Source organism: Segatella cerevisiae, assembly GCF_024054555.1.
GTDB lineage: Bacteria > Bacteroidota > Bacteroidia > Bacteroidales > Bacteroidaceae > Prevotella > Prevotella cerevisiae.
Window position 1 is genome coordinate 1 of sequence record NZ_JAMXLY010000017.1, and the last position, 56,556, is coordinate 56,556.

At 44.7% G+C, this 56,556-nt stretch carries 34 protein-coding genes and 1 pseudogene; 9 read left to right on the top strand and 26 right to left on the bottom strand.

Going from position 1 to position 56,556, the window contains the following annotated elements:
- The coding region (locus tag NG821_RS05910; protein WP_252760546.1) for a transposase at nucleotides 1-182 on the top strand (182 nt) is incomplete at its 5' end.
- 4 nt (nucleotides 183-186) lie between these two features.
- Here NG821_RS05910 and NG821_RS05915 read toward each other — a convergent pair.
- Both NG821_RS05915 and NG821_RS05920 read right to left on the bottom strand, forming a co-directional pair.
- Nucleotides 187-585 (bottom strand): annotated as a pseudogene (locus NG821_RS05915) (NUDIX hydrolase); the annotation flags it as partial.
- Nucleotides 586-649: 64 nt separating this feature from the next.
- Nucleotides 650-1,048, bottom strand: a complete 399-nt coding sequence (locus NG821_RS05920; RefSeq protein ID WP_252760739.1) for an A1S_2505 family phage non-structural protein — start codon at nucleotides 1,046-1,048, stop codon at nucleotides 650-652.
- A 159-nt stretch (nucleotides 1,049-1,207) separates the two neighbouring features.
- Here NG821_RS05920 and NG821_RS05925 point away from each other — a divergent pair, with 159 nt between their 5' ends.
- Both NG821_RS05925 and NG821_RS05930 read left to right on the top strand, forming a co-directional pair.
- Nucleotides 1,208-2,887: a hypothetical protein gene (locus tag NG821_RS05925; RefSeq protein ID WP_252760740.1), complete on the top strand. Its 1,680-nt coding sequence runs from the start codon at nucleotides 1,208-1,210 to the stop codon at nucleotides 2,885-2,887.
- 1,217 nt (nucleotides 2,888-4,104) lie between these two features.
- Nucleotides 4,105-5,061, top strand: a complete 957-nt coding sequence (locus tag NG821_RS05930; protein ID WP_252760741.1) for an NAD(P)H-dependent flavin oxidoreductase — start codon at nucleotides 4,105-4,107, stop codon at nucleotides 5,059-5,061.
- Between the two features lie 288 nt (nucleotides 5,062-5,349).
- Here the strand turns inward: NG821_RS05930 and NG821_RS05935 are convergent, their stop codons facing one another.
- The 5 genes from NG821_RS05935 to NG821_RS05955 form a co-directional block, all read right to left on the bottom strand.
- On the bottom strand, nucleotides 5,350-7,392 hold the full coding sequence (locus NG821_RS05935) for a KUP/HAK/KT family potassium transporter (RefSeq protein ID WP_252760742.1): 2,043 nt from the start codon (nucleotides 7,390-7,392) through the stop codon (nucleotides 5,350-5,352).
- Between the two features lie 265 nt (nucleotides 7,393-7,657).
- A complete protein-coding gene (locus tag NG821_RS05940; RefSeq protein WP_252760743.1) occupies nucleotides 7,658-8,920 on the bottom strand; it encodes an Nramp family divalent metal transporter in 1,263 nt (420 codons plus the stop codon).
- 215 nt (nucleotides 8,921-9,135) lie between these two features.
- Nucleotides 9,136-10,578: a glycoside hydrolase family 57 protein gene (locus NG821_RS05945; protein WP_252760744.1), complete on the bottom strand. Its 1,443-nt coding sequence runs from the start codon at nucleotides 10,576-10,578 to the stop codon at nucleotides 9,136-9,138.
- A 38-nt stretch (nucleotides 10,579-10,616) separates the two neighbouring features.
- The gene (locus NG821_RS05950; protein ID WP_252760745.1) at nucleotides 10,617-11,885 is read right to left on the bottom strand and encodes a glycosyltransferase family 4 protein; all 1,269 of its coding nucleotides are present in this window, start codon (nucleotides 11,883-11,885) and stop codon (nucleotides 10,617-10,619) included.
- Between the two features lie 19 nt (nucleotides 11,886-11,904).
- A complete protein-coding gene (locus tag NG821_RS05955) occupies nucleotides 11,905-13,863 on the bottom strand; it encodes a glycogen debranching enzyme N-terminal domain-containing protein (RefSeq protein WP_252760746.1) in 1,959 nt (652 codons plus the stop codon).
- A 299-nt stretch (nucleotides 13,864-14,162) separates the two neighbouring features.
- Here NG821_RS05955 and NG821_RS05960 point away from each other — a divergent pair, with 299 nt between their 5' ends.
- Nucleotides 14,163-14,864: a Crp/Fnr family transcriptional regulator gene (locus NG821_RS05960; protein WP_252760747.1), complete on the top strand. Its 702-nt coding sequence runs from the start codon at nucleotides 14,163-14,165 to the stop codon at nucleotides 14,862-14,864.
- A 43-nt stretch (nucleotides 14,865-14,907) separates the two neighbouring features.
- Here the strand turns inward: NG821_RS05960 and miaA are convergent, their stop codons facing one another.
- Nucleotides 14,908-15,834: a tRNA (adenosine(37)-N6)-dimethylallyltransferase MiaA gene (miaA, locus tag NG821_RS05965; RefSeq protein WP_252760748.1), complete on the bottom strand. Its 927-nt coding sequence runs from the start codon at nucleotides 15,832-15,834 to the stop codon at nucleotides 14,908-14,910.
- Nucleotides 15,835-15,926: 92 nt separating this feature from the next.
- Nucleotides 15,927-16,964: a type I glyceraldehyde-3-phosphate dehydrogenase gene (gene gap / locus NG821_RS05970; protein WP_252760749.1), complete on the bottom strand. Its 1,038-nt coding sequence runs from the start codon at nucleotides 16,962-16,964 to the stop codon at nucleotides 15,927-15,929.
- Between the two features lie 351 nt (nucleotides 16,965-17,315).
- Between gap and mscL the strand changes: the two genes are divergently transcribed.
- Complete coding sequence (mscL, locus tag NG821_RS05975; RefSeq protein WP_252760750.1) at nucleotides 17,316-17,750, top strand: large-conductance mechanosensitive channel protein MscL; 435 nt, start codon at nucleotides 17,316-17,318, stop codon at nucleotides 17,748-17,750.
- Nucleotides 17,751-17,958: 208 nt separating this feature from the next.
- Here the strand turns inward: mscL and guaA are convergent, their stop codons facing one another.
- The 7 genes from guaA to NG821_RS06010 form a co-directional block, all read right to left on the bottom strand.
- Nucleotides 17,959-19,506, bottom strand: coding sequence for a glutamine-hydrolyzing GMP synthase (gene guaA / locus NG821_RS05980; RefSeq protein ID WP_252760751.1), 1,548 nt, complete (start codon nucleotides 19,504-19,506; stop codon nucleotides 17,959-17,961).
- 40 nt (nucleotides 19,507-19,546) lie between these two features.
- Nucleotides 19,547-20,440 carry a sugar phosphate nucleotidyltransferase gene (locus tag NG821_RS05985; RefSeq protein ID WP_317233079.1) on the bottom strand — a complete coding sequence of 298 codons (894 nt, stop codon included), beginning with the start codon at nucleotides 20,438-20,440 and terminating at the stop codon, nucleotides 19,547-19,549.
- A 4-nt stretch (nucleotides 20,441-20,444) separates the two neighbouring features.
- A complete protein-coding gene (locus tag NG821_RS05990; RefSeq protein ID WP_252760752.1) occupies nucleotides 20,445-22,004 on the bottom strand; it encodes a RapZ C-terminal domain-containing protein in 1,560 nt (519 codons plus the stop codon).
- Nucleotides 22,005-22,028: 24 nt separating this feature from the next.
- Nucleotides 22,029-22,235 carry a transporter gene (locus tag NG821_RS05995; protein ID WP_252760753.1) on the bottom strand — a complete coding sequence of 69 codons (207 nt, stop codon included), beginning with the start codon at nucleotides 22,233-22,235 and terminating at the stop codon, nucleotides 22,029-22,031.
- 401 nt (nucleotides 22,236-22,636) lie between these two features.
- Nucleotides 22,637-24,256 carry a chaperonin GroEL gene (groL, locus tag NG821_RS06000; protein ID WP_252760754.1) on the bottom strand — a complete coding sequence of 540 codons (1,620 nt, stop codon included), beginning with the start codon at nucleotides 24,254-24,256 and terminating at the stop codon, nucleotides 22,637-22,639.
- Between the two features lie 97 nt (nucleotides 24,257-24,353).
- Nucleotides 24,354-24,629 (bottom strand): co-chaperone GroES, encoded by a 276-nt coding sequence (locus tag NG821_RS06005; RefSeq protein WP_252760755.1) that lies wholly within the window; start codon nucleotides 24,627-24,629, stop codon nucleotides 24,354-24,356.
- 157 nt (nucleotides 24,630-24,786) lie between these two features.
- Nucleotides 24,787-26,268, bottom strand: coding sequence for a threonine/serine exporter family protein (locus NG821_RS06010; protein WP_252760756.1), 1,482 nt, complete (start codon nucleotides 26,266-26,268; stop codon nucleotides 24,787-24,789).
- A 319-nt stretch (nucleotides 26,269-26,587) separates the two neighbouring features.
- Here NG821_RS06010 and NG821_RS06015 point away from each other — a divergent pair, with 319 nt between their 5' ends.
- From NG821_RS06015 to NG821_RS06025, 3 genes are all read left to right on the top strand, one after another.
- The gene (locus tag NG821_RS06015) at nucleotides 26,588-29,116 is read left to right on the top strand and encodes a glycosyl hydrolase (protein WP_252760757.1); all 2,529 of its coding nucleotides are present in this window, start codon (nucleotides 26,588-26,590) and stop codon (nucleotides 29,114-29,116) included.
- Between the two features lie 164 nt (nucleotides 29,117-29,280).
- Nucleotides 29,281-30,447 carry a glycoside hydrolase family 88/105 protein gene (locus tag NG821_RS06020; protein WP_252760758.1) on the top strand — a complete coding sequence of 389 codons (1,167 nt, stop codon included), beginning with the start codon at nucleotides 29,281-29,283 and terminating at the stop codon, nucleotides 30,445-30,447.
- Nucleotides 30,448-30,460: 13 nt separating this feature from the next.
- Complete coding sequence (locus tag NG821_RS06025) at nucleotides 30,461-31,468, top strand: glycoside hydrolase family 43 protein (protein WP_252760759.1); 1,008 nt, start codon at nucleotides 30,461-30,463, stop codon at nucleotides 31,466-31,468.
- A gap of 536 nt (nucleotides 31,469-32,004) precedes the next feature.
- Here NG821_RS06025 and NG821_RS06030 read toward each other — a convergent pair.
- From NG821_RS06030 to NG821_RS06040, 3 genes are all read right to left on the bottom strand, one after another.
- A complete protein-coding gene (locus NG821_RS06030) occupies nucleotides 32,005-34,398 on the bottom strand; it encodes a glycoside hydrolase family 2 protein (protein WP_252760760.1) in 2,394 nt (797 codons plus the stop codon).
- Nucleotides 34,399-34,528: 130 nt separating this feature from the next.
- The gene (locus NG821_RS06035; protein WP_252760761.1) at nucleotides 34,529-35,764 is read right to left on the bottom strand and encodes a rhamnogalacturonan acetylesterase; all 1,236 of its coding nucleotides are present in this window, start codon (nucleotides 35,762-35,764) and stop codon (nucleotides 34,529-34,531) included.
- Nucleotides 35,765-35,797: 33 nt separating this feature from the next.
- The gene (locus tag NG821_RS06040; RefSeq protein WP_252760762.1) at nucleotides 35,798-37,441 is read right to left on the bottom strand and encodes a GDSL-type esterase/lipase family protein; all 1,644 of its coding nucleotides are present in this window, start codon (nucleotides 37,439-37,441) and stop codon (nucleotides 35,798-35,800) included.
- A 304-nt stretch (nucleotides 37,442-37,745) separates the two neighbouring features.
- Between NG821_RS06040 and NG821_RS06045 the strand changes: the two genes are divergently transcribed.
- Nucleotides 37,746-38,756 (top strand): aldo/keto reductase, encoded by a 1,011-nt coding sequence (locus NG821_RS06045; protein ID WP_252760763.1) that lies wholly within the window; start codon nucleotides 37,746-37,748, stop codon nucleotides 38,754-38,756.
- A 6-nt stretch (nucleotides 38,757-38,762) separates the two neighbouring features.
- On the opposite strand, the gene NG821_RS06050 is transcribed toward NG821_RS06045, so the two are convergent.
- The 7 genes from NG821_RS06050 to NG821_RS06080 all read right to left on the bottom strand — a co-directional run bounded on the left by NG821_RS06050 (nucleotide 38,763) and on the right by NG821_RS06080 (nucleotide 56,138).
- A complete protein-coding gene (locus NG821_RS06050) occupies nucleotides 38,763-41,588 on the bottom strand; it encodes a sugar-binding domain-containing protein (protein ID WP_394802062.1) in 2,826 nt (941 codons plus the stop codon).
- 339 nt (nucleotides 41,589-41,927) lie between these two features.
- On the bottom strand, nucleotides 41,928-43,427 hold the full coding sequence (locus NG821_RS06055; protein ID WP_252760764.1) for a PepSY domain-containing protein: 1,500 nt from the start codon (nucleotides 43,425-43,427) through the stop codon (nucleotides 41,928-41,930).
- A 766-nt stretch (nucleotides 43,428-44,193) separates the two neighbouring features.
- The gene (locus tag NG821_RS06060; protein WP_252760765.1) at nucleotides 44,194-45,660 is read right to left on the bottom strand and encodes a sugar-binding domain-containing protein; all 1,467 of its coding nucleotides are present in this window, start codon (nucleotides 45,658-45,660) and stop codon (nucleotides 44,194-44,196) included.
- 464 nt (nucleotides 45,661-46,124) lie between these two features.
- Nucleotides 46,125-47,879 carry a RagB/SusD family nutrient uptake outer membrane protein gene (locus tag NG821_RS06065; RefSeq protein WP_252760766.1) on the bottom strand — a complete coding sequence of 585 codons (1,755 nt, stop codon included), beginning with the start codon at nucleotides 47,877-47,879 and terminating at the stop codon, nucleotides 46,125-46,127.
- Nucleotides 47,880-47,905: 26 nt separating this feature from the next.
- Complete coding sequence (locus tag NG821_RS06070; protein WP_252760767.1) at nucleotides 47,906-50,902, bottom strand: SusC/RagA family TonB-linked outer membrane protein; 2,997 nt, start codon at nucleotides 50,900-50,902, stop codon at nucleotides 47,906-47,908.
- A 51-nt stretch (nucleotides 50,903-50,953) separates the two neighbouring features.
- Nucleotides 50,954-52,960 (bottom strand): RagB/SusD family nutrient uptake outer membrane protein, encoded by a 2,007-nt coding sequence (locus tag NG821_RS06075; protein WP_252760768.1) that lies wholly within the window; start codon nucleotides 52,958-52,960, stop codon nucleotides 50,954-50,956.
- 19 nt (nucleotides 52,961-52,979) lie between these two features.
- Entirely contained in the window at nucleotides 52,980-56,138 is a 3,159-nt protein-coding gene (locus tag NG821_RS06080) for a SusC/RagA family TonB-linked outer membrane protein (protein ID WP_252760769.1), read from the bottom strand.
- Nucleotides 56,139-56,556: the final 418 nt, after the last annotated feature.

A 56,556-nucleotide genomic window follows, 5' to 3' on the forward strand; every position in this document is an offset into this window, starting at 1 on the left:
TCATGGCACACAAAAGCGGAATACTCTCATGGTACGACTACCATATCTCCACGGGTAAACTTGAAGGGATAAACAACAAAATCAAGACAATGAAAAGACAGGCGTATGGATATCGGGATGAGAAGTTCTTTGAACTCAAAATTCTATCGCTGCATGATAAAAACTACGCATTTGTCGGATGAACCTAAAACAATAGGTCAAGTTGTTCATGGCACTGGCATTAGCGGAAATCGTCATATAAAGACTCCATGTCCCCTTGCCATATCCCGTCTCTTCAAGTAGTTCACGCTGAGCTGCTTTCAACGGAGTCTCTCCTTTTTCACAAACCCCGCCACAGAGTTCGAAACGGGTCTCTCCCAATGCTTGCCTGTACTGGCGGACCATCACAAACTCCCCCTGAGGTGTAATGGCAATCGTGTTGACCCAGTCAGGATACTCCAACACATAATATTCATCATTGATGACACCTGTAGGTAGTTTAACTTTATCTACTCGTGCAGTAAGCCAAGGTCGCCTAATAAGGTATTTAGAATCGAGTATTTCCCATTTCCCATCATCTTTTCCACTTTTCTCTTTTCGTTCCATTTGCAGAATATTTACTGTTTTATGATACTATATTCAGAAACCTTGCAGCCGGTGTGAGTCATTTCTATCGAGGCTCCCCTATCACCTTCCAGAAATCCTCGGGCAAACTGATATTCTTCACTTGTTTCGCATGCTCAAAAAGCGGTGCGATCTCCTTGGGAGTAAACCCTGCAATTCCACAACCGATACGCGTGACAAGAAAGTGCAGTTGTGGATGCTGACCGGCAAAGGCAATAAACTCATCCACATAGGGACGGATTGTTTCTACACCACCTTCCATGGTAGGGATAGCATAACTCCGCCCTTGAAGTCCCGTACCTTGACCAAGCACTGCGCCATAGTGACGATAAGCTGCAAGTGCAGCACCACCATAGTGCAAACCTTGACCATTACTGCCGAATACGAATATCTCATCGGCCATCAACTGCTTGATATTTTCCGGCGTAATCCTGTTCCTATCCATAACGTAATCATTTGAATACTTATCTATGCAAATATAATCATTTTCTAACAAATAGTTATAAATAAGAGTACGTATTCATGAAAGTCACTGAAAAAAGTGAAATTTTATTTTGCCGTCAAATCGATTTACCGTATATTTGCACAACTAAATATATCGGTCATGGTATTTCTCAGAATATTATTATTTTACGTCATTATATTTGGCATCCTTGCCCTCTGCATCAAATACTTGAAATGGATCGGAAGGAGAGGAGAAACGGAGCCCAAAGCTTCGGCTGAACAGGAAAATATTGGACAAAATCAACAACCGGAAGAACCTGAAGAGCAACCGGAGGAAAAACCTATTCCTGTACCTCCCGTACCACCTGTCAGACCGGTTGTGCAACCTGAGAATAGGACTTATGAACAACAAGAGATTCTACCTCCACCCGTAAACAGATCTTATCAGCGACCTCCAGTCCCGCCGAGAGAACCTGTGAACGAAACACCTTATCCTCCTCAAGAGGAAGGTAATGATGACGAACAACAAAAGGCTGCAAAGAAGAAGAAAAACTTGATTATAACCGGTATTGTCATCTGTATTATTATCTTAGCTTTCATCATCGGCAAACACTCCGGAAAGGGGAACAAGTCTGACGGTGTATCCGACAGCAGTTTGACGGAAACTCCCGCCATAGACAGCGGAGCAGAACAAGACACAACATCTGATGAGGTCGATCAAGATGACAATAATTATGATTGGCTGCAAGGTACATGGGTGGGACAAACGCCCTATGGTACGGTGCAACTCATTATTTCCAATAATCAAATCAAGAGTCAGGACAACAGCGGTATCTCCACTGGTACTTATGTCATCAAGAACGGACAAATCATTGCAACTTACAAAGGCGGACAAACTTTAGCTTATTCCATAGATACCAATAGATATAGAATAGGTTACGGCAAGGGTATCTATCTTTACAAGGGGAGCAGCGATACGCAGATGGAGGAGACTCCTGATGAAAATGAAGACGAAGGGCAAGAGCAAGAAGATAATACGCAAGGAACGGACAACAACAATAAGAATGGACAGAATCAGGAAAAGACAGATTCTGCCAAACATTCCAAGAATACATCCAAACTTCAGAATAAAACTTCCAAATCTGATAAGACCTTAGCAAAGAACCTGAATTCTAGACAAAAGTCTAAAACGGACAAGGCTCTAGCCAAGAATCTTACTTCCAAACAAAAGTCTAAATCCGACAAGACTCTAGCCAAGAATCAAACCACTAAAAAGAATTCTACATCCGATAAGACTTTAGCCAAGAGTCAAGCTTCTAAAAAGAATTCTACATCCGATAAGACTTTAGCCAAGAGTCAAACTTCTAAAAAGAATTCTACATCTAACAAGACTTTAGCTAAGAATCAGACCACTAAAAAGAATTCTACATCTAACAAGACTTTAGCTAAGAACCAAACTTCTAAAAAGAATTCTACATCTAACAAGACTTTAGCTAAGAATCAAACTACTAAAAAGAATTCTACATCTAACAAGACTTTAGCTAAGAATCAAACTACTAAAAAGAATTCTACATCTAACAAGACTTTAGCCAAGAGTCAAACCACTAAAAAGAATTCTACATCTAACAAGACTTTAGCTAAGAGTCAGACCACTAAAAAGAGTTCTACATCTAACAAGACTTTAGCTAAGAGTCAGACCACTAAAAAGAATTCTACATCTAACAAGACTCTAGCCAAGAGTCAGACCACTAAAAAGAATTCTACATCCGACAAGACTCTTGCTAAAAACCAAACTGCTAAAAAGAAGCTCAAATCCGATAAAACTTTAGCTAAAAGCTAAATTTTCTATCAGAGACTTAAATGAGACTTAGCTTTAGCCGAAAACAAATCCGTTCCCTCCCGTTCCCTTCTCATTCCCTATACGTTCCCTCACCGTTCCCTATTTGGGCTTTTTGTTGACAAAACGGTTGTGGCAATCTGTTGACGTGCGTTATCAGGGTGTAAGGACGTACGTCATTAGGGGCTCATGTCGTACGTCTTGACAGTGTAAGGACGTACGTAAACAGAACCCCATAAAGCACGTGAACAGAACCCCATAAAACTTATCAACAGAACCCATAAAACTCATCAATAAAACCTCATGGAACTGTGAGCAGAATGTATAATAGTGTATCAACGAGATTCATTGATAAGTATCAATGACATGTATGGATGTGCATCTTCAGAAGCGAAAACGTGCTCCAATAGAAACGAGAAACATCAAACTCTGTCAGATGAAAGAAAAATCATCTTCAATACTAGCAGCGGAACTGATAAAATCCCTCCCAACAACATCATGAACCTCTATGATAATAAATTCAGGGAAGAAACCGGCAAGAACTGAGCAGCAGACGGAAATGCTTAAAATAGTCACTGTGCCGGACGGCTATGAAAATTTTCCCATATATAATCTGCAACACCACATATATAAAGAGGTGTAAAATGATCCGGATATGTGGTCTGATTTGGATACAGAGAATGATTCGGATATGTGATCCGACTTGGATACAGAGCACAAAGGCAATTAGCCCCAAAATCGGGTGAGAGGTTTAAAATTTATAACTTTGTGGTTGAAAGGCCGCTTCTCAGATGGAAACACGATGAAAAATTACATTCCTTCTCTGAGGTAAAGGGTCTAAAAGTCCGACAAGCTTTGACTCAGTTTATCTAATTATCCCAGTCAACTCCCAGTTTCTTGAGAGCACGAAATCATTTCTTCTTCCGATACGATTTCTCAAATACCTTCCGAAAAACACAATACCTTTCATTGATATTCAATAGCAATCTGAATCCCAAGTCAAGAAGATATTAAAGTTAATCTTACTCAAAAGCAAAAGAATAAACCAATCGTTCTTTGGATTTTTTCAAAATATTGGTTAATTTTGAACTTTGGAAACATTCAATGCTCAACAAATCATCAGAAGCGATTCACGCAAACTGTAGGAAAAGCGTTGTTGTTTTCTATTCATGCAAAGAAAACACTGTTCAGAATAGTTAACCAATTTAAGAATTAGACCGATGAAGGAAAGCAATAGAATCACTCAAATATTCGGGATCAGATACCCTATTATACAAGGTGGAATGGCATGGTGCAGCGGATGGCGGTTAGCCTCAGCTGTAAGCAACGCAGGAGGTTTAGGTTTGTTAGGCGCAAGCACGATGCACCCTGAGGTCCTGAGGGAACATATCCGAAAGATGAAAGCTGTCACGACTAAACCCTGGGGCGTCAATATACCATTGATGTATCCGGAAATGGAAACCCTTGTTCAGATCATCATTGATGAAGGGGTGAAGATCGTATTCACCTCAGCAGGGAATCCGAAGACCTATACCCAAAGGTTCCACGATGCCGGAATAAAAGTAGCCCATGTTGTATCTAGCAGTAAATTCGCTGAAAAAAGTGAATCTGCCGGTGTCGATGCCATTGTCGCTGAAGGATTCGAGGCAGGCGGCCATAATGGAAGAGAAGAAACCACTACCCTCGCCCTGATTCCACAGGTCAGGAAAGCCACCCGTCTCCCTCTCATTGCTGCAGGAGGTATTGCTTCCGGTGAGGCGATACTGGCAATGGAAGCATTAGGGGCTGAAGGCGTACAGATAGGAACGCTCTTTGCATTGTCACGGGAAAGTTCCGCTGCCGATTCCTTCAAGGAGAAGTGCACCTCATTAAAAGAAGGCGATACCATGCTCTGTCTCAAGAAGATCGCGCCGACACGCATGGTCAAGAATGCTCTTTTCCAACGTCTCTCACAGGCTGAGAACAATGGGGCTGAAGTAGAAGAACTCCGTACGATATTAGGGAAAAAGGCTGCAAAAGCAGGTATCTTCGAAGGTGACACTGAGAACGGTGAACTCGAGATCGGTGAAATAGCATCTTCCATTCATTCTATCAATACGGTCAAAGAAATCATGTGCCAACTCTTGACGGAGTATCAAGATACCAAGAAGCGCATCCTCTCCTGTCCTGAGGAATGAGTCTTTGTCTATCACAAGAATAAAAAGTTAATATGGACAGAATCTGATGTTGTGCAAATGACTTATTTGTCAAGACAGCAAACCGAGCATCCGCTCTTTATGTTGTCATCTACAAATCCGTTGTCCACACGGATACGAGAATAAGTTGATCGGCACGAAATGAGAAAATTTGATTCAGAAGTTCCAATCTTTTAGCGGACGAGATTCCTCGGCTGCCTTTACAACAGCATATACCGTTGCCCTCTTCAATAGACCGAATAATTTTATAAAAGACGGTGTCTTGAAATCTCAAGACCTCGTCTTTTTATTCTTTTTAAACTTATTTCTTTCAGGTTTAATTCTTTTAGGTTCGATACATTCAGGTTCAATCCTTTCAAGTTCCCTTTGAATACGGTTTACATTCCCGACCTTGACGATCAGAGGAACTTTTTCAACCATCACGTTACTCGTGTCCAATCCAAATGCAGCAGGGATACTTTGCTTCATCTTGGAGAGGAAGTTGTATGTTCCCATGATCATCTTCTTCGACATCGTAAGCGTGCTGACGGAAGTATAGATACGTTTGATGATCACAAACACAAAATTCCCGGGGATCCCTTCTTTCTTCAAGGAAGGATAGCAACTGGCCAGATCAAATTCATGACTGGCGACCAGATCTTCTATGATCTGTCGGAAATACTGGTTGACATAAGGTTGTACTCTAAAGCCCAACCGGACATTGACTCTGAAGAGAGTATCAGGGATCAGAGAGGTAAAAGAATAAGCCAATGTAGACGGTTCATCCTCATAAGACACATGGAGCAACCAATAATGATCAGCTCTCACCGGGTGCTTGTTGATGATGGAATACATGATCTTCTGTTCTACTTCATAGTCCTTGCTCAGTTTGCTCAAATACACCACGTTCGTGGCAAACTTCGGGATCGAATCGTCAGCCTTGATGTCCGAGAGGACCTGAAAATATTTCCGGATATCCAAAGGCAGCACCTGAGTATTCCTGATCCGTGACGCATTGTACCAGACATACATGATGAAAGAAATGATGCCGGCCAGAGACAACGTCACCCAACCGCCATGGACAAACTTGAACAGATTGGCAATCAAGAAAAGGGACTCCATGCATACGAAGAACGTGATGACCGGGAACACGATCCACTTGCTCACCCGCCGCTGAAGCATGAATTCCCGAAGGAGAAGTGTCGTCATCAGCATCGTGATCGTGATGGCCAGTCCATAGGCAGCCTCCATCCTAGAAGAGTTTCCGAAGAAAATGACGACCAGAGAGACACAAAGCCACAGACAGAGATTCACGATAGGGATATATAACTGTCCCTTGATGTCTGTAGGATATTTGATACGCTGACGCGGCCAGAAGGACAAGTTCATCGCTTCACTGAAGATGGTGAAGGAGCCACTGATCAAAGCCTGACTGGCAATGATCGCGGCAATGGTTGCCATTAAGATACCGAAGAACAGCATGCCATGAGGCATGATCGCATAAAAAGGATTCAGTTCGGGGGAAAGACTGCCACGATGAGCAATAATCCATGCCCCCTGACCCAAATAACTCAAGAGAAGGGTAATCTTCACGAAGACCCAACTGATCCGGATGTTCTTTTCTCCACAATGTCCAAGATCAGAATACAAGGCTTCCGCTCCTGTCGTACACAAGAACACTGCCCCCAAGATGAGAAACCATTGCGGATCATGGATGAGCAGGCGGATGGCATAATAGGGATTGAAAGCATAAAGTATGTGCGCATAATCACTGATATGAGCCAAACCAATTATTCCGATCATAGAGAACCAGATGAACATCAAAGGTCCGAACAAGCGCCCTATCTTCTCTGTACCAAACTGCTGGATAAAGAACAGGACTGTGATGATACACAGACAGATAGGGATGACAGGTGTAGAAGGTTCGTAAGCTTTCAAACCTTCCACGGCAGACATCACCGTAATAGACGGCGTGATCACCCCATCAGCAATCAAAGTACTCGACCCGATGATCGCCACCAGATAAAGCCAGCGCTTGCGGTGCTTGCGGATCAGTGCATAGAGAGCAAGAATACCGCCTTCACCGTTATTGTCAGCCTGCAATGCCAAAATAACGTATTTTACAGTAGTTTGCAGAGTAATGGTCCAGATAATACAAGACACAGCTCCAATGATATAATCAGGATCTATCACTTGAGTCGCACCTACAATTGCCCTCATGACATAAAGAGGGGAGGTACCGATATCTCCGTAAACAATACCAAGAGTTACAATAAGTCCCCAAAAGCTAAGACGATGACATTGCTTGTGACCCACGTTATCTTGAAAAGCCATAATTCTTATATTTTCTATACAACGAACGCAAAATTAACATTTTTCTATTTCATCCTATCATTTATATAGATATTTCTAAAGTTATATGAATTATTTAACACTTGTACATATCTTTTTAATTTGCTACGCAGACCGTGACTTTCCCATGTGGATAACTGATAAAAAGAACACGGTAAAAATATAACTACACTCCTGTAATCCAATAACTTCAGGCGATGAGCAGTCTGACCCGAACCAAATGCTCTGAACAATAGGAAGAAAACAGTCAGTCTGTAAACTGTTGGATCAGCAGCCAAATATTCAAGATGGTCACAATGGCCGCAATGGTGTAGAGGAAAATCGTGTTCCACAGCCGATTGGCATATTTCCCCATGACCTTTTTGGAAGACGTCAACCTCACCTGAAGAAAAACTGTAAAAGGCAACTGGATACTCAAGATCATCTGGGAATAAATCAGGCCTTGAAAAGGATTGGATATGAAGAAAATCATCAGAAGGGCAACACCTAAAGAAATCAAGATACCAACAACGGAGTGTGTATCATGGGAGTTATAAGACTCCCCGAAAAGCCCGGCGAAAATACTGCCTGCAGCCATTCCACTCGTTATCGTACTCGAAATACCCGCCAAGAGCAAAGCTATCGCAAAGATATTAGCGGCATTGTTTCCCAATAAAGGTTGTAACATCACTTGTGCCTGGGAGAGTTCTTCCACATGCTCGCCATGCCCGTAGAAAGTTGAGGCGGCAAGTATGATCATTGAAGAGTTGATAGCCCAACCGACGATCATAGAGAAAAGGGTGTCAAAGAATTCATACTTGAGCATGTGCTGAATCCGTGCTTCCCCCTTGGCATTGATTTGGCGGCTCTGGATGATTTCTGAATGCAGGAAGAGATTGTGTGGCATGACGACAGCTCCGAGGACACTCATAATGATGAGCAGTGAGCCATGAGGAACAGAAGGAACAAATGTACTGTAGATGGTCGTGCCCCAGTCAATGTGAATCAAGAAAAGTTCATAGACAAAAGACAAGCCTATCAGAGAGACGAACCCGATGATCACGCGTTCAATCTTCTTATAGGAATTGGTAAAGATCAGAATCAGGACAGCAGCAGTGATCAGAAGAGCACCCATAGGAATCGGGATGCCAAAGAGCATTTGCAAGGCAATGGCACCTCCCAAGATCTCCGCCAGAGAGGTGGAAATACTTGCCAATACTGCACTGATAACAATAGGCCGTCCAACCCATTTAGGCGAATATTTCACAGCAGCCTCACTCAGGCACAATCCGGTGACAATTCCCAAATGCGCGACATTATGCTGCAACGCTATCAGCATAATCGTGGAGAGGGTGACGACCCACAAAAGTACATATCCGTATTCCGAACCTGCAGCAAAATTACTGGCCCAGTTGCCCGGATCTATGAAGCCTACAGTAACCAGAAGTCCCGGTCCAATGTATTTGAGAATATCCAGACCACCCAGGACATGGGGATGGTTCTTGTTTTGAAGTTCTTTGATAATATTCATCCTGTCAAAATCAGATATGGTTCAGGTCTTCCGCCAACACGTCCCGTCTATTCCTGCCCCTTTAATTGGAAAGAGTGAAGAAGTCAATTCTTGATAAGATTTTCAAATATGCCTCCCGGACTCAACAGTCTTATGGGGATATTGAGAATTTCCATCACCTCCCGGTCTGCCCTATCCGGTTTTTCAGACAACCAAGGGCGCACATTAAGTAACGTTTATTTCGGGCTCTTTCCAAGGTCAGATGATACGATATTGGCATCCACGTTCGTATCTTTTATCCCTTCCCCGCCTTCTTTCTCAGTAAGTTTTGCAACTAACTCCTGTTCTTTTTCAAACTTTTCCCTCATCTTGTTCAAGGCAGTCTGAGTCTTTTCTATCTGGGCATGGAGACGGGTGATTTCCGTATCTTTTGCCCCAATCTCATCCCCTTGATTCTTCATAGTCGTCAACATACCCTCAAGTTGCTCATTGTCAATTTCTTCAGGATAGAGGTTATCTACCCGGTTGATAAAATCACCCAGGATGTTCATGTAGTTTGTAAACGCGTCAAACGGACTGTTATAGATTCCCCTGTCCAGGCCGACATTACTAGGTTTGGTCGTCATAAACCGGAAATTATTGCTGGCCTGCAGATAGTTCCAGTCTTGATTGATTCTGGGGTCATTGGCTATGCGGACGCGGTCAGCCACACTATAGAGTTTGTTGAAAGCTTCCCTCTGCATCGGGTTTCCCAGCCAAGGACTGACATCCCTCTCCTCATCTATCCAACTCAAGGTATCAGGAACATCCAGGACATCGACACTTTCCTCCTTTGAGAAGATGTCGGAAGGTGTGGAGAATGTAATATTCTGCTTTCTGGCAAACTCCGGCAAAGCTTTGAAGAAGTCAAGGATATGACAGGAAAGCGGTTGTGAAATCCCCAAGGCAGAGAGTTCCATAAAGATATTGATGATCCGTTCCTTCTCAGGAAAAGCGGCAATCTTATTGATATACTGGTCAGCAAATAAAGGATAGCCACTCCATGTACGGTCATTGAAACGCAGTGAAATATCGTCACTCAGATTAATGTCACGCAACAGCAATTTCAAATCAGGAGCCAGAGCACAACGATAGACATAGTGAGGACTCTTCCATCCCAGTACATGCTTGGCACCTTCTGTCAGCATGCCATCAAAACCCATATTCGCAGCCAGTTCCCCGATGTCGTCACTATATATAAGGGAGGAATTGCGGAGCACCTTCGGTTTGTTCCCGAAGTATTCCTGGATAATTCCCATCTGCTTAGTGACGTCAGCCTTGAAACTCTCTTTATTCGCCAGTGAAGAAAGGCCATGGGAATAAGGTTCGGCAAGAAACTCCACACAACCTGTACTGTTCAGTTCCTGCAGTTTCTCCAAGACCTGAGGCGCATGCACCTCCAGTTGTTCTATGCCGACACCGCTCAGGGAGAAGGCAACCTTGAAATAGCCGTCGTTCTCCTTGATCATCTGCAATAAAGCGTCCAAGGCAGGCATATAACTGTTCTTGGCGATATTCGTAATCGTCTGCTCGTTGGCAAAATCATTATAATAATAGTGATCAGTACCAATATCAAAGAAACGATACCGTTTCAGATGAATGATCTGATGTATTTCGAAATATAAACAAATCGTTTTCATATTATTGCTTTTTAGGATTAGTCTTATCAATCGACGGCCTATTTCCAGCCTAATGTCCTCATATAGAGTTCTCTGATCCAAGTACCCACTTTCTCCCATGTGATACCCGCAACTTCCCTCATCCCTTCTTCGGAAAGATACTGGAACAAACTTTCATTGTGGCAGATGGAATAGATGGCATCTGCCATGGCGTGGATATCCCAATAATCGACCTTAATGCAGTTCTGGAGAATCTCGGCACAACCGCTCTGTTTGGAGATGATCGTCGGAGTGCCGCATTCCATCGCTTCCAAAGGCGATATTCCGAAAGGCTCACTGACAGAAGGCATCACATAGACATCTGAATTTTTCAGACATTTGTATACATCATTGCCATGCATGAATCCGGGAAAATGAAATCGGTCTGCTATCCCTCTTTCAGCTGCCAGATAAATCATATCATCCATCATGTCTCCCGAACCTGCCATGCAAAAACGGATATTGCGGGTACGATGCAACACCATATCCGCCGCTTCCACGAAATATTCAGGTCCTTTCTGCATCGTGATCCTGCCCAGGAAAGTCACGATCTTCTCCTTATTGAAATGATTCGGACGGGGAAATGCGGCAGCCTGCGGATTCAGAGGATAAACGGCATTATGGACAGTAAACACCTTGCGCGGGTCTTGATGGTACTCATTGATGACCGTGTGGCGCGTCAGATCCGACACGCACATAATGCAATCAGCGTGATCCATCCCATCCTTCTCGATCCCGTACACTGTAGGATTGACGTGTCCCCGGCTACGGTCGAAGTCTGTAGCATGCACATGGATGCACAAAGGTTTCCCGCTCACCTGTTTGGCATGGATCCCTGCAGGATAAGTCAACCAGTCATGCGCATGGATAATGTCGAAATCTATCGTGCGGGCCACGACACCTGCAATGATCGAATAGTTGTTGATCTCATCATTAAGGTTTGCAGGATAACCCCCCGCGAATCCCATACACCCGAGGTCATTCAGAGGCATATAGTTGAAATCCGCATAGATGTGGTCACGGAACTTGAAATACCAGTCAGGATCCATCAAATTACCTATACGGTCTTTCACTTGGTTGTAGTTGACATTGCGGTAAGCGATCGGCACGCAATTCATAGCTACGATACGGGAAAAAGAATGGTCCTCATCGCCAAAAGGTCTTGGCAGACAAAGAGTGGTCTCTATGTCTCCCTGAGCGTGCAGGCCCTCGGTAATTCCATAATTTGCCGTGGCCAGGCCGCCGAACACATGAGGAGGATACTCCCACCCAAACATTAATACTTTCATTTTGATCCCCCTTCTTTACTTACTTTTGGTCTGATTGATTATTTGCCTGTTCGAGGAGTTCAAGTGCTCGCAGGATTTCTCCTACATTCACGGCAAAGGAAATGGCGCCGCGACCTGAGAAAGGCGGATTGCCGTCAAAGAATTCGCAGATCGTGCCGATGCAGTGTGTGGACATCTCATCTTCGTACCCGACCATGAGACGTTCCAGAAAACTCAATCGGCTGCGCTTATAGAGTTTGATGCAGGCTTCGATATAGAAACCTTCCAACCAAGGCCAGGCTGTACCTTGATGATAGGCATAGTCGCGTTGGTTTTGCGGGCCTACATAGATAGGGTTATAACCGTCACTTCTCGGAGACAGAGAGCGCAGTCCTTTAGAAGTCAACAACTCGCGGGTACAGTAGTCCAGTACGGTTCTCTTCTGCTCTTGGGACAAAGGCGAATAGTCCAATGCAACTGCAAAGATCATATTTGGACGGACACTCCAATCGGGTGTCTCTTCATCTACAAAATCGAAAAGATAGCCCCATTTGTTGACAAAAGTTTTCAGGAAACTTGTCTTTACTTGTTCTGCTTTCAGCCTCAACTTTTCCGCGAAAGCCCGGTCCCCGGCAGAATCAGCCAGTTCAAAGCCGAAACAGAGCGCATTGTACCATAAAGCATTGAACTCTACGATATAACCCGTCCGAGGGACTACAGGTCTGCCGTTAGCCGTAGAATTCATCCACGTCATTGCCTCGTCCTTACCTTCCGTGAACAGCAGTCCGTTGTCTCTGAGTTGCATATTCGGATGCTGGTCATTGACGATGAATTTAAGAATATCATCCAGGAGTTTGCCATACATCTTCACGCACTTCTCTTTACCGGCCTCCTTGGCATACTGCTGTATAGCCCAAACACACCATAGAGGGACATCGGGTTTGTCGAGCTCGTAAATCTTCTTCGTTATCGGCTGATGGTTCATAAACTCCTCCAAAGCTGTCCCGGCCGTCTTCATGATGAGTTCGAAATAATCATACTCTTCTATGGAAAGGGTCAGCCCGGGCAATGCAATGAAAGTGTCACGCGCCCGGCATTTGAACCAGGGATAACCGGCAAGAATATAGCGGTCATCATTATCCGCATGAATATGAAACTGGTGGGCAGCGTCTACGAGGCAATGGAAGAAATTGTTTCGGGGCACCCGCTTGTCAATTTCTTTCTCACACAGTGCCTCCAAACTCTCGGTTTGACTTTCACTCGTCGAGGCAGCAAAGACAATGCTCTCTCCCTTCTTAATGCCCATCTCGAAATAGCCCGGCACATACAAGTCCTCGTCAGAAGCATAACCGCGCTCCTGCTCTTTCGGGTATTCCAGTCCCCTGTACCAATCCGGTTGGAAATGGAAGGTATTGCCTTTGGAGAACTGCATATACAAATCAGGATAACCCGCATACATACAAGTTTTGATTCCTTTTTCCACTTCTGAATAATCCCGGCTGGCAACACTGTTTTCATGCGTAAACTGTTTGACGCTGCGAAAAGCCAGGAAAGGCCGGAATTGGAGAATGGTATCAGAATGTGCATCTACCAGCGTATAGCGGATCAATATGCGGTTTTCATAGTGTTGGAACACCGTCTCCTTTTTGAGAATGACACCGCCGACACGATAGATGGTGGCAGGAACTTTGTCACAGTTGTATTCCCGTATATACTTATGGCCATTAGGACTGAAATGGTTTCCCTGGTATTTGTGCACTCCAAGATTGAAACGAGCCCCATGCTGGATGACAGACACGTCAAGGGAACTCAGTAAAACATGATTATCATCATCCAACTCAGGAACCGGGACAACCAGCAGTCCGTGGTATTTGCGAGTATTGCAATCTACAATCGTAGAACAATAATATGCCCCAGAACGATTAGTACCCAAAATCTCTTTCTGCAAGGATTCCTGTAGATTAGACATCAAAGCATGCTCGAATTTAAGATAACTCATAGGTCTGAATTAAGGTTGATAATTAATGCCAAATCGAATAAGTGCTTTCCGGAAGAGAGGTCTTAGAGAGATCACCTATTGCACTTCAAAGTTAATAAAATAGATTGGATGACCCAAATTATTATTCTGTTTTTTGTTCAAGATAATAGGATTACATACTAAATCATATAATTATAATAAAAAGAATAGCAAATTTGACCAATTTTATGTACTTTTGCAACAAAAGGCAATCTGACTTTAAGATATTAATGTACTTAAAAGGTCTTCAAGCAGATAATTGATCATTACTCTTTACAAGTATGGTATCCAAGACTGACATTACTATAGAGAAAACGGCACGGCGGATCGCCGCCTTATGGAAATCTATGACTGACACAGAGTATCAAGAGTTACTCGACCATCTCTGCATCCGTCAATACAAGCCGAAAGAGACGATCTACAAGGATTTTGAGAGTCCAGTGGATGTCATGTGCCTGATGCAGGGTAAAGTCAAAGTCCTGAAAGACGGCATAGGGGGAAGAAAGCAGATCGTCAGGGTCATCAAACCCATAGAATTCTTCAGTTATAGAGCCGCCTTTGCCCATGAAGACTACAAGACCTCAGCCATATCCTTTGAAAGTTGTACCATCGCCCTCATCCCTGTGGAATTGGTGAAGAAATTCATGGAAGAAAACTTTGAGATCTGCCGTTATTTCATCCAAAGGCTTGCCAAAGAATTGGGCATATCTGATGACCGAACGGTCAACCTGACTCAAAAACACATCCGCGGTAGACTTGCAGAGACTCTTCTCTTCCTGAAAAACCGTTATGGCATCAAGGAGGACGGCTCTACAAACATTTTCCTCTGCAGGGAAGACTTGGCCAATCTCTCGAATATGACAACGAGCAATGCCATCCGGACTTTGTCTGCATTCGCGAACGAAGGTCTAATAGCAGTGGACGGACGGAAAATAAAAATCCTCAAAGAGAAGACGTTGAAAGAAATCTCCCAAACAGAATAAGTTGCTCTTTCGGGCAAAGAACGCTCTTTTTAATTTCTGAGGATCATTTTGCCTCATCGGCAAAGAGTTTCTTAATCACCTCTACTTTTTCATTGACCGGCAGAAGCCCGTCAATCCAATGAATCGTAAAGCCTCGTCTCTCCATTCCTCTGAACCATGTCATCTGACGCTTGGCAAACTGATGAATGGCAATTTCCAATTGTCTGAACATTTCGTCATAGGTGAGTTTGCCGATGACAAATTCCGTAATATATTTGTATTCAAGGCCATAATAGATCAAGTCATCCGCTGCTATACCACTGTCCAACAGTCCTTTGATCTCATCCACCATCCCATGCTCCAGGCGTTCCTTCAATCTCCCGGTAATCCTTGCCCTACGTACATCTCTATCAACACGAATGCCGACAATCAAAGACTTGATATCCGGGAAATCCCTCTCCTCGGCCGGATACTCCAGTGAATAAGATTCGATTTCAATCGCCCTAATAGCACGCTGGCAAGAGTCGACATCAGTCTGATTATGCATCGCACTCCCCGCCCTGTCTTTCAGGTCTTCAAGAATCTTCGTCAGTTCCGGCAAAGACTTCTCTTTCAACTGCTCCCTCAGTTCCGGATTTTGAGGAACGGTTGACAAGCGGTATCTTTTGAGGATAGATTCAATATATAGTCCTGTCCCTCCACAGAGAACAGGCAAGTGTCCATTGCCGCGTATTTTCCGATAGGCCTCCAGGAAGTCCTGTTGATAACGGTAAAGGTTATACTTTGTTCCAGGGGCACAGATATCTATCAGATAATAAGGTACGACATGTCCGTTTATACAATAGTCAGCCAAGTCTTTCCCGGTCCCTATATCCATTCCCCGATACACCTGGCGACTGTCGGCGCTGATGATCTCACCCCCCATCGCATCAGCCAAGGCAACAGCCAAAGCTGTTTTTCCGGTGGCGGTAGGCCCCAGAATCGTAATCATATCAGGTCTTTTAGAACAACTCATAGAAAGCAGATAATGAAAAAGCCGTTCAGCAAACACTGAACGGCCCTTTTATGTAACTTATTAAAAAATTACTTGTTATTGTACTTGTTCATGACCTTGATCAGATCTACAACTTTGTGGCTGTATCCGAACTCGTTGTCATACCAAGAAACGATCTTTACGAAGTTGTCTGTGAGGTGAACACCTGCAGTAGCATCGTAGATAGATGTCAATGGGCAATCCAGGAAGTCAGAAGAAACAACAGCCTCGTCTGTATAACCCAGGATACCTTTCAGGTTAGTCTCAGATGCCTTCTTCATAGCAGCGTCGATGTCAGCCTGAGTAGCAGACTTCTTCAAGTTAACTGTCAAGTCAACAACAGAAACATCCAAAGTAGGAACACGCATTGAGATACCAGTCAGTTTGCCATTCAACTCAGGGATGACTTTGCCAACAGCCTTAGCAGCACCAGTTGTAGATGGGATGATGTTGCCAGAAGCAGCACGGCCACCACGCCAGTCTTTACCACCCTTAGCAGGACCGTCAACGGTCAACTGAGTAGCAGTGGTAGAGTGAACGGTTGTCATCAAACCGGTTTCAATACCGAAGTTATCATTCAGAACCTTGGCAATAGGAGCCAAGCAGTTTGTTGTGCAAGAAGCGTTGGAAACGATCTTCTGGCCAGCATATTTGTCGGTATTAACACCGCAAACGAACATATCAGCCTGACGGCCGTCTTCGCCCTTCTTAGAAGGTGCAGAAAGAACTACATATTTAGCACCAGCTTTCAAGTGCTTCTCGGCACGATCCATTGTCAAATAGAAACCAGTAGATTCTACGACATATTCAGCACCTACTTCAGCCCATTTGATATTCTCGGCATCACGCTCAGCAAAGCAGCGAATGTCACGACCATTTACGGTCAGAGTGTGGTCATTCTTAACAGAAACGGTACCGTTGAAACGTCCGTGCATTGTATCATACTTCAGAAGGTAAGCAAGATAATCAACTGACAGAAGGTCATTGATACCTACTACTTCAACATCTTTCTTGTTTGCATCTTCAAGAGTTGACCGGAAAACGAAACGACCAATACGACCGAAACCGTTAATACCAATTTTAATCATTTTATTTTTTTGTTTAAAGGGTTAAATAATATCCTAATCACATTGTCTTTTACACTCACCAGAACAAAAGCCCGACTTTACGCCCGCAGATCGTCTGTTTGGATTTTCCGCGCCTGTCTCTTGCTTCTTGCAAAATTCCAGGTTTCAGACCGCTTTGTCCAAGCTTTCTTCCTTTTTCATTCGCAAAGATACAAAATTTTTTCTATATTTGCATCGTATAATTGTATTAAATTATTTAAAAAAGGTGAGCTTGGGCTTTTGAGTTGCACCATACCTTACAAGAAAGTTACAAGACTGCCACATAGATATTACAAAATGAAAAATATTTATTAATCAATAACTAATCATACAATGGGTAAATTTATTCAAGAGTTCAAGCAATTTGCCATTAAAGGCAACGCCATTGACATGGCTGTCGGTGTAATTATCGGTACGGCCTTCGGCAAAGTGGTATCGTCAATAGTCGAAGACATCATCATGCCGCCTATAGGCTGGTTGATCGGAGGAGTGGATTTCAGCGACCTGAAGGTCACCTTGCCTACCGTCGTCATCCCGGGCGTAGAACAGCAGATGAAGTCAGCTACGATCAATTACGGAAATTTCATTCAGACAATACTCAACTTCATCATCATCGCCCTCTGTGTTTTTCTGATGGTCAAGAGCATCAATCACCTGATGAGAAAGAAGCAGGACGAACCGAAGCCGGCTCCTCAACCGTCAAACGAAGAGAAGTTGCTGTCTGAAATTCGCGATCTGATGAAATCCGATCAGGGTCAGAAAAAATAAATGAGAGAGTGGTCTTTTCTCAAATGGGAAAGGCCTATCAATCGAGAAGCCCGGCATTTGTCATACCGGGCTTCTTCCATTTCAGAAACAGTAGATCAGACCGGAAAACCGCCCCACCTTCACTTTCGAAGTTGCATGACGGCAACCGGACTTCACTGTTCGTAAAGATCATCACTCATGAGAACCTCCCCGACAGTAATGCCGCGGACTATTCCCATTCGATTGTCGAAGGCGGTTTTGAGGAGATATCGAGGCAAACGCGGTTGACCCCCTTGACTTTATTGATGATCTCATTGCTTACCTTAGCAAGGAAATCATAAGGCAGCCGGGACCAGTCGGCTGTCATACCGTCCATACTGTTCACAGCCCGAAGGGCAATCGGATGTTCATAAGTCCGTTCATCGCCCATCACCCCTACAGACCTGATCGTAGACAACAGGATCGCTCCTGCCTGCCAGACATGGTCATAGAGTGACGTTCCGTCAGGCATCTTATACTCGTGCATATTCTCAATATAGATATCATCGGCATCCTGCAGGATACGCACCTTCTCACGGGTGATATCCCCGAGAATACGTACGGCCAGTCCGGGACCTGGGAAAGGATGACGTTTGATCAACCGTTCCGGCATATTCAATTCGTGTCCCACATGCCGGACTTCATCTTTGAACAGCCATTTCAAAGGCTCACAGAGTTTGAGCGTCATGTCTTTCGGCAGTCCGCCGACATTGTGATGGCTCTTGATTGTCATTCCGGTAATATTCAGACTCTCGATGCGATCAGGGTAGATCGTACCTTGTGCGAGCCATTTGGCATCTGAGACCTTCTTCGCTTCAGCATTGAAGACCTCCACGAAATCACGCCCGATGATATGCCGCTTCTTCTCCGGTTCAGTCACCCCTGCCAAGTCTTTATAAAACCTGTCTCCGGCATTGACGCCGACGACATTGAGGCCCAACCCTTTATAGGCATCCATGACCTTGGAAAACTCGTTTTTCCTGAGCAGACCGTTATCGACGAAAATACAAGTCAACTGCCTGCCAATGGCTTTGTGAAGCAAAGTAGCGCAAACGGAGGAATCGACTCCCCCTGACAGACCGAGGATGACATGATCGCTGCCGATCTCGGCTTTCAGGTTTTTGACCGTCGTGTCGATGAATGAAGCAGGACTCCATTCCTGTCTGCTGCCGCAAATATCCACGACAAAGTTATGTAATAACTGTTTACCCTGTTTCGTGTGTACGACCTCAGGATGGAACTGGACAGCCCAAAGCGGATCCTTGTCACTAGCATAAGCAGCGAAATGCACGTCCTCAGTAGAAGCGATCACATGACAATCCTCAGGGATGGCAGTGATCGTGTCACCATGGCTCATCCACACCTGTGAATGAGGCACAAAACCTTTGAAAAGCGGATCCTCCGGGTCGATCTTTTCTAAATTGGCCCTGCCATACTCCCTTGTACCGGTCTTCTCCACTTTCCCTCCTCGGGAAGCGGCGATCAGTTGGGCACCATAGCAGATACCCAGTACCGGATACTTGCCGATGATCGTGCTCAAATCCATCTTAAAGGCAGAAGGGTCGTGTACCGAATAAGGGCTTCCGCTGAGGATGACGCCGATGATGTCTTTGTCATTCTCCGGGAATTTATTGTAAGGGACAATCTCACAGAAAGTGTGAAGTTCACGCACCCGTCGGCCGATGAGTTGGCAGGTCTGGGAACCAAAATTAAGAATGATAATCTTCTGTTGCTGCATATCAGAATAATATAGAATTTTATACTGTCATTAACACCACTCAAGACAACTCTTTCAAGAAACTTTCAGCCTTAGCCAGCGTCTCCTGTTTCCCGACATCCATCAGTTGAAGCCCTTCCTGAACATAACCCCTGATAAATATTTTATCACAGTTATTCAGGTAGAAGTCCATGATCGGGAACTGCTCAGGCCACTCATCCATCAACGGGAAAAAGCGGGGAGAAAACAGATGGATGCCTGCAAAAGCATACAGATGGAGTTGGGGAAGTGCCGCTTTCACCCAAGCATAAGGGCTTCGCACCTCTCCTGTTTCGATATTCGTCCACCCTACAAGCCGCATCTCGTCATTGAAAACCAGATAGCGCTTGGTCTGTCGCTTGCTCACGACCAATAGAGCAGCTATAGGTTCTTTCAACGAGAAATGGCAGGCAGAGTTCTCCTGTTGCCTGCCATCAGCGCCGCTATTATCCCCGTTAGCTTCCTCATTCCGGGCAGAAGCGCCGTCAGGACGAATTTCAGGGGTCATTCCCATATAGGTTTCACCTGTACTGTAAAATTGATTCAAGTCCACATTGCTCAGGATATCGACATTATGGATGAGCACCGGAAGATTCCGGTCAAACAATGGCCTTGCTTTCTTAAGCCCTCCCCCCGTGTCCAAGAGCAGAGCTGTCTCATCGCTCACCTTGATATCCATCTGAAAATCATTTTCCGCAAGATAGTCAATGATCTGATTTGAGAAATGATGGACATTGACAACGATATGTTTGATACCTGCCGCCCTGAGGCGGAGAAGGACATGCTCCAACAAAGGTTTTCCGTCGACTTTCACCAATGCCTTAGGGATCTTATCCGTCAAAGGTTTGAGCCTTGTCCCTTTTCCGGCAGCAAAAACCATTGCCTGCATCTTTCTTCCTTTCTTTTCTGACGACATCTTATTATATTTCTCTCTTCACCACTGGAAGGACAGTTCTGATGTTCTGTTCGCGGTGTACGATTTCCACTTCAACACCAAACTTCCTATGAATATGCTCCGCTACGTGCTGGGCTGAATAGACACTGCGATGCTGACCGCCCGTACAACCAAAACTGATCATCAAACTTGTAAATCCTCTTTGCAGATACCTCTGCACGTGATGGTCCACCAATCTGTAGACACTGTCCAGGAAAGTCAGGATTTCGCCGTCATCCTCCAGAAAGCGGATGACCGGGTCGTCCAGTCCCGTCAGTTTCTTATAGCGCTCATATCTCCCCGGATTATGCGTACTCCGGCAGTCAAAGACATAACCTCCCCCATTTCCTGAAAGGTCTTCGGGGATGCCTTTTCGATAAGAGAAACTGAAGACGTGGACGACCAGAGGCCCTTTCCCGTCATATTTGGAAAAGGTGGCCAGCCCATCTTCAGGACGCGCATGATAAATATTGTTTTTAGTTGTTTTCAATCCGTCTGCCCGATGTCTGACAGGGTCCTCGACCTCAGCAAACTGAGGCAACTCTGTCAGCCGGCGCAACATATCCATCATATAAGGATAAGGGAAGATGTTGTGCTTCTCTGACATCCTGATCAAGTCTCTCAGATTCTGTATGGCAGGAGGAATGCTATCGATAAAATGCTTCTTCCGCTCAAAATAGCCACGGAAGCCATAAGCCCCCAACACCTGCAAAGTCCGAAACAAGACGAAAAGAGACAGTCTGTTAGAGAAATGCCGAATTGTCGGCACTTCCATATAGTTTTTCAGCGACTGATAATATTCATATATCAGTTCTCTTCTCAACTTGAAAGAGTAATTCGCAGAAGCCTGCCAAAGGAAAGAGGCGAGATCATAGTAGACAGGTCCTTTCCTGCCACCCTGAAAATCGATGAAGAAAGGATTTCCTTTTGCATCCAGCATGATGTTCCGGGCCTGGAAATCACGGTATAGAAAACTGTCCATCGCCTCAGAAGTGAGGTCCTGGGCAAAGAGACGGAAATTAGCCTCCAGTTTCATCTCATGAAAATCCAGTTCTGTGGGTTTGAGAAAACAGTATTTGAAATAGTTGAGATCAAAGAGTACGCCGTCTAAATCAAAGACCGGTTGAGGATAGCAATTAGACCAATCGAGTCCCATGGCACCACGCACTTGGATGTCCGGCAATTTCCGGATAGCCTTTACCAACAACTGTTGTTCATGTTGGTTGTACCTGCCGCCAGCCTCACGTCCCCCACGAATAGCATCGAAGAGAGAGATTGTACCCAGATCAGTCTGGAGGTACCTCAGTCCGTCCTCACTGACAGCGAGGATATGAGGGACAGGGATCTTCTTCTCTGCGAAATGACGGGATAAATATATGAATGCGCGATTTTCGTCAACACTAGTCCCTACTGCCCCTATGACCGAATGACCTTCAGCGTCTGTCAGACGATAATAGGCACGGTTGCTGCCTTGACCAACAAGTTTTTCCGTATCTGCCGGAGCTGTCCCGGCCCACTGGCAATAGAGTTGAATCAGTTTTTCCATTATCTTCTAAATTTCAATTCACCTCTATTCATCTTTTTCCATTTCTTCACACTGACGCTTCTGCATCCGCTTCACATCCCACCGTCTGACCAGTTCATCGAGGACGAACAAGACGAGGAGAATTCCCAGTGACATGAAGAAACTATCGGTAAGATACATCAAACCGGCACAAATGACAAGGAATAAAACAATCCTTGCCAAATAGGATTTTGAAACTTTCTTCTGATTCATGCGACAAAGATACAAAAATTCAAAGAAAAAAATCGGATAAGACAAAGATTTGTCTCCTAAAAAATGCCATTGTCGATCACGCTCCAAAGGAAAGAGCCTTTACAGACAGGAGCGCAATAGGTGTTCGATGAGTTCACGCTACTAAAAAACAAAAAAATCGGATGTCGTCCCGACAACCGATTTTCAAAAACAAACTACTTAAAAACTAATCTACTAAAACAAATCAAAAAATATCTTTATGGTCTACACAACCTATATTTCTTATTAACCGCTACAAAGATACTCTTTTTCAGATTACGAGACAAACTTTTTCGAATAAAAATGTCTTTTTAAATGTGAAATAAAATAATAAAAAGGACGAACACCAAGTATTCGTCCTTTTTAGCTATTCAGACAGCGGTTTACATCATTCCCGGAGCAACAGGTGCTGCAGCAGGTTTAGGTTCTGGTTTGTCCACCATCACACATTCTGTGGTGAGCAACATGCCAGCGATAGAAGCCGCATTCTCCAAAGCCACACGTTCTACCTTTGCGGGATCTACGATACCTGCTTTTCTCAGGTCTTCATACTTTTCAGTACGGGCGTTGTAACCGAAATCACCCTTGCCTTCACGTACCTTGTTGACGATGACGGAACCTTCCAGTCCTGCATTCTCAACGATCTGACGCAATGGTTCCTCGATAGCACGGGAAACGATATTGATGCCGGTCTGCTCATCCTGGTTATCACCTTTAAGATCAGCCAGTGCATCCAAAGCGCGGATATAGGTGGTACCACCACCGCAGACAATACCTTCTTCAGTAGCTGCACGGGTAGCGCACAAAGCATCGTCTACACGATCTTTCTTCTCTTTCATTTCCACTTCAGAGTTGGCACCTACATAGAGCACTGCAACGCCACCGGACAATTTCGCAAGACGCTCCTGGAGTTTCTCTTTGTCATAAGAACTCTTGGTGTTGGCAATCTCGTTCTTGATCTCATTGACACGGTCAGTGATATTCTCTTTAGCGCCGCCACCATTCACGATTGTTGTGTTGTCCTTGGTTACAGTAACCTTTTCGGAAGAACCCAGCATCTCGACGGTAGCCTGTTCAAGTTTCAGACCTTTGTCTTCACTGATTACGACACCACCGGTCAATACAGCGATATCTTCGAGCATAGCCTTACGACGATCACCGAAGCCAGGAGCTTTTACAGCGCAGATCTTCAAACTGCCACGCAGACGGTTCACGACCAAAGTTGTCAGAGCCTCAGAATCTACATCTTCAGCGATGACCAGCAAAGGACGACCGCTCTCTGATACAGCCTGAAGGATAGGCAGGAAATCTTTCAAGTTACTGATCTTCTTGTCATAGATCAGGATATACGGATTGTCCATCACACACTGCATCTTCTCGGAATCCGTCACGAAATAGCCGGACAGATAGCCACGGTCAAACTGCATACCTTCTACAACGTCGATATGAGTATCACGGCTCTTGCTCTCTTCAATGGTGATGACACCGTTATTGGAAACTTTGCGCATGGCGTCAGCCAGGAGTTTGCCGATCTCTGGGTCGTTGTTTGCACTGACAGTGGCAACCTGCTCGATCTTGTCATAGTTGTCACCAACAATCTCAGCATGCTTTTTGATGTAGTCGACTACGGCAGCCACAGCCTTGTCGATACCGCGCTTCAGATCCATAGGATTTGCGCCTGCTGTGACGTTCTTCAAACCTTCACGGACGATAGCCTGTGTCAGGATAGTAGCTGTTGTCGTACCGTCACCTGCATCGTCGCCGGTCTTACTTGCAACGCTCTTCACCAACTGGGCACCGGTATTCTCGAACTTGTCTTCCAGTTCTACCTCTTTAGCTACAGTCACACCATCCTTGGTGATCTGAGGAGCACCGAATTTCTTATCAATGACCACATTACGGCCCTTAGGACCTAACGTAACCTTCACTGCATCAGCAAGTTGATCAACACCTTTCTTCATCAGGTCACGTGCGTCTACATCATATTTTAATTCCTTTGCCATTTCTTTTCTATTTTAAATTAACCATTTATTTCATCCGGAATTATTCTACGGATGAGCTATAACTTGATTGAAAATAACTCTTTAATTGATTTGTCTTTTATTTCTCGTTTAGAATTGCGAGGCAGTCACTCTGACGCATCATCAGATACTTTTTGCCTTCGTTTTCTATTTCCGTTCCGGCATATTTGCCATACAGCACAGTGTCACCGTCTTTCAAGACCATCGGATCATCCTTAGTTCCCTGGCCTACAGCAACGACTTTCCCACGCTGGGGTTTCTCTTTAGCTGTATCAGGAATAATAATTCCACCTACTTTTTCTTCAGCTGGTGCAGGGAGAACCAGCACTCTGTCTGCTAATGGTTTAATGTTCATAATACTTCTATTTAAAATTAATTTATCCACTATTAAACGTTTTCGCATACAACGTTTCACCCCTTCATCTACGAAAACTGTGCCAAACTTGATATATGACAAATTTGGCACAGTCCTAACTGACACTGGTGTCAGTCTTTCGTTCTATTCCCGCAGATTACTTTTCCTTTGCTTTGACTCCCGATTCATCTGCCAAGACATGTTCCAGATCGACAAACTCACCATGAGCCTTCCGCTGTGAAATCAAGCGGTCAAGTTTTCGTTTACGGTTTGGAGCAATCCATTTTCTGGCAAAGATATTCGGAATATCTACACCCAGGGCAATCATGATAATGAGCATAGAACCATTGATGGCATTGTGAGTGGCCGTCGTCACCTCTCCCACTACACCTTGCATGTCAATCAAGGCATACAGTCCACGATACATCAGCACTCCCGGGACCATAGGAATGACCGCCGGGATGGAGATACACTGATGAGGGGTGTGAAGGACGTGCACCATCTTGATATTGATGATACTGATCAGAGCAGAGCCGCAAAGCGTCCCTACGATAGGACCGGCATCCAGTCCTACATTCCCATTGCTCGGACCCAAACTGACGAAGTTGCGGAAACATACCGCTATGATACCTCCTACAGCTATCCAAGGCATCAGTCGTTTCGGGGCATTGAAGATCGTTGCGAATCCCATTGCTGAAACAGCTGCGGCCAAAGCATATTCGAAGAAATTATGGTGAGGGATCATGCTCAGGTTCTTCACGAAATTGTCAATGCCGAATATTTTGATGGCGAGTACGATACCGAAAGACATGGCAACGATCATCAGCAACGTATTCGTCGCCCTGACAAGTCCTGTCTCTATGTGATTGTCCAGCATATCGCTCACAAAATTGATAAGCGGTACTCCAGGCACGATGAAGAGCGCACAGGCCAACATAGGATGCCACGGTGTGTCTGAATGTAAGATAGGTATGAGAAAATCAGGCAGGCAAGCTTCCACCCCCGGTGTAGAGATGAAATGTGACAGCCAAGCCAAGATGGTCGATATGAAGGTGGCTATGGCAATATTAAAATAACTGTTGGACCCCAACTCATTCAAGAACATCCTGAAACGATTGCCGAGAATGGCGGCTATCGAGGCATAGAAAAAGGCAGGCCAATCACACCCGAACTGGATACAGAATCCGCCGCAGGCAAAACCGGCGCCTATAGCCACCATCCAATCCCCATAATTGCGCTTGGCATGGCCAATCTTCTCCAATTCCTCCTCATAGCGGTCCAAGGTATAGTTCTTGCCAATAGCCCGCCAAGTCAAACGGCTGATTTCCTGAATGGACTCCATATTGATGCCATGCTTGTCACAGCGTTGCATCTTGGAAAAAGAATGAGTCTCATCACTCAAGTTCACTTGAAGCATATAGTAATCCACATTGATATGCAGATTCTCCTTAGGCAAGCCAAGGAAAGCAGCAGCACGATTCATGTTCCTTTTGATTCTGCTGGTATCAGCTGAACTTTCCACCAAAATTTGGCCTGTCCGTAAAAGCAAATCTAACTTTCTACGCAATACACGTTCTGATTCCGTCTTGAATTTAAATTCACATTCAGACTCGGAATTACATTTTGTATTCTCACTCATTCATTTAAATCATAAAATAAGGTTGGAACTCCTGAAATTCAGTCGCAAAGTTACAAATAATTCTTGGATTTTCAGAGAATGGAATCAAACTTTTTTATATTCTTTTTAACAATATATATATCCAACTCCCTCCTCTTCATCTGATTTCTACACCTGACAGGAGCCGCCTCAGGATCGCCTCCCCTCTGCTTTTCAAGACCTGCAACCCACAGTATTATTCTCTTACTTCAACCGCTGTTTAAAATTTTATTTGTAACTTTGCGACTAAACAAATTGATTAATCAAAGACATGAAAAAGATTCTACTATTACTAATCTGCATGACAATCGGTACCATCAATGCATCCCCCCAGTCATGGCCAAAAGTATCGCCTGAGGCTCTGCCCGGCGTAAGATGGTGGTGGATGGGGTCTGCCGTCGACAAAAAAGAATTGAAGTGGAGCCTCGACCAATACCACAAGGCCGGGATCGGAGCTGTAGAGATCACGCCTATCTACGGTGTACAGGGGAATGACAAGAATGAGATTCCCTACCTTTCACCAAAGTGGATGGACATGCTGTGCTATACCGAAAGCACGGGCAAGGCCGACCATATGGAGATCGATATGAGCACCGGCACGGGCTGGCCTTTCGGAGGTCCTTGGATATCTGTCAACGATGCTGCCTGCAAAGCCTTGTTCTGTGATACCATAGTGAATATGAATGCTGACCTGATGAAGATCAACTATCGGATTCCGAAAAAGGAACAACAATACGCAAAGCCCCAGATCATCAAGACGTTCCCCGTCCCAGGTGACAAGAGACACAAACGTGTCATCGTTCTCTTCATCAGTCGTACCCGGCAAATGGTCAAGCGTTCTGCACCCGGTGGCGAAGGCTATGTCATCGACCACTTCGACAAAAAGGCGGTAGCGCATTACCTTGCCCATTTCGACAGTGTCTTTGCCGCTACGCATACCCCTTTCCCACATACCATGTTCAACGACAGTTACGAGGTCTACAATGCGGACTGGACGCCTTCTCTCATCAAAGAATTCCAAGCCCGTCGAGGATACAAACTCCAGGATAAATTCCCCGAGTTTCTTGCCGGTGATCCGAAAGTCATCAGTGACTATCGCGAGACATTGGGAGAACTCCTGCTGGAGAACTTCACCGAACAGTGGACAACGTGGGCACATCGTCACGGTGCCATTACACGCAATCAGGCCCATGGCTCCCCTGCCAACCTGATCGACTGTTATGCGGCCGTGGACATCCCTGAGATCGAAGGGTTCGGCCTCACTGACTTCGGGATCAAAGGTCTGCGAAAAGATTCCATCGCCACCAAACCCAACTTGAGTGACTTGTCCATGTTGAAATATGCCCCATCGGCAGCTCATATCACCGGTAAGCCTTATACTTCCAGCGAGACTTTTACTTGGCTGACCGAACACTTCCGCACCTCACTGAGTCAACTGAAACCCGACCTGGACTTGATGTTCTGTGCTGGAGTCAACCACATGTTCTTCCATGGCACAGCCTATTCTCCCAAAAATGATCCTTGGCCGGGATGGAAGTTCTATGCCAGTATTGACATGAGTCCGACCAATTCGATCTGGAGAGATGCCCCGTTCCTGATGCAGTATATCACCCGCTGCCAGAGTTTTCTGCAATGGGGCAAACCCGACAATGATTTTCTGGTCTACCTGCCGATCTATAATATGTGGCGGGAGAACACTCGGCGCAGGCTCATGTTGTTCAGCATAGACAATATGTCCAAACTTGCTCCGAAGTTCATCAAGGATATCCTGGGCATCGAACTCCTCGGGTATGATTGTGACTATATCAGTGACAAATATCTATTAGGGTGCACAGTTGCTGCCGACGGCAGTATTCAAACGGCTGCAGGCACGAAATACAAAGGCATCATCATCCCTGAAGGAAGCATCCTGAGTGCAAAAGTTGCTCAAAAACTCAAAGCCCTGGCGAGGGGGAATTCTACCCGAGTCATGAGGGGCATACATCCGGATGAAATGTCTGCTCATGCCACTCCGGAAGAAATGAAAGCGAAATACGGACTGAAGATGATCCGCCGCCATCATGCGTCTGGTTATCACTATTTCATTGCCAATCTGACGCCAAACGACATGGATGCCTTTATTCCTTTGGCTGTACACTTCAAAAAGGCGACCTGGCTCAACCCGCTCAACGGCAACAAATATGAAGCCGAACAGAAGGGGGGTAAGATACACATGATTTTGAAAAGTGGCGAGAGTCGCATCCTGGTCACATCCAATCAGGGAACGGCAGGGAATCAAAGGCAGAAGGCATCCAAAGTCACTGACCGTCTGCCGGATATTGACCTCACTCGGAACCAATGGCAGCTGAGTTTTATCGACGATGCACCTAAGGTAGGCGAAACGTTCCGGTTCAAGGGTCTGAAGACGTGGGAAAAACTCGATGACAAGACGCGCATTACCATGGGAACGGGAGTTTATAAGACGACCTTCAAACTCACCAAGCGTCAGGCAGCAGCTCATTGGAATATCAATCTGGGAGATGTCCGCGAGAGCGCAAGAGTCTATCTGAACGGAAAATTCATCGGGTGTGCCTGGAGTGTCCCATTCGTGCTCAACTGTAAGAACGCTTTGAAAAACGGCACGAACACCTTACGCATTGAGGTGACTAACCTGCCGGCCAACCGTATTTCAGACCTTGACCGAAAAGGCGTCAAATGGCGTAAGTTCAAAGAAATCAATATTGTCGACATCACTTATCACAAATCCGATTATTCCCATTGGGGACCGGTCCCCAGCGGACTGAACAGTACGGTCAAACTCGAACAGGCAACAGAACAAACGGGACTGTAACGGCAACTGATGCTCCTACTGATCGGAGAAAAACAGAATTTTTCATCCGCAAACTCGATTAAAAAGACAAACTCATTCAGACATTAACCCGGAACACAGAGTGATCTACAAGCCGAGGACCTTCGAACGGCAGACCACTCCCTCCGGATACAAAGCATACCATTATGAAGAAGACAGCTACTTTCATTCTCTTCCTGCTCTTTGCAGCAGCTAACGGTACACTGCAGGCGGAGAATCTGCAATCCCGGATAAAGGCCGAAGATATTATTGCGACCGCAAGAAAAGTAAACACCTATTTTATCCATAAATATCCGGATCCCACCCAACCTACTTTCGTGAAGAAAGAGCGTTCCAGCAACCTCTGGACCAGATCCGTCTATTACGAAGGATTAATGGCTCTTTACGAAATCGACAGAGATACCAGTTATATCCACTACACCGACCGATGGGCGAACTTCCATCAATGGGCCCCGCGCAACGGTCTCAATACGACCAATGCAGACGACCAATGCTGTGAACAGATCTATCTGGAACGCTATGTCCAGTCAGGAGGGCAGGAAAAGATCGAAAAGGTCAAAGAGAACCTGGACTCGCAGATCGCGACAGGAAAGCATACATACTGGACTTGGATTGACGCCATTCAAATGGCCATGCCCATATACGCCAAATATGCCGAAATCACAGGTGAAGCAAAATACTTGGACTATGCCATGAAGTGTTACCTGTGGAGCAGGGACAGTTTGGCAGGAGGTCTTTTCAACAAGAAAGACGGACTGTGGTGGAGAGACAAGGACTATGTAGCGCCCTATAAGGAGACTGATGGCAAGGATTGCTATTGGAGTCGTGGCAACGGATGGGTCTATGCTGCCCTCGTCAAAGTCCTCCAAACGCTCCATAAAGACAACAAGGCCGGCCTGTTGCTGAAGAAGGACTTCATCCAAATGAGCAAAGCTCTGATCAAATGCCAGCGTCAGGACGGTTTCTGGAATCCCAGTTTGGTCTCTTCTTCCTATGAAGGTCCTGAAACATCCGGTACAGCACTCTTCCTATATGGTATGAGTTGGGGACTGCAAAATGGCATTTTAAAAGGGAAGACCTATCGCCAGGCTTGTGACAGAGCATGGCAAGCGCTCAAGAGTACTGTACATGATAACGGGTTTATCGGCTACAGTCAGGGAACAGGGAAAGACCCTTCGGCAGGCCAGCCGCTCAACTACACCCATGTCCCTGACTTCGAAGATTTCGGCACCGGATGTTTCCTATTGGGAGCCTCAGAGTATGCCCAACTCATCAAGGCGTCAGCCCATTTGGACAAGCATGCTAAAAAATAAAATCACAAAAAATATGAATCGGATTACAACTGTTATTATTTCATTACTCTTCATTTCTACTGTTACATTTGCGCAAAATCCTCAAAAGGGAAATTACGGTTACCTCTATTGCCACATGAGTGACCGGGGGGAATGGACAGCCTATGCTGTCAGCAGGGACGGTTACCACTATCAGGATATCCTCGGAGGAGATTCCATCTTCAGTTCAGCACAACTCGCCCGTATTGAAGGGGGGACACGGGATGCCTATTTATGCCGCACTTATAATGCGGACGGCTATATTATGACGACTACTGACATGTGTGTCAGAAGATCTCATAAATGGGACAATTACGGCATCGACTTGCTGAAAAGCAAAGATCTGATACACTGGAGTTCTGTAACCATTGATTTCAGGAAGTACTCCCCGACCATCCAAAGGGTTTGGGCCCCTCAGATTTTCTGGGATCCGAACTACCGTTGGACGAACGGAGAAAAGGGAGGTTACATGATCTATTATTCCATTATGGACAAGAAAGTTTGTCCCTATGACCGAATGTATTACAGTTATGCCGACAAGAGTTTCACCCATATTACGACTCCTAAGTTACTGTTCGATTGGGGCTACGCAACGATTGATGCCGACATCAATTATCTCAAGAGCGACCATCTCTATCATCTTCTCATCAAGAAAGAAGGCGGGAACCCCGGCATTTATACGACCACATCCACAAGCCTGACCGGTCCTTGGGGCAAACCGTCAGACAATGATTATGTCAATTTTGAAGGGAAGAAACTTTGTGAAGGGCCCTCTGCGTTCCAGTTGATTGGCGACAAGACCTGGAGAGTCGCCTATATCCAATATTCCGATCATCCCAAGCACTATCGGATATGTAAAGCCGACGAGCATTTGAAGAATTTTTCTGATCCTGTAGACATTAAGGGTGTCAACGGTCCCCAGCACGGTTCTTTCATGAGAATCACAAAGGCTGAATATGACCGCTTGATCAACTGGTCCAAAGGAGGCCAACCTCAAGAATAAGACAAACCGACGTCATCTATCTTAAAAACAAGTTTTATGCGAGCGGTCACCCTTTTCCGCAAAAAGGAAAGGGATGGCCGCTTTTCTGTTTTGTCCAAGAAATTTAAAACCGTAGACATTATGCCTTATTCATTGCCTATAAAGGGCATCGAAGCCCTAATTCGAAGGTTTCTTTTCCACGCTCCGGGATTCCCATTCCCACATTTTGGGAACACGCTTCATATCCCTATAGTACTCCCATTCCCACGTTTTGGGAACGCCCTTCATAAGTCGAGGGATAGACCTTTGCACTCTTGAAGTAGTATTTTTACAATATCCATAAATCAATTCCTATAATTCTGTCCGAATAGAATAAGAATCCTTTGACCTGCAAAGAAAATAAGAGATACCCTTTTTCAGAAATAACACTGATCAGGTTGGCAGTTTTTGAATCTTATGTAGAAAAACATTTAAACCATAAGCTATCCGGTGAGTCTCATAGCAGTGTCCGTTTTTACTTCAACGACGTCCATTCAGACCCAAAGCCTCATTTGGCATCAATGCAGGGCAAGTTTTATAAACCTATCTTTGAATCTACCCCCAGACACCTTCAACAGTACCTTTCCCAGATTTCGGCCGGCACGGAGAATAACCTGTGCAGTCCCGTTATAAAGACGAATGCGAGAGCCGGCAAGATCCTCGTCAGTCGTAATATCGCCATTGGAGACGCCAACTATACGGGCATTGCCCTCGACGGAAAAATCCATCTCCTCATTGGCAGTCCATACCCGATTGCCTTTGGCATCGACAGCATTCACCTGAACGAACTGAAGATCCTGACCGTCAGCATGCCAAACCTCAGGATCAGCCGACAGAGTCAGTTTCACGGCTTTGCCGAAAGTATCTATACGATGCCTGGCGATGATCTTCCCATCCCTCTTGGCCACAGCCTCTATATAGCCGGGAGCATAGGCTACACTATCCCAGACAATCTTATTTCGTCGGTCAGGATCGGTAGAATTTTTCTTTGTCCCGAGACTCTTCCCATTGACAAGCAATTCTACCACAGGAGCATTGGTATAAGTATAGACAGTGTATTTCTTCCCAGAGGTACGATTCCAATGATCAGACAATTGCTTCACCGATCCTTTGACACCATTCCAAACCCGTCCGTCCTCCACCTTATCGACAATGCCAATATGGACGACAGGTTGATCAGAAAACATAGATTTCAGGAAATAGGCCTCAGGCTTAGGCTGAAGAGACCAGTCAAAGACCCCTCCGTCACTGCCTTTTGCAGGCCATCCCTGACTTTCACCAAGATAGTCGATCATGCCCCAATAAGCCAGTCCGATCACCTTATGGAGATCCATCCCATAGAAATTCGGTCCCATATTGGAAAGGTTAGCCTCACTCTGATAAAAAATCATATTGGGAAAGCGTCTGCCGTCTCCCGGGAAATACATATACCGATAGTTATAAGCCTGGATGTCAGTGATCATCGCCAAGTCGCAAGGCAGGGAGTCCGTTTCCCAGTTACGACCACGAGGATGCATGGCCACCGTCACAGGACGAGTAGTGTCATAACGGTGCAGAAGTGTCCGCTGGAGTCGGTAGGCCGTGACACCCCAATCATTGAAAGGCAGATTCGGATACGTCTGGAGTTCGTTACCCAAACTCCAGAAAGCCACACAAGGGTGATTCCGGTCACTTTTCACCCACTCCGGCACATCATACTGCCACAGAGAGGTCCAGTCTGCACGCCCTCCGGCATACTGTTTCAGCCATTTATCGTAGAGTTCATCCAGTACGACAATCCCATATTTATCACATAACCTATAGAAATCTTCACTATAGGGATTATGAGAAGTACGGATATGATTGAATCCGAAAGCCTTGAGCGTTTTGATCGTCTTTTCGATCACCCGAGGATAAGCTGCAGCCCCCAAAGCCCCATAGGTAGAATGACCGGCAATGCCCTTCAACAGCAATTTCCGGCCATTGAGTTTCAGTCCGTACTGTGGAGAGAATTCAAACGTACGGACGCCAAACGGCTCACTGACCTGGTCAGCCAAAGAGCCGTCTGCCCGGTATACAGACACTTCCGCAGTGTATAAATACGGGTGTTCGCAAGACCAAAGTTGAGGCTTTGACAAAGCCAAAGGAGTCATGGCGTACTCCTTGTCATGCCGTTTCGGAGAAAACTCCAGTAGACTGTCAGCAACAGCCACCACCTGACCTTCAGCATTCAGAATACGGAGTTTGACTTTCCCCTGTTTCTGCCTGCCATAGCAACAGAGTTCTGCCGTAACGTTCACAAAGCGATTGTCCCGAGTTGTGATATGCAGAGGATGACGGGCAAAGTACAACTGCGAATCCGTCAACAGCAGGCGGACGTCACGATAAAGTCCCCCTCCCGTATACCAACGCGAATTATTCGCCCCCATCGTATTGGCAATGACTACAATTTCATTGTCCGCACCATATTGGAGTTGGGCTGTCAGGTCTATTCCGAACCCCACATACCCATAGTCAGTTCCTCCGATTCTTTTACCATTCAGATAGACATCCCCTACGAGCATGATCCCTCCGAAATCGATCTCTATCCGACGCCCTTTCCAAGAAGAAGGCACATGGATCACTTTCCTATAGGCACCAATCCCCATCTCCTTGAAAGCCCGGGGAGACAGGCGGCTTTTCACGTTTGCCGCCTGATCACTATAGTCCGGTCTTTCACTTGGCGCAGGTTTCACCCAAGGTTGGGAGATCTGAAAATCATGAGGTAAGTCGACAGGTTGTACGTCCGGCGAATGGAAATCGATTTTATCAGGTTGTGCGGCAGACTCCAACCTCTTAAACTGCCAACCGAAATCGAGGTTGACTGTATCCCGTTGTGCGTCTATCGAGAGCGCGCTCAACAGGGCTATCACAAATAATATTGCTTTTCTCATAGTAGTCAAAAGAGCATTTCAAAGTATTTTCTATTCCACAGTCCAACAACAACACATCTATCGACCAAGGAAATATCGCATCAAGATCCGTTCACAAGATTGATCAAAAAAGAAGAAACCGCATCAACTGTTAATTTCCTGCAGGTTTTACGAGATCGAGCATCGGAGCAGGAAACCATGTAAACGTTTTCCAAGAATCAGGATGTGCAGGGTCAAAGTCCTTCCAATCCGGGCGCAAATCCATGACCAAGTTCAGATGATTCGCCTTCATTCTCATAACCACCATCTTCGCAACCTCATAAGCACCGTACGGATTAAAATGAGTATTATCCTCGAGTGCCTTATCTTGTCCCGGAAAAGTATGAGCCGGGTATTGTACCAATGCCCTCCTGCTATCGTCAAAACCCAAAGTTTCAAAGAAAGTTCGGGTCATATCATGCAATTCTATAACGGGGACCTTTTCCCGTTTGGCCACAGTCCTCATCGCCTCAGGATAGTCTCCATGCGTTTCGATGATATGGGTGTGGGTATCGTCCCAGAACCGCCGTTGGGTAGGCGTGACGAAAACTATGTGGCCACCTGCCTGGCGCACCTTATCGATAAATATTTTCAAAGCATAACTGAAATTATACCAAGCTCCGGCGCCGGGGTCATGCTCTTTCTGGTCATTATGCCCGAATTCACAGAACACCCAGTCACCCTTTTTCAACATACTGAGGACCTTATCCAAGCGGTTTTGATGAATAAAGGACGTTGCCGTCAACCCACTTTCTGCGTGGTTGGAAATGGCGATTCTGTCATCGAACCAACGCGGGATCATCTGCCCCCAACTCGCCCAAGGCTCTTTAGCCTGATCTACCACCGTAGAATTTCCACAAAGGAAAACCGTGACGGCAGTCGTATCAGGTACCACTGTTATTGTTTTTACAGCAGGAACAGGTCCGTTGAATTCCAATGTCAGTTTCTCATCCCAGTCCAAAGAACCGTATTCCCGCTGATTCAATCTCACCTGTTCTCTATCAGAAATAGATGGAGAACGTTTACTGACGATAAACGTAAATGTCTTATACTTCCCCTTGGCAGTAGGCGTATTTTCCAAAAACAACCTGCGGCTCTCAGCACGCACGACAGTTTGGGCAGCCTTGTACCGGCTACCCAAAGTCACTGTGACCTTATAATTCCCGTCAGGAACTTTGACAGAAAAGAAAAACGGTTTCAGATTTTTCTTCGCAGGAGCAGGCAGGATGTCATACCCATACCCCACTCTTTCCGAGTAAACAGGTTGCGGTTCAGTCAGGTCAAAAGTCTGGCTATCGGCAGATAGAACCAAGAAAAACAACACTGCAAAAATTAAGGTCTTCTTCATTGTATATGACAAATGGGTTATTAATATCTTTCCTCACTTCAAGTATTTGGCCAAAGGACTTTTGATGATCCTCAGGCCTGCAGCAATATCTTTTGCGTTCAGTCTGGCACCTATCAAACTCGTATGCGTATGATCGTGATTGAAATATTGAGTTGCCTTTTCCTTACTGCCACAATGCTTGTCCAGCCAGTCAGCCGTAATATTGTGCAAGTCCACGAATTCCACACCAGTCGCTTTGACCACCTCACGATACCACTTGCCATAGGTGTCGTTGCGGCGCTCGATCTTCCCATCCTTCCACTCATTGCGCGGAGTTAAGGAGACCAAAATAGGAGTAGCGCCCTTCTCGCGGACATCATCGATAAATTTTTTCAGATACCAGCCGAAACTATAGACCACTTCATAATGACCGTCATGAGCAGACCGATAGACATGACTGGTGTCCTCGGCACAGGCAATCACCCCACGCTCCTTGTCATGATCGATAGGACCGATGTCATTATGACCAAACTGGATCAGCACGAAGTCGCCCGGTTGGAGACTGTTATAGACACGGTCCCAACGGCCTTCATTCAGATAAGTACGTGTAGAGCGGCCCGCCTGTGCAGCATTGTAACAAGTGATCTTCTTGCGGTCAAAGACGGTATAGGCCTGAGAGCCCCAGCCCCACATGCCATTCTTGTCCTTGTCCTCATTTTTCACCGTACTGTCACCGGTGATCCAGACTACAGGTTTGCCTTTCTCACGTTTCACAGGTTCTACCGGCAAGGTCAGCGGCAGCAACATCTGCTGCAGCGGTTGCAGGGCAGGATTGGGGCTTCCAGCGATTCCTTCAGCCACACTGCGGGCATTCATCATAGCGCCAAACCGACTTGAATGGATATGGTCAATATAAAACATGTATTTCTCTTTCCAATGGCTATAACTGTCGAGTTTTCTACCCGATATTTCATTCAAGTCAACAAAGGGCACTCCATACGTAGCCGCCACTTCCTCCAACCATTGTGTATGGATCTTCCTGACAATTTTACCCGTCTTGGCATCGTAATCGTCACGGGGCGTCAGAGACAGCAGAATAGGATGGCCACCACGACTGCGGATATCACGGATGAATTTACGCATATACTCCCCATAAGTGTAGACCGTCTCATGAACGCCTGTCTCCTTGATAACCACATTGAGAGAATCAGTGCCGGTTCCCGGTATGCTTGCCCTAGCACGGCCACTGTCATAAGGTCCGTTATCATTGTGCCCGATGCAAATAATGACCCAATCGCCCGGGCGAATGGCATCTCTTACCGGTGCCCACAATTTATTGTAATAGGTACGGCTGCTCATGCCCCCTAAAGCCTGATTCTCAACAGTTATCTTTTCCGGATTGAAGAAGATATGGGTGAAATATCCCCAACCCCACTGACCGTTGTTGCCATTGCCCAAAGTACCGTTACGAACTGTGGAATTGCCTACGAGGAACAGGACAGGATGATTTCCTTTTCTGCTGGACCCAGGGACAGGACGGGCTGACTGAGCCTTACCCAAACTATCGTATGTCAAATCCACGACATGATTGACATCTTTCATCGGAGCCGCTACCTGAGCATTCAACAATGAAGGAAGAAAGAAAGTGGTAACCAACAAAGCAGTAAGGCAAGATAGGGCTAAATGTCTGTTCATCATCAATTAGTTTTTAGTAGTTGTTTCATGGTCATAACAAGACGGCGGCGAACTTAAGAGAAACGACCACCCGTCTTAAATTGACAGTATAAACTTTGATTAGTCAAGTCATCAAAGACCATTCCCAATTGCAAAGTTACAAATATTCTTCAACAACCAAACTATAATTTTTGATTTCAACCCCACAATTTGTGACATGGATATGGCTAAAAAGTCTAACAAGTCATTCCATCGTCTTAAAGATAGTCAAAATCAAGGTTGTATGTGTTTTATTTGTTATATTTGCATGAACAATAAATATTTCACTATGATTCCAGATCAATATACAGCCGACCATAACCGTTACAATAACGGAATGGAATATCAGCGATGCGGGAAAAGCGGTGTGCTTCTGCCAAGAGTAAGTCTTGGATTCTGGCACAATTTCGGAAGTGTCGATTCATACGAAAAGGCCCGGCAGATCACCCGTTTTGCCTTTGACCACGGCATCACCCACTTTGATTTAGCCAACAACTACGGACCTGTCTACGGTTCGGCAGAAAAGAACTTAGGAAGACTGATAGACGATTCCTTCCGCCCCTATCGGGACGAACTCTTCATCAGCACCAAAGCCGGATATGACATGTGGCCCGGACCTTATGGCAACTGGGGCTCAAGGAAATACCTCATAGCCAGCCTTGACCAGAGTCTCAAGCGCATGCACCTGGACTACGTGGATCTGTTTTACAGTCATCGGTACGATCCGAACACACCGCTAGAAGAAACGCTTCAAGCTCTTGTTGACATCGTCAAACAGGGGAAAGCACTCTATATCGGCATCAGCCGATGGCCGCTAAAAGCACTCGAGTTTGCCGATGCCTATCTCCGTGAACGGGATGTCCCGTTGCTCATCTATCAAGGACGGCTGAACATCATTGACAGGGCACCGGAGGAAGAAGGCATCCTCAAGTATTGTAACGATCATGGTATCGGCTTCATTTCTTTTTCACCCTTGGCACAGGGCCTGTTGACAGACCGCTATTTACACGGCATACCAGTAGACAGTAGGATGGCACAGCACAACTCCCTGAGCCAGTCTGTCCTCACCCCGGAAATGCTCCAATATCTGAAGCAACTCAATGCCATCGCCATGCAGCGCCATGAGTCATTGGCAGAGATGGCACTTTCATGGATCTTGGCACAGAAGGGTGTGACGTCCGTATTAGTTGGTGCCAGCAGTACAGGTCAGTTGGAAAACAATCTGAAATGTATTCAGGCACCAAGTTTTGAGAATTGCATTATCCCTAAATTCCAGAATAAGGCATCAGAAAAGAAATAAGGAGATCTAATTCAATTTAGGTTTCAATTCATCCGGAGAGTCATTGGTATACATATCCACCCGCGGCGCCTCTTTCTCGAAAAGATCTGAAATCGTCATCAAAGGCAAACTGAGGGAAGGATTGAAAGAGGGACCATCCATATAGTCCAGAACAGATTTCAGGAGTTGCCGAGCAACGAGACGTGTATCCAAATGATTCGATAGGTCGATGGTCGTCATCATCAGTCTGCCGTTCAACACTTTCGCCTCAAAAAGCATCCCGAGTTTACGACTGATATGCCAGGTATCAATAGGTTGGACTATCGGCTGGTAATCCACAGGAAAGGCAGAGAGGTTCATCACCTGTGCCTTATTCACCAGTTCCCACCAGTTTAGGTTCTGCCAGTTGTCCGTGGGAAACTCAGCAAACACAGGATGATCGTTCTGAATATAAGAGCCGGTCGTATGAGGCGGACGCATCTTGAACCAACTCGTATTCCAGAAAACCGGCAAATACGTCTGTTTCACATCGTCACCATATTTTATTTTCCCTGCTGCAATCAGCAAGACCTTACCGCCTTTGCGAAGAATGCGTATAGCCTTTGCGTCTAATGTATCAGAGATATACACTCCATCAGAATGAGGCAGGGCAACAGGAGGATAGACCCAGAAGTCCCACTGGTTTTTCACTCTGCCGACAGAGGTCTGACTCCCATCACGACTGTCTGAAACAGAAGATACTGTCAATGTGAGTTTTGTGGGATGGAGGAGTTGCGAAGGTTGGAAGACGACTGTCCCCAAGGGAAAATTCTTACCCACAGGAATATCACCAACTCGAAGAAGGCCTAAAGAGAGCGTATCTCCGTTTTCCGTAATCGTATAGGAAGTACGCGCCTTTTGGAAAGTTTCAAAATAAGCATTGTACATCTCTACAGGTATCCTGATCGTATCTTGGCTAGAGAAAACGAATTTCGGGAAACGGGCCAAAGGGACTATCGGGGAGCAGAACTCCCGCCATTCGGGCGCAGTGACATACCCCTTCTCTTTCCAGAAAACATTCAAAGGTCCCACGAGTGCAGTTCCCTGACCGCTGTAATCATTCAGTCCGAGTAAGAAAAAGCCAGAATAGTCCTTAGTCCGTAGGTTCCGCTCTATTTCATATTTATAGGACAGGACCTGCAATTTTCCACTGGCAGAAAGAAACTTCCCCGCCATCGTTGCTATTCCATGATCATGAAGCAAGTCGGCAAAGATGTCAAAATTCCTTGCCTTGTAGACACCGGTATACTGACTCCTCTCTTTCAAATCCGGGAAGGCACACCACTGCCCCTGTTCGTGGGCAATCATAGGCGTATCGTTCTCGCCCGATCCTGTGAAATGACGGGGATGCAGGATATCGTTCAGGTAATCATCCTCACTTTGAGGCGCATGACTATTCCAATCCAGTCCCCGTGCACCACCCTTCACATGGTAATCACTCCCGGAGTCCCAAGCCCAGCCTCCGCCAACAGAAGCACCGCAATACACCCGACGCGGGTCATACTGTTTCATTTCCTTGACCCATTCGTCACACCATTTTACCCAATTACCAGCAGGTTCATTGGCAGCTGCCATCATCACAAAACTCGGATGGTTGCCATAAGCATCAACGATACGCTTGGTTTCTTCTTTCAGATAAGTATCGATCTTCATCCCCTGTCCGAGTTTTACGCCATGATTCGGCCACGAAGGTCCCTCCGGCTGAAGATAGAATCCCACCAGATCAGCAGCTGTAAATGCAGCTTCAGGAGGGCAATAACTGTGGAAACGCATCGCATTCAATCCATAAGCCTTGCATTTCCTAAAGATCGCAAGCCAAGAGTCTACGTCCGTCGGAGGATAACCGGTCAATGGGAAATCACAATTTTCGACAGTTCCCCGAATCCACATCGGACGGCCATTGATATAAAACTGACGACCTTTGACCGCAATATCCCGAACTCCGAATTGCACTTGTGACGTATCTCCGCGCGCAACAATGCCCAACTGATAAACTTGCGGGTGAAATTCATCCCATGTTTTCAAAGAACAAGCCAATCGGTACAGTCGCGCATCCGGTTTCCCTGAAACTGTTTCGGAACGGATGACTCTCACAGGGCGATGATCAATGAAGAACCGGAGAGACCTATCGAATCCTTTCTTCCCCTGCAATTCAACCTGCAAGGAATGGCTCGCCTCATCATATCGCTCCACTCTGATCCGTTCGACCGATTTTTCGGCACAAGCCAACAATTCTATTTTTCCAACGATACCATTCCAATTACCCTGTGTCTGATCCGTCACGCTGTGAGAGTCTCTGCCTACCCCCACATTTTCTATTCCGTTATAGACCTGTACCGCAATCCGGTTGGACTCATTGAAGTCCACGAACGGTGTTATGTCATATTGATGAGGCGTAGAGAGCGACAAGAGATGACCGACAACTTTTCCATTCACATAGAGGGTCGTTTCTATGTGCGGTCGCTCAAGGAAAAGGATGATCCGTTTATTACGCCAAGTTGCCGGAATCCTGACCGTTGTCCAATACCATGCAGAGCCTACATAATGCTTGGCAGGAGTCAGAAAGAAAGGAAACTTCAGATGTCCCGGTTGACGGTATTTTTCCATATAAGGATTATGGTAATAACTCGAATCATACAGCGAACAAGTCCATTTTGTATCGATGGACACCTCATCCCCCTTGCCATTCGTCAGCATCGATCCGGGCAGAAATATCTTCTCTCCCCTCACGGATGAAAGCATCGACTCAGAAACAGGAGCAGTTGTAAAATTCCAATAGCCTGACAAGTTGATCTTCCCCTGGCCTTTTGCCATCAACACAGACAAAACTCCCAATAAACAGATGAATATCAGTTTTTTCAAGTATCAAAAATATTAAAGTCTAATGGTAGAAGTCGTCGCTCTCTGCCCAATAGACAAGATTCATTTTAGTTTGATTAAATACATACGACCAGCCCTTACAATCCTCGGACCGTATTCTTATGCAAAGATATAAAAAATAATTTTCAACTCCTGTATTAGTTCTGACTTTATTGCGCTTTCTTTCATAAAACAAGAATAGAATCAGGTAGAAGAGAGCGTCAACGCAAGCGACATCATACAACTGCAACCTGAGAACAAAAGGAGTCAAATTATCCGAAGAACTATTGAGACTCAAGGTCGGGCACTTTTGGCACGCTTCTTCAATCTGATCTTATACCCCGACCAAAGGCACCACATGGCAGCCATTCCCGCAAAGAAGATAAAGAAAAGTGTGGCAGCCGCCCCAATATAAATACGTCCTGAATGGATTTCCAGGCAGAGGTTCCACAACGACATGGGCAAACCAGACATGCCTGCAGGTTGAGGCAGACGATCCGTACCTTTGGAATATTCTACGGCACAAGGTTGACCTCTGAAATCACTACTGAATCCGGATACGGCTTTCTGCCCGAAAGGAGGCCCGGCCTTCTTTGTAGCCGGTTGATGTGTGAAATAATCAGTCACCGTATTCCGCTGCCGATCCCAGACAAACAAGCCCTCAAACGACCCACAAAGCCAACGGCCGAAACGATCTTTCTGCCACACATTGAGTCCCATCACACTCACAGGAGGCGCCGTCTTTATTTTCACAGGCACGGAGTCAAGCGTTTTCAACGCATATATCCCGTCAGAAGTAGCTAGGAGCCAGTCACGGCAAGCAGAGTCATAACGAATCATCTGCAGTTTATCGTTCCACACATTATTTGTGCTGAGCACTGTACCAGGCAAAGCAGATGTCTTGGCCTGGGCAAGTGCAACCAGCACAGGAGGGCGCAGGCACCATCCTGTAAAAGCTATGAAAAGAGTCAATATGATTGTCGTACGCCCCACCTTATCGTGCCATAGCATTGACAGTTTCATCAAAGCTGCCGCCTTTTTCGCACGATATCCGAGTTTCTTTTTCTTTCTGATATACTTCGGCAACAGCCAGTAGAGTACTCCTGAAATACAAAGTACCATGAGGGCAACAGCCACAGCATCCATCAGAAGTTTACCATATATCCCGAAAAGTGCACCGCTGTGCATCAACATGACAGTACGGAAGAGAGATACCTTGCCGTCATCATCTTTCGGGGTATGGAGTTGTATCTTATGAAAATAATGATAAGGGGGGACAGAGCAATAAAGATACGAACGGCTCGCCACCACCAATGTGTCTCCCTGAAGCGTCACATCACTCAACATCTCATCCCTGCCGGCAGGTAGAGGAACGGTCTGCCAACCCCGATGTGGGAAATATTGATAAAGGCTGAAAAGACCCGCAGCGAACAGGCGGCCCTGACTCGTGCGCACCATCCCCCTGATCTGCCGGTAATCTACACCCTCAGGCAATCCCCGATTAAAATCAGAAAAGGATGAGGCAGAAGGATTTGTTTTCCAAATCCCGGCCGTGCCATAAATCAATACATTTCTGACTGAATCCTTATCACTATAAGCCAACGTACCGCGCAGGAGTCCATTGTTCCATTTTTGATAACGATAGTCTTCGGGGAGCCATTTCCGACTGACATCCACTTTTGCCACTGCTTGCCGATGGTTCAACACAATGCCTGACAGACAGAACATCAACATGAAAAAGCAAAATATCAAACCGAACCATTTATGTTGTTTTCTCCAAAATGTGCGCTTCATCTTACACGAATCCGTTTTAACTTTACATGATACCCGTTTACCTTGTATAAGTGCATTGTCTGCAGGCAAAGTAAACATACATTTGATCCCACATCTTCGTATCTGCCTGTTTTTGCAACAAACCGGGCAGCAAATACCATAACAGGGCAGACACTTCTCTGATCTTTTATCTCACGGCACTGCCACAACCACCTGCGCTTGCTTTTTAACAGAAGTCATGATAACACACCGGAAAGACAGCCAGACAGACTTTGGGTCAACCGGAAATTTGATTTTGATCATTCCATTCTTGATCTTTGTAGCAATCAATTTTTCAATTTGCAAAAGTAAAATAATATTATCGCTTTTGCAATACCTTAAAATCGGTAATTACAAGATATCGCCCTTACTAGAAAACAAAAAAGACAACTTAAAAGGCACAACAACAAAAGATTGCCGGATAAATTAAGAGGAAGAAGAGAAAACACTAATTCTAAATTTGTATTCTACCACCAACAAATTTTCGAGTATAAACTCCAGGTTAATTACAATAAAAAAGAAGAACTATCATTCCGAGTTGATTGCAAAACACATAAATGGGAGAAGAAACTTCATAAATGATCATGACAGATATCAGTTTTGCAGGTTCTAACCTCAACTAAAAGTATACTGCAATAAGGCGATGAACAAGTTAAAGTGTTCTAGCATCCCCTACCTTCCCTCTTAAGGTCAAAGCCACCATTCATCCATGCTCTTCACACCTAAGAACGCCCGAACATTAGAGGACTTAATAGCCACGAACCTCTTTAACCGTATTGTCACCGGAGTCGTTCCAAGCCAAAACCTGGGGATCAGCGTTATTGCAATAAATCCGCTTCGGATCATACTGGTTCATTTCTTTGATCCAACTATCCTCTTTCATGATCGATTTTCCAAAAGTATCATTAGAGGCAACCATCATCACAAAACTCGGATGGTTTCCGAAAAGGTCCACGATATATTTCGTTTCCTTAAGCGTATTCTGATGTTTCGGAAGTCCGCTATACTCATTTCCGACTTGTGCCGAGAGAGAAGGGCTCCCCATTTCCAGATAGAATCCCAAATAGTCAGCAGCGGTAAAGGCTGCTTCAGGAGGGCAATAGCGATTAAAACAAAGCGCATTGACACCTTTTTCCCTATAACGCTTAAGCAGATTGAACCAGGCATCTACATCGGCAGAAAGATAGGAAGACAATGGAATGTTTCCATCTGCATTCGCAACGTGGAAAGCCACAGAGCGCCCATTGATATAATACATTCCCCCTTTGGTACTGATGTCCCGGATACCGAAAACAGTGCGAACGGTATCTTTCTTGATGACCATACCCAACTCGTAAGTATTCGGATGGAATTCATCCCATTTATCCAAGTAACACGTCAGATGATACTCCAGCGTTTCCTGTTCACCTTGTATAGATTGACTCTTCTCACTCAACATCTTAACAGGACTATCTTCAAGCAAGAACTTCAAATTCTTCCCGAATCCTCTGTCTCCTTGCAGGAAAACCTGAAGAGAATGCCTTTTGGCATCATACTTTCCAATTCTAACATTATATATTGTCTGCAAAGACCTGGCTTGGAGTTCCATTTTTCCGCCTATTCCGTTCCATTCATCAGATAGTCCCGATGAAACAGAGTTTGTATCTTGAGCCAAAGTCTCCTGTCCCTTTTCATTGTCAACCTTCATAACAATCTGATTCTTGCAACCACAAGTGATATAAGGTGTGATATCATATTGGAAAGGCAAAGCACCTGATGCAGAAGAAGTCAACAGTTTATTATTGACATAAACCGTTGTCTGGATATGTGGACGACCGACACAAAGGAATACACGGGATTTCTTCCAATCCTTGGGAACGGAAAAAGATTTCCAATACCATGCTGTTCCTGTGTAATGGGCATCCGACTTCGATAAAGACGCCAGTTTAGGTTCTGAAAATTGATTGGATCCTGATGAGGAACTGTCCGTTTTATTAGAAGAAGGTGTCAAAAAAGTTGTATTTTTAGCCTGAAGAGGCATCAAACTACCCCTGCTATCAGTAAGGATAGACCCGGGCAGAACGATTTTATCACCAGTCATTTTGACTAAAGCAGAGGGGTCCGTAATCCTGCCAGTAGCATACCACCAATAACCGGATAAATCTATTTTCTCTTGCGCGTTAGCTTTTACGGCAAAACCAATACACAGTACAAAAAAGAAGAACCACTTCTTCATGCCTACCTCCTCTATTAAACAATATTGTAAAAATACTTTCTTACAAAAACTCTTCCTCCGAAAAAGCACCGGCAGCAAGAAAATCCTGCCAAGACATTCTCATTTCGGTCATATCTGTTTTCATGGTTTTCATAGGAAACGCATATTACTATGTAGAATATTCCTTTCGATGACAAATTTAAGAAAACATTCAGAATAAAGCAACATTTTTAATAGTTTTTATCACATTTTCTTCAAAACTGATACCAATTCATCTCAACTCAAGACTTCTAACACACATTTTTAACAAATCGTCTGTTTAGAAAGGATAAACGCTACAAAAAGACAGGATATCACACCGAATTCATTTCCAACCGTCAATGACCATTTATTATCATAAAAAAGACCGGGAATAAATCCCGGTCCAACTAAATCAACCATTAACTATTCCGGCAGACAGGTACAGTCCGCTCAGAATACCTCTATTATTTCCATCCCGGATTCTGAGTCAGATTGCCATTTGATTTAAGGATGTCAACCTGAGGAATCGGGAAGAAGTACATTTTGTCATCCCATTCACGTACCTGATAATCAGGACGGTAAGAGAGAGATCCATCAGCGTTTTTCGTAATTTTGAGTTCCTTTATCTTCTTGAAATACTGATCAGCTTCTTTCCAGCGACGGACATCAAAGAAGCGCTGATCTTCAAAGCACATCTCCACGAATCGCTCGTTCTTATACTTTTCCCAAAACTCATCGTTTGTCATATTCGAGGGCAGAGCAGGCATATTCACTCCAGTTCGCTCACGGATCATATTAACAGCTTGAAGAGCCGTAAGTTTGCATCCTTGTGGAACAGTTGTATAGGAACCAGTTGCGCGGAAAGCAGCCTCAGCGTAATCCAAATAGATCTCACCAAGTCGGAATGTCATCCAGGAATGACGCGATGTCTTTTTGGTACCCGTTGAAGACAAGTCCAAGCTTCCGTCAAGGAGTTTTTTCAAATAATATCCTGTAGGAGTTCCCCCGACTTTAGGCTCCCCACTGACACCACCATAGAAAGTTTCGAGTGCATTTCCATTCACGGTAGGCCATTTCTTTTCACCGTTTACAGCAAACACCATACCAAAACGAGGATCACGGTTATCAAACGGCTTTTCAGGATTAAAGGTCGGGTCCTGACTCTCAAAACCATTATCTGTCAGGATCACGTCATACCCGTTCTTGGTTTGGAATGCTTCTGCGAGTGTTTCACTCGGGCAATTGCCGCCTGCTCCGGCACTACCTATACCTACCGGAAAATTCCGAGATTCGGGTTTATTGTAATCATCCACACGACGGGCATAGATCATCTCAGGGTTGTTACTGTTTCCAGGCATAAAGTTACTTGGTCCCCAATTACTCGTATAATTTCCCAAATGAATATTTTGCAAAGCTGCAGAATCAAGCACTGCCTGGCAAGTCTGGGCAGCCAAAAGATACTTGTCGTTATGAGAACCATCCGCATTAAACAGGGGACTGGCAGCATACAATGCCGCACGTGCCTTAAGAGACATAGCGACTAACTTATTGAAACGACCAGTCTCGGCGGGACTCATTGTATTGGAACCTAAATTCGTATAGTCTATAGGAAGGTGATCCTGAACAGCATTGCAAGTGGCAATGACTGAATCCAAGACGTCCTCTGCCGGCATACGTTTTAAGGTATTCCGCTCCTCCGGTGTCAGATTAGCCGTGTAATAAGGTATGTCACCATATTGACGGACCAAAAGGAAATAGAAATAAGCACGAAGCAGTTTGACCTCATACGGAAAACGCTCGTACTGAGCCAAATTACGATAGTAATTATCCGTATTTAATTGGTCCTCAAAATCCAGGTCTTTGAAGTTGTACAGGAAATCATTACAGTCTGCTATGGCATAATAACTTGCGCTCCACTGTGAAGACAACGGATTCGATGCACTCCAGGATCCATTGAAGAAAGTGTTGACAGTTGCACTGGTATTGCAATATACAGACTCATCCGATGCTGAAGAAAGCATTCCACCACCGTAACTGTCCCCATAATCATAATCCAATTGACTATAGATATTCGAAACCAATCCATCTACCCGATCATAGATTCGGGAGATATAGTCTTTATTCACATTGTCATACTCATGATAGTTGAGTTGGTCGCTACAGGAAGCCAGCCCAAGGAGTATGCAAGTGATACCTAATATGTTTTTATTGATTTTCATTGTGTCTTATATTATATCATCCAACATTAGAAATTGAAACTGATCCCGGCCACTACACTTCTGGTCAACGGGCGCAATGTACTATATGTTTCAGGATCAGCTATCTTGATATGATCAAAACAGAGGAGGTCAATGCCACGCACATAAAACTTAGCTTTACTGACAACCTTCAGGTGATGAAGTAAAGATGTGGGGAAATTGTAATAAGCCTCAACATAGCGGAGTTTCAGAAAAGACCGATCCAAAAGCCAGAAACTACTGTTCCTGTAGTTGTTGGAACTGCTCTGGTAAGCTAAACGCGGATATTTGGCATTCTGGTTATCAGGTGTCCAACGATGATCGTAATATTCTTTTGAAATGCTGTTACTGGCAGCCAAGGGACGGACGAGCGTAGTGCTCATCATTGCCGAATAATGCCCGGCTCCCTGAAAGAGGCCGTCTATTCCGACATTTTTATACTCCGCACCAAGTTTAAAAGAATAGTAAATCTCCGGGCTAGTTGTATTATAACCTATGGCTTCGACATCATTGCCGTCGATGACACCGTCTCCATTGACATCCTTATATTTGATGTCACCCGGGTAAACAGCACCGAAATTCTGTTTCGGACTGGCATCAATATCTGCCTGATCTTTAAAAAGGCCGATGGCTTGAAGCCCTTCCAATTGCCCATAGGGTTTGCCCGTCATAACCAGATTCTGGTAAGCACGGGGCTCTTCCAACATATTCTTAACAGTATTCTTGTTATAAGTAAAATTACCCCCGAGATTGAATGTCCAACCATCAGACAACACTTTAATCCAGTTGACACCAAACTCAATGCCATGACTGTTAATTTGGCCTGCTGCTTCATAAGGTGCATCTTCGCCTAAAACAGTCGTATATTCCCCCGAAGCTTCGAACCAAATATTGTTACGATGCTGGAGGTAATAATCAAAGGTCAAGTCAAGCCCATCAAAGATAGTAGCATCAAAACCGACATTAAACTTATAAGCCCGTTCATGCTTTTTAGCCTCACTAGCTAGACGTGCCATCTCGTAACGCGAATTGCCATAGCCGAAATCTGTGCCAAAACGATAGCCATTTCCCGATCCTTGATAGAGTTGTTCCCAATAATCATCCGCAGGGATGGCATCTACATTCTGGACTCCCCAAGATGCACGAAGTTTCAGGAAATCAAGCCAATCCAAACTCTTTGCCCAAGGTTCATCGGAGATCAGCCAAGCTGCTGAGAAAGCAGGTGAAAGGGTCCACTTATGCCCCGGAGCCAGTACATTACTCCCCTCATAAATCCATGAAGTATCAAAGAAATAACGGTTTTTGAACCCATAATGCGTATAAAAGGAACCTCCCAAACGATAATTTGTTGTGTTCAGTCCCTCAGAGTTTTTGTATTCATATTCCCAACGGGCTTGGGCATAGATAGAATGTAAACCGAAAGTACGGTTATAAGCCAACTGAAGATAATAGTTAAACAATCTGTTATAACTGCTTAGGCTCGAACCTTCATTCATAGCTGTAGAATTTACCGTATACAAATAATCCGAAGTAGAAGCGACCGAGCCGTCAGCCTCCCATCCTGTAACGCTTTGCATTCCATAGTTATACAGGCGGGAGTGATCCTCTGTAACCAATGACGTGTTATCATAAGCCAATCGAAAAGACCCTACGAGCCCTTTCAACCAAGAATCAAAATTTTGAGTCAATACCATATCTGCATCAAAAGTGCGCCGATGATTCTTACTGTAAGCAGCACCTACAGCTTGAGCGACAGGATTCAGAGTTCCGGCAAACTGAGAATTTCCACCCCAAGTGCCGTCTGCTGTCTTAATCGGGAATACACCAGAAGGAACATTATAAATATCCGACCAAAGATCAGCGTCATTTCCCGGGTAGTTAGACTCTGCCAATGTCCCCAACAAATGAATAGCCAGTTTGGTTTTCGGACTTAAGTCAATATCCCAGTTAGAACGGATATTTGCCTTCTGATACTTTTCCTGAGTAGAATAACCGTCATTTTCATTCGGGTGTTTCGTAAACCCATTACTGTTGACCAGATTAAAATACGTATAATATCGGAACTTTGTCCCTCCTCCCCGGAAACTGAGATCGAAATAGTCCGTCGAACAGACATCTCGGAAAACCTCATCCATCCAGTTGACATTCGGAAAATTGTACGGCAGGGTACCATTCTTATAAGCGTTCAGGGAATTTTCATCAAACACCGGTGTAGCTCCTTCATTGGCACGAGCTTCATTCACGGCACTGGCATAAGTGTAACCGTCTACGAAAGACGGCCGCCGTTCCATCCAATTGAACGAATGCTCATAGGAAGCATGGATATCTCGTTTATTATACAGTCCATGTTTTGTCGTGATGACAAGGACACCATTAGCGCCTTTATAACCATAGAGGGCAGCTGCTGCGGCATCTTTCAGTACCGTCACATTCTCCACTTCCTCCGGAGTAATATCAGTAATCTCACGCTCGATACCATCCACGATAATCAGAGGATGGCTGCTCGTACTTTGTATTCCCCGGATATAATTGGAAGTAGAAGTTCCGGCATAGCGTGCAGACGTTTGCAATGTCTGCAACCCCAAAACTTGCCCGAAGAGGTCCTGTCCTATATCCTTTGTAGATCTTTTGTTGATGTCGGCCCCCCATGCACTGGCAATGCTACCGGTCGATTCACGTTCTGTCAGAATATTCCCTGAACCAATGTCTACCGGTTTGGAGGAATAATCAAATTTTACGACAACAGATTTTTTACCCGTCACCTTCACCAATTTCTCACTTTGGTCAGGAGATTGGACCTTCAATATCCGACCACTGGAAATGGTAAAAGTACCATCCTCTGCTGTAGAAGCAGTTCTTTCAGGATCATTGACATCTATAACAATGGCTCCTGATACAGGTTTGTTCCATCGATCAAGTACCACTCCATTGACAGTCTCATTCTGAGCCATTATCGGCAGAGAAAGGGCAACGAATAATGGAACCAATATATTTTTCTTATTCATTATCTTCAAACTTAACGATTAATGTTCATACTTGAATTCATATGAAAAGGATTACCATCCAGGATTCTGAACCAATCCATATCCTTTGTTGACTTCCGTCAAAGGCCAAGGCTGCAAATACCATTTCGGATCAAATCCATCAGTCCACCAAATGCGAGTACGCTTGACCACCTTTGTCTCATATTTGAACTTCACAGGATAATTGATATGATGTTTTTGATTATAACCAAACCAACGCGTCTCTTCCTTGTCTCCATAAGGCGTCCCATCATCATGAAGCGGATAAGTCAGCAATTTGTGTACAGGTTTTTCAAAAATGTCTGACCTCTTATATCTAATCAGATCAAAATATCGGGTGTCCTCCAAGCCAAGTTCACATACCCGTTCCTGAAGAAGACAATTTAAGAGCGCTTCTTTGTCAGTTGAGAGGTGTTTGTCCGGATAAGCTGCTTCCAGCCCTTTCAAACCTACACGAGCACGGATCTTGTCTATCAATGCTATAGCACCTTGGAGATCACCTTTCTGAAGTTTAGCCTCAGCATAGGTCAGATAAATGTCACTTAAGCGCAAATAGCACCATTGGATCTGATAAGGAGATCGGATACCATCTGTATTACAATAATATTTCTGATTCCCCAAACCTGTACCAAACTGGCTCGTTGCCTCGTTGATGGAAGCATTGGCGAAGGCAGCCTCACTATATCCACCTTTAACGCCGGAAGCGCCACCACCAATCCACATCTCTCGCATACGGCCACTCAAATTACCGGTAGCCTCATCCATGCTCGTAGCTTCCCCATTGACCAGCATGGTCTCATACAAACGAGGATCACGCGTGTAGTGCACATGAGTGGCATCTCCACCTCCGGTCGTAAACATCGTGTCTTTCTGTGCATCGGACATCTGATCCCAATTGAATGGTCTGCCGTCAGCCCATCCGAACATTGTCATATAATCAAAGGTGGGATTAGTGCTGCATCGACCAATAGTCTGCCATGAATGCCAAGTATAAGTACTCGATTTGTAAGCATCCATATTATTTACACGTGTAAAATGCAGAATTTCATGGCTCTTGGCATTGAAATAAGCCTTTCTAAAGGCATTGCAATAGTCCTGAGGGCGATGGCCTTCTGCTTGTTCCAAGGCATATCCTCCACGGGCATCCAACTCTTTAAAGAAATCCCTACAAGCATCGTAGAGAGAATCCCATAATTCAGGTTTATAACCTCCGTACCAGACCAAATGCTGTTTCTCTGCATCAGTAGTTCCACCATAGTACCCATTGCTGGAATTGAAAAGAGGTGAAGCAGCAAACTGCCAAATTTTACATTTCAAAGCCATTGCACCTGCCTTTGTCCAGTGTCCCGCATCTGATTCCGGATTAGCTACAGTCCAAGGCAGATAAGGAATCGCCTGATTCAAAAGACCTACCATATAGTTGACCGTCTCTTCTACTGTACCCCGGGGGAGATGATAGGAGTTATCCGTACCACTGAAAGTTCCTTTAATAATAGGCATTCCGCCATAAAACTTGAAAGCGTCAAAATACTTGGCAGCAATCAAGCATTTTGCTTCAGCCTTATATTCGGCTTTTGTCGTCTCATCCATATCAGGAACCTTGTCTATATTTTCCAAAAGCAGCCAACAAGAATGGATCGCTTCAAATGTATTATTCGTACGGTAATCAAACAGCATACTGTTTCCCCCATCATTGGAATTCAATGTCCCCGTATAATATTTGACACTAACTCCCTCATTGGAGAAATTGCTGAGATAACAGTCAGTCATATCATCAAATTTAGAACAATAGTTATCATAAGTATAGGGGAAAGATGTTACATGCCTATAGGGCAATCCGTAATATTGCAGGGAATAGATTCCTGCCAAAAACTGTTTGGTATATTCTGCGTTGTTGAAAACGGTATCAGCTGTGACATCACCACTTGGGGCCTTTTCCAGGAAATCACTCCCGAATTTAATGGCATCAGTGCAAGACACTGCAGCCAGAAAAAGACATCCGGACATTACAGTAAATATACCTTTTATTATTAATTTCATAGGACGTTTGTATTTAGGATTAGAAATTAATTTGAAGACCCAAAGAATAGGTTTTCGTCAATGGATATTTCGGAGCATCTGTTATCTGAGACTCCGGATCCCCCCACTTGAAACTCGTAAAAGTGAGCATGTTATATCCACTCAAGGACAAGACACACTTCTGAATCTTCAGTTTCTGCAAGAACGGAAAATGAAGATTATAAGAGACTATAAAAGATTTCAAACGCAAATAGCTTGCATTAACCTCATAAAGAGTAGAATTGATATAATTCTGAGAAGCAGCACGATCCCCTGTAGGACGAGGATAGAACGCATCTGTGTGGTCTTCCGTCCATGTATTATCGTACATATACTGAAGTAACCCACCTGTATCGTTATCCGCATTGCTATGGAACGGACGCATAAAAGTTCCTCCCATCATTCTTGAAACGCCGAATGCACCTGTCCAACGTGTAGAAATACTCAGATCTTTCCAAGTAAAGCCCAAATTTAAACCTAAAATATAATGAGGATCATCCGTGTTCTTGCTCAATTCACGACTGGCATCATCCGCATCGATCTTTCCATCGTGATTCAAGTCCACATAGACTGCATCACCAGGTCGGAGGTCTGAAATGAACTGTGTAGGGAATGGTTCTCCGAACTCCTTCTTATAATCATCTTCACAACCCTGATAATAGAAATGCCAGAATTTATACAGAGACCGGGCTCCGATACGATGACCTTTTGCCATTTGGTAAGGATAGTCTTGAGGTGCCTCTTTCTCTTCCAAAATCTTATTCTCATTATTTGAGAAATTAAGTCCTACATTATAACTGATATCTTTACCTATCCGGTCATTCCATGAAAGGGAGAGTTCCCATCCCCAACTTTTCACCTTACCCAAATTAGCAGCAGGGAGAGTGAAACCAATCAGATTTGGAGCCGTTTGGTCATAAAGCAGAATATGGTCACGATGCTCTACATAGTAATCAAAGCTGGTCCCTAATCTGTCCTTAAAGAAGCGCAGATCAATACCATAATTCTGTTTGCGTGCCTTTTCCCAAGTGACATCAGGATTATTTCGGGCAGCCTCATAGGCAGCATTCTGTATGGCCCCGCTAATACCGAAATCATAAGCAAATCCATTTCGATTCAATAAGGCACTGTTATTGATATAATACGGATCAGGTAAGTACATAAAGCGCTTTCCGCCTATCTTATCATTTCCTACTACACCATAAGTGATTCGGAGTTTACCGAAAGAAACGATTTTGGTCATCGGTTTCAACCAAGGTTCATCTGTGAATACCCATCCGAAACTGATGGCAGGGAATTTACCGAAACGCCTGTTTTTAGCAAAGTTCTCAGATCCATTATAGCCAAAATCAAATTCAGCCATATAACGGTTATTCCAATCGTATGCCAAACGTCCCACAAGACCTACATAACCCGTAGGAATGGAAGAATAAGAACTTGGATAATAGGTTTTACTTTGATTGTAAAGGACTAAAGCCCCTATATGGTTCAAGCCAAAATTATGATCATAATTGATACTGGCATCCATATACCAATTACGGCCTTTACCTGAACCAGTAGAATACTTCATTACGTCCAATGAGCCATTCATCTTATAAGCAATATTCTGTGTACCGTCAGCATTGGTCGTGACGACTGGAGTATAGGTAGGCAGAGCTTGCGTACAAGTCTTATTGTAACTGAAATTACTGTTATAAGAGCCTTTCAACTGAAAGGTAAGTCCTTGAGTGATAAAATCAAGCTTTTGCTTTAAGATCATATCGACATCCAGAGTGTTCACACTCTGCTTATAATAGCCGGCGCCATAATAGTTGGCGCCTGTAGCACCTTGAAAAGGCAACCAACTGGAGGTTCCGTCAAAAACGACATACTTGCCGTCAATGATTCCAGGACTGGAGAATGGTGTCGCATAGTAGAGGTTTTTAAAGAATCCTGTAGGTCCTTGCGATCCCTGAGGATTCCGCTTATTACTTACGATACCACTCAGATTCATGGAGAGCATCGTAGAAGAAGTTACATCCAAGTCTAGATTAGCACGATAGTTAAAACGCTGATAACTGTAGTTATTATCATAAGGTTGAGTCAACTTATTAAACATACCATCTTGGGTAAAAGCTCCTACAGAAATAAAATAACGGGCTGATTTCGTACCTCCGGAAATATTCATATTATGCTGCGTCTGCAGTGTTGACTTATCCAAAACTAAGTCAATCCAGTTTAAGTCCGGATAAAGGACAGGATTACTGTGTGTCTTGAAAGCTTCTATGACAGCATCTGAGAAAACGGGGACAAAAGTAGGATTAGTTTCAGTCGGCGTAAAATCATATTGATCCCGTAGATTCCGGAATGTAGCATACTCATAGGAGTTTGCCAATTTCAAAGGCTTTGAAGGGGCTACAACACTCCAGTTAGTGGAAAAAGATATCTTAGCCTTTCCTTCTTTACCTCTTTTGGTCGTTACCAAGATAACACCGTTAGCACCTCTCACACCATAGACAGCTGTAGCTGATGCATCTTTCAAAACTGTTATGCTCTCGATTTCATTAGGATCAAGATCATTGAATGAACGCTCCACACCATCTACCTGCAACAAAGGAGCCTGGCCAGATGAATTGAATGTACCTTTACCGCGAATATATATGGTGGCAGCATCTGATCCCGGTTCTCCACTTACTTGGACGGAACTAAGTCCTGTAACGGCACCAGCCAGCATATTGCTGATAGAACCTGTAGGGGTTTCCGTCAAAGCTTCCCCGCTTACACTAGATACTGCGCCTGTAACGGTAACCTTTTTCTGTACACCATAACCGACCACTTGCACTTCTTGGATCTGATTGACATCAGAGGCCAAGACAATGTGCATTTTCCCGGTTTTTGCAATAAAGGTTTTAGGTTTAAAACCAACATACGAGACTTTTAGTTTCGCACCTGGTTTAGCTGAAATCCGGAAATTGCCATCCAAATCGGTTACAGCACTTGCTTTACCCCCGATAGAAACTGTGGCACCGATAACCGGATCGCCATGATCATCGACCACCGTACCTGTAATCTGATTTTGCGCTTGCGCATATACCTTATCATTATTCACGAATAACATAAGGAAAGCAAAGCAAGCAATCAGAACAGGAAAATAGAAATTGATTCTACTTCTTGAATTCATAGACTTACTGTTTTATTATTGATCAAATTGTTATTAGATTCAGTTTCTGAAGTATTCTACTAATTATTTATGCAATAGAAAAGGTTAAAATTGTTTTAGTTGATTTGAGATCATTTCTTTATTTCAGAAATTCCTCAGAATATTTAATTGATTTTGAATTAACATTTAGAAAGTATTTTAAGTATTTGCTCACATACGTGTGCAGCCTACGATAGATTCATCGTACATATTTTAATGGTTAATTGTAGCATATACATTATCTTAATAATACACAGAAATATTTATTTCATCTATAATACTCCCCAATTTTAGTACAGGTGCTAAAGTTAAAGAATATTGTTTATCTTTGCACTAAGTAAGAAAGGAACAGAAATGGGAAGAAGAAGTAAGTTTGAACCAAGTTTTAAGGCAAAGGTAG

What these genes read in the sequence shown, in the direction of transcription:
- NG821_RS05930 (WP_252760741.1), top strand. Translation starts at nt 4,105, where the DNA reads ATGAAGGAAAGCAATAGAATCACTCAAATATTCGGGATCAGATACCCT.
- NG821_RS06015 (WP_252760757.1), top strand. Translation starts at nt 26,588, where the DNA reads ATGACAATCGGTACCATCAATGCATCCCCCCAGTCATGGCCAAAAGTA.
- guaA (WP_252760751.1), bottom strand. Translation starts at nt 19,506, where the DNA reads ATGCAGCAACAGAAGATTATCATTCTTAATTTTGGTTCCCAGACCTGC.
- NG821_RS05925 (WP_252760740.1), top strand. Translation starts at nt 1,208, where the DNA reads ATGGTATTTCTCAGAATATTATTATTTTACGTCATTATATTTGGCATC.
- miaA (WP_252760748.1), bottom strand. Translation starts at nt 15,834, where the DNA reads ATGATTACGATTCTGGGGCCTACCGCCACCGGAAAAACAGCTTTGGCT.
- NG821_RS06040 (WP_252760762.1), bottom strand. Translation starts at nt 37,441, where the DNA reads ATGATGAACAGACATTTAGCCCTATCTTGCCTTACTGCTTTGTTGGTT.
- NG821_RS06020 (WP_252760758.1), top strand. Translation starts at nt 29,281, where the DNA reads ATGAAGAAGACAGCTACTTTCATTCTCTTCCTGCTCTTTGCAGCAGCT.
- NG821_RS06045 (WP_252760763.1), top strand. Translation starts at nt 37,746, where the DNA reads ATGATTCCAGATCAATATACAGCCGACCATAACCGTTACAATAACGGA.
- NG821_RS05920 (WP_252760739.1), bottom strand. Translation starts at nt 1,048, where the DNA reads ATGGATAGGAACAGGATTACGCCGGAAAATATCAAGCAGTTGATGGCC.
- NG821_RS06025 (WP_252760759.1), top strand. Translation starts at nt 30,461, where the DNA reads ATGAATCGGATTACAACTGTTATTATTTCATTACTCTTCATTTCTACT.
- NG821_RS05950 (WP_252760745.1), bottom strand. Translation starts at nt 11,885, where the DNA reads ATGAAAGTATTAATGTTTGGGTGGGAGTATCCTCCTCATGTGTTCGGC.
- mscL (WP_252760750.1), top strand. Translation starts at nt 17,316, where the DNA reads ATGGGTAAATTTATTCAAGAGTTCAAGCAATTTGCCATTAAAGGCAAC.
- NG821_RS06050 (WP_394802062.1), bottom strand. Translation starts at nt 41,588, where the DNA reads ATGGCAAAAGGCCAGGGGAAGATCAACTTGTCAGGCTATTGGAATTTT.
- NG821_RS06010 (WP_252760756.1), bottom strand. Translation starts at nt 26,268, where the DNA reads ATGAGTGAGAATACAAAATGTAATTCCGAGTCTGAATGTGAATTTAAA.
- NG821_RS06030 (WP_252760760.1), bottom strand. Translation starts at nt 34,398, where the DNA reads ATGAGAAAAGCAATATTATTTGTGATAGCCCTGTTGAGCGCGCTCTCG.
- groL (WP_252760754.1), bottom strand. Translation starts at nt 24,256, where the DNA reads ATGGCAAAGGAATTAAAATATGATGTAGACGCACGTGACCTGATGAAG.
- NG821_RS06060 (WP_252760765.1), bottom strand. Translation starts at nt 45,660, where the DNA reads ATGAAGAAGTGGTTCTTCTTTTTTGTACTGTGTATTGGTTTTGCCGTA.
- NG821_RS06065 (WP_252760766.1), bottom strand. Translation starts at nt 47,879, where the DNA reads ATGAAAATCAATAAAAACATATTAGGTATCACTTGCATACTCCTTGGG.
- NG821_RS05945 (WP_252760744.1), bottom strand. Translation starts at nt 10,578, where the DNA reads ATGAAAACGATTTGTTTATATTTCGAAATACATCAGATCATTCATCTG.
- NG821_RS05935 (WP_252760742.1), bottom strand. Translation starts at nt 7,392, where the DNA reads ATGGCTTTTCAAGATAACGTGGGTCACAAGCAATGTCATCGTCTTAGC.
- NG821_RS05990 (WP_252760752.1), bottom strand. Translation starts at nt 22,004, where the DNA reads ATGGAAAAACTGATTCAACTCTATTGCCAGTGGGCCGGGACAGCTCCG.
- NG821_RS05985 (WP_317233079.1), bottom strand. Translation starts at nt 20,440, where the DNA reads ATGTCGTCAGAAAAGAAAGGAAGAAAGATGCAGGCAATGGTTTTTGCT.
- NG821_RS06055 (WP_252760764.1), bottom strand. Translation starts at nt 43,427, where the DNA reads ATGAAGCGCACATTTTGGAGAAAACAACATAAATGGTTCGGTTTGATA.
- NG821_RS06075 (WP_252760768.1), bottom strand. Translation starts at nt 52,960, where the DNA reads ATGAAATTAATAATAAAAGGTATATTTACTGTAATGTCCGGATGTCTT.
- NG821_RS06070 (WP_252760767.1), bottom strand. Translation starts at nt 50,902, where the DNA reads ATGAATAAGAAAAATATATTGGTTCCATTATTCGTTGCCCTTTCTCTG.
- NG821_RS06080 (WP_252760769.1), bottom strand. Translation starts at nt 56,138, where the DNA reads ATGAATTCAAGAAGTAGAATCAATTTCTATTTTCCTGTTCTGATTGCT.
- NG821_RS06005 (WP_252760755.1), bottom strand. Translation starts at nt 24,629, where the DNA reads ATGAACATTAAACCATTAGCAGACAGAGTGCTGGTTCTCCCTGCACCA.
- NG821_RS06035 (WP_252760761.1), bottom strand. Translation starts at nt 35,764, where the DNA reads ATGAAGAAGACCTTAATTTTTGCAGTGTTGTTTTTCTTGGTTCTATCT.
- NG821_RS05955 (WP_252760746.1), bottom strand. Translation starts at nt 13,863, where the DNA reads ATGAGTTATCTTAAATTCGAGCATGCTTTGATGTCTAATCTACAGGAA.
- NG821_RS05940 (WP_252760743.1), bottom strand. Translation starts at nt 8,920, where the DNA reads ATGAATATTATCAAAGAACTTCAAAACAAGAACCATCCCCATGTCCTG.
- gap (WP_252760749.1), bottom strand. Translation starts at nt 16,964, where the DNA reads ATGATTAAAATTGGTATTAACGGTTTCGGTCGTATTGGTCGTTTCGTT.
- NG821_RS05960 (WP_252760747.1), top strand. Translation starts at nt 14,163, where the DNA reads ATGGTATCCAAGACTGACATTACTATAGAGAAAACGGCACGGCGGATC.
- NG821_RS05995 (WP_252760753.1), bottom strand. Translation starts at nt 22,235, where the DNA reads ATGAATCAGAAGAAAGTTTCAAAATCCTATTTGGCAAGGATTGTTTTA.